Origin of the sequence: Parapedobacter deserti, from assembly GCF_042646065.1 — a bacterium.
GTDB lineage: Bacteria > Bacteroidota > Bacteroidia > Sphingobacteriales > Sphingobacteriaceae > Parapedobacter > Parapedobacter deserti.
In genome coordinates this window covers 1-57671 of record NZ_JBHRTA010000022.1, presented here as the reverse complement: position 1 = coordinate 57671, position 57671 = coordinate 1, and the positions used below count along the sequence as shown (strand labels likewise).

The 57671-nt window shown below is 51.1% G+C and carries 49 protein-coding genes (1 of these 49 running past the window's edge); 23 read left to right on the top strand and 26 right to left on the bottom strand.

What is annotated here, in order from left to right; translation table 11 throughout:
• Positions 1–279: the beginning of a porin family protein gene (locus ACFOET_RS07025; protein ID WP_379020987.1), read on the bottom strand. Its footprint begins 318 nt before the window's first position; 279 of the gene's 597 nt are visible here — the first part of the coding sequence; it begins with the start codon at positions 277–279; the stop codon falls past the left edge of the window.
• Between the two features lie 114 nt (positions 280–393).
• On the opposite strand from ACFOET_RS07025, the gene ACFOET_RS07020 reads away from it, so the two are divergent.
• Both ACFOET_RS07020 and secDF read left to right on the top strand, forming a co-directional pair.
• Positions 394–858 (top strand): hypothetical protein, encoded by a 465-nt coding sequence (locus tag ACFOET_RS07020; RefSeq protein ID WP_379020985.1) that lies wholly within the window; start codon positions 394–396, stop codon positions 856–858.
• Positions 859–1117: 259 nt separating this feature from the next.
• Positions 1118–4132: a protein translocase subunit SecDF gene (secDF, locus tag ACFOET_RS07015; RefSeq protein ID WP_379020983.1), complete on the top strand. Its 3015-nt coding sequence runs from the start codon at positions 1118–1120 to the stop codon at positions 4130–4132.
• A gap of 59 nt (positions 4133–4191) precedes the next feature.
• Here secDF and ACFOET_RS07010 read toward each other — a convergent pair whose 3' ends face one another.
• Complete coding sequence (locus ACFOET_RS07010; RefSeq protein WP_379020982.1) at positions 4192–5484, bottom strand: dicarboxylate/amino acid:cation symporter; 1293 nt, start codon at positions 5482–5484, stop codon at positions 4192–4194.
• Positions 5485–5697: 213 nt separating this feature from the next.
• On the opposite strand from ACFOET_RS07010, the gene ACFOET_RS07005 reads away from it, so the two are divergent.
• From ACFOET_RS07005 to ACFOET_RS06970, 8 genes are all read left to right on the top strand, one after another.
• Positions 5698–6150, top strand: coding sequence for a MarR family winged helix-turn-helix transcriptional regulator (locus tag ACFOET_RS07005; protein ID WP_379020980.1), 453 nt, complete (start codon positions 5698–5700; stop codon positions 6148–6150).
• Positions 6125–7180 carry an NAD(P)/FAD-dependent oxidoreductase gene (locus tag ACFOET_RS07000; RefSeq protein ID WP_379020978.1) on the top strand — a complete coding sequence of 352 codons (1056 nt, stop codon included), beginning with the start codon at positions 6125–6127 and terminating at the stop codon, positions 7178–7180. The genes ACFOET_RS07005 and ACFOET_RS07000 overlap by 26 nt, the downstream gene beginning before the upstream one ends.
• Before the next feature lie 11 nt (positions 7181–7191).
• Positions 7192–7518 carry a 2Fe-2S iron-sulfur cluster-binding protein gene (locus ACFOET_RS06995; RefSeq protein WP_379020976.1) on the top strand — a complete coding sequence of 109 codons (327 nt, stop codon included), beginning with the start codon at positions 7192–7194 and terminating at the stop codon, positions 7516–7518.
• 49 nt (positions 7519–7567) lie between these two features.
• Complete coding sequence (locus tag ACFOET_RS06990; RefSeq protein ID WP_379020974.1) at positions 7568–8887, top strand: NAD(P)/FAD-dependent oxidoreductase; 1320 nt, start codon at positions 7568–7570, stop codon at positions 8885–8887.
• A gap of 79 nt (positions 8888–8966) precedes the next feature.
• Positions 8967–10649: a helix-hairpin-helix domain-containing protein gene (locus ACFOET_RS06985; protein ID WP_379020972.1), complete on the top strand. Its 1683-nt coding sequence runs from the start codon at positions 8967–8969 to the stop codon at positions 10647–10649.
• A 177-nt stretch (positions 10650–10826) separates the two neighbouring features.
• Positions 10827–12224, top strand: coding sequence for an aminopeptidase P family protein (locus ACFOET_RS06980; RefSeq protein WP_379020970.1), 1398 nt, complete (start codon positions 10827–10829; stop codon positions 12222–12224).
• A gap of 39 nt (positions 12225–12263) precedes the next feature.
• Positions 12264–14462 carry a S9 family peptidase gene (locus ACFOET_RS06975; protein WP_379020968.1) on the top strand — a complete coding sequence of 733 codons (2199 nt, stop codon included), beginning with the start codon at positions 12264–12266 and terminating at the stop codon, positions 14460–14462.
• A 64-nt stretch (positions 14463–14526) separates the two neighbouring features.
• Positions 14527–16185: a M1 family metallopeptidase gene (locus tag ACFOET_RS06970; protein ID WP_379020967.1), complete on the top strand. Its 1659-nt coding sequence runs from the start codon at positions 14527–14529 to the stop codon at positions 16183–16185.
• 3 nt (positions 16186–16188) lie between these two features.
• Here the strand turns inward: ACFOET_RS06970 and ACFOET_RS06965 are convergent, their stop codons facing one another.
• Together ACFOET_RS06965 and ACFOET_RS06960 are read right to left on the bottom strand one after the other, a co-directional pair.
• A complete protein-coding gene (locus ACFOET_RS06965) occupies positions 16189–18096 on the bottom strand; it encodes a DUF3857 domain-containing transglutaminase family protein (RefSeq protein WP_379020965.1) in 1908 nt (635 codons plus the stop codon).
• Positions 18093–20027: a transglutaminase domain-containing protein gene (locus tag ACFOET_RS06960; RefSeq protein WP_379020963.1), complete on the bottom strand. Its 1935-nt coding sequence runs from the start codon at positions 20025–20027 to the stop codon at positions 18093–18095. Before ACFOET_RS06960 ends, ACFOET_RS06965 begins: the two co-directional genes overlap by 4 nt.
• A gap of 152 nt (positions 20028–20179) precedes the next feature.
• Between ACFOET_RS06960 and ACFOET_RS06955 the strand changes: the two genes are divergently transcribed.
• The 5 genes from ACFOET_RS06955 to rodA are packed head-to-tail and all read left to right on the top strand — an operon-like array spanning position 20180 to position 25854.
• Positions 20180–21202: a rod shape-determining protein gene (locus ACFOET_RS06955; RefSeq protein WP_379020962.1), complete on the top strand. Its 1023-nt coding sequence runs from the start codon at positions 20180–20182 to the stop codon at positions 21200–21202.
• 60 nt (positions 21203–21262) lie between these two features.
• Positions 21263–22096: a rod shape-determining protein MreC gene (mreC, locus tag ACFOET_RS06950; RefSeq protein ID WP_379020960.1), complete on the top strand. Its 834-nt coding sequence runs from the start codon at positions 21263–21265 to the stop codon at positions 22094–22096.
• Positions 22089–22604: a rod shape-determining protein MreD gene (locus ACFOET_RS06945; protein ID WP_379020958.1), complete on the top strand. Its 516-nt coding sequence runs from the start codon at positions 22089–22091 to the stop codon at positions 22602–22604. The genes mreC and ACFOET_RS06945 overlap by 8 nt, the downstream gene beginning before the upstream one ends.
• Positions 22605–22634: 30 nt before the next feature.
• A complete protein-coding gene (gene mrdA, locus ACFOET_RS06940; RefSeq protein WP_379020956.1) occupies positions 22635–24590 on the top strand; it encodes a penicillin-binding protein 2 in 1956 nt (651 codons plus the stop codon).
• Positions 24583–25854: a rod shape-determining protein RodA gene (gene rodA, locus ACFOET_RS06935; protein WP_379020954.1), complete on the top strand. Its 1272-nt coding sequence runs from the start codon at positions 24583–24585 to the stop codon at positions 25852–25854. The genes mrdA and rodA overlap by 8 nt, the downstream gene beginning before the upstream one ends.
• Positions 25855–25999: 145 nt before the next feature.
• On the opposite strand, the gene ACFOET_RS06930 is transcribed toward rodA, so the two are convergent.
• Positions 26000–26332, bottom strand: a complete 333-nt coding sequence (locus tag ACFOET_RS06930) for a hypothetical protein (protein WP_379020952.1) — start codon at positions 26330–26332, stop codon at positions 26000–26002.
• Between the two features lie 182 nt (positions 26333–26514).
• Here ACFOET_RS06930 and ACFOET_RS06925 point away from each other — a divergent pair, with 182 nt between their 5' ends.
• The gene (locus ACFOET_RS06925; RefSeq protein WP_379020950.1) at positions 26515–27450 is read left to right on the top strand and encodes a sugar phosphate isomerase/epimerase family protein; all 936 of its coding nucleotides are present in this window, start codon (positions 26515–26517) and stop codon (positions 27448–27450) included.
• Here the strand turns inward: ACFOET_RS06925 and ACFOET_RS06920 are convergent.
• The 8 genes from ACFOET_RS06920 to ACFOET_RS06885 form a co-directional block, all read right to left on the bottom strand.
• A complete protein-coding gene (locus ACFOET_RS06920; protein ID WP_379020948.1) occupies positions 27428–27796 on the bottom strand; it encodes a hypothetical protein in 369 nt (122 codons plus the stop codon). The genes ACFOET_RS06925 and ACFOET_RS06920 overlap by 23 nt on opposite strands.
• 2 nt (positions 27797–27798) lie before the next feature.
• On the bottom strand, positions 27799–30258 hold the full coding sequence (locus tag ACFOET_RS06915; RefSeq protein ID WP_379020946.1) for a penicillin acylase family protein: 2460 nt from the start codon (positions 30256–30258) through the stop codon (positions 27799–27801).
• A gap of 183 nt (positions 30259–30441) precedes the next feature.
• Complete coding sequence (locus ACFOET_RS06910) at positions 30442–31104, bottom strand: toxin-antitoxin system YwqK family antitoxin (RefSeq protein ID WP_379020944.1); 663 nt, start codon at positions 31102–31104, stop codon at positions 30442–30444.
• Positions 31101–31616 carry a hypothetical protein gene (locus ACFOET_RS06905; RefSeq protein WP_379020942.1) on the bottom strand — a complete coding sequence of 172 codons (516 nt, stop codon included), beginning with the start codon at positions 31614–31616 and terminating at the stop codon, positions 31101–31103. The genes ACFOET_RS06910 and ACFOET_RS06905 overlap by 4 nt, the downstream gene beginning before the upstream one ends.
• A 12-nt stretch (positions 31617–31628) precedes the next feature.
• Positions 31629–32615, bottom strand: coding sequence for a fibronectin type III domain-containing protein (locus ACFOET_RS06900; protein ID WP_379020940.1), 987 nt, complete (start codon positions 32613–32615; stop codon positions 31629–31631).
• 7 nt (positions 32616–32622) lie between these two features.
• A complete protein-coding gene (locus ACFOET_RS06895) occupies positions 32623–33159 on the bottom strand; it encodes a hypothetical protein (RefSeq protein WP_379020938.1) in 537 nt (178 codons plus the stop codon).
• Entirely contained in the window at positions 33156–34388 is a 1233-nt protein-coding gene (locus ACFOET_RS06890; protein ID WP_379020936.1) for a hypothetical protein, read from the bottom strand. The genes ACFOET_RS06895 and ACFOET_RS06890 overlap by 4 nt, the downstream gene beginning before the upstream one ends.
• A gap of 7 nt (positions 34389–34395) precedes the next feature.
• Complete coding sequence (locus ACFOET_RS06885) at positions 34396–36351, bottom strand: type II secretion system protein GspD (RefSeq protein WP_379020934.1); 1956 nt, start codon at positions 36349–36351, stop codon at positions 34396–34398.
• 571 nt (positions 36352–36922) lie between these two features.
• Between ACFOET_RS06885 and ACFOET_RS06880 the strand changes: the two genes are divergently transcribed.
• Genes ACFOET_RS06880 through ACFOET_RS06865 form a run of 4 tightly spaced genes read left to right on the top strand, consistent with a single transcriptional unit; the run spans position 36923 to position 40242 of the window.
• Positions 36923–38272 (top strand): hypothetical protein, encoded by a 1350-nt coding sequence (locus tag ACFOET_RS06880; RefSeq protein WP_379020932.1) that lies wholly within the window; start codon positions 36923–36925, stop codon positions 38270–38272.
• On the top strand, positions 38250–38609 hold the full coding sequence (locus ACFOET_RS06875) for a type II secretion system protein (RefSeq protein ID WP_379020930.1): 360 nt from the start codon (positions 38250–38252) through the stop codon (positions 38607–38609). The genes ACFOET_RS06880 and ACFOET_RS06875 overlap by 23 nt, the downstream gene beginning before the upstream one ends.
• Positions 38606–39106, top strand: coding sequence for a PulJ/GspJ family protein (locus ACFOET_RS06870; protein ID WP_379020928.1), 501 nt, complete (start codon positions 38606–38608; stop codon positions 39104–39106). Before ACFOET_RS06875 ends, ACFOET_RS06870 begins: the two co-directional genes overlap by 4 nt.
• Entirely contained in the window at positions 39103–40242 is a 1140-nt protein-coding gene (locus ACFOET_RS06865) for a type II secretion system F family protein (RefSeq protein ID WP_379020926.1), read from the top strand. Before ACFOET_RS06870 ends, ACFOET_RS06865 begins: the two co-directional genes overlap by 4 nt.
• Before the next feature lie 39 nt (positions 40243–40281).
• Here ACFOET_RS06865 and ACFOET_RS06860 read toward each other — a convergent pair whose 3' ends face one another.
• From ACFOET_RS06860 to ACFOET_RS06850, 3 genes are read right to left on the bottom strand one after another with little or no spacing between them, the layout of a single operon-like run.
• Entirely contained in the window at positions 40282–41709 is a 1428-nt protein-coding gene (locus ACFOET_RS06860; protein ID WP_379020924.1) for a GspE/PulE family protein, read from the bottom strand.
• Positions 41710–41725: 16 nt separating this feature from the next.
• Complete coding sequence (locus ACFOET_RS06855) at positions 41726–42232, bottom strand: hypothetical protein (RefSeq protein ID WP_379020922.1); 507 nt, start codon at positions 42230–42232, stop codon at positions 41726–41728.
• 4 nt (positions 42233–42236) lie between these two features.
• Positions 42237–42659, bottom strand: coding sequence for a prepilin-type N-terminal cleavage/methylation domain-containing protein (locus ACFOET_RS06850; protein WP_379020920.1), 423 nt, complete (start codon positions 42657–42659; stop codon positions 42237–42239).
• 491 nt (positions 42660–43150) lie between these two features.
• Between ACFOET_RS06850 and ACFOET_RS06845 the strand changes: the two genes are divergently transcribed.
• Both ACFOET_RS06845 and ACFOET_RS06840 read left to right on the top strand, forming a co-directional pair.
• Positions 43151–43453 (top strand): helix-turn-helix domain-containing protein, encoded by a 303-nt coding sequence (locus ACFOET_RS06845; protein ID WP_379020918.1) that lies wholly within the window; start codon positions 43151–43153, stop codon positions 43451–43453.
• Positions 43454–43520: 67 nt separating this feature from the next.
• On the top strand, positions 43521–43706 hold the full coding sequence (locus ACFOET_RS06840) for a hypothetical protein (protein ID WP_379020916.1): 186 nt from the start codon (positions 43521–43523) through the stop codon (positions 43704–43706).
• A 203-nt stretch (positions 43707–43909) separates the two neighbouring features.
• Here the strand turns inward: ACFOET_RS06840 and ACFOET_RS06835 are convergent, their stop codons facing one another.
• The 6 genes from ACFOET_RS06835 to ACFOET_RS06810 form a co-directional block, all read right to left on the bottom strand.
• Positions 43910–44599: a hypothetical protein gene (locus tag ACFOET_RS06835; protein ID WP_379020914.1), complete on the bottom strand. Its 690-nt coding sequence runs from the start codon at positions 44597–44599 to the stop codon at positions 43910–43912.
• A gap of 275 nt (positions 44600–44874) precedes the next feature.
• Positions 44875–45018 (bottom strand): hypothetical protein, encoded by a 144-nt coding sequence (locus ACFOET_RS06830; protein WP_379020912.1) that lies wholly within the window; start codon positions 45016–45018, stop codon positions 44875–44877.
• A 344-nt stretch (positions 45019–45362) separates the two neighbouring features.
• Positions 45363–46226, bottom strand: coding sequence for a tyrosine-type recombinase/integrase (locus ACFOET_RS06825; RefSeq protein WP_379020910.1), 864 nt, complete (start codon positions 46224–46226; stop codon positions 45363–45365).
• Between the two features lie 12 nt (positions 46227–46238).
• A complete protein-coding gene (locus ACFOET_RS06820) occupies positions 46239–47156 on the bottom strand; it encodes a tyrosine-type recombinase/integrase (protein WP_379020908.1) in 918 nt (305 codons plus the stop codon).
• Positions 47146–48762 (bottom strand): hypothetical protein, encoded by a 1617-nt coding sequence (locus ACFOET_RS06815; protein ID WP_379020906.1) that lies wholly within the window; start codon positions 48760–48762, stop codon positions 47146–47148. Before ACFOET_RS06815 ends, ACFOET_RS06820 begins: the two co-directional genes overlap by 11 nt.
• Entirely contained in the window at positions 48755–48934 is a 180-nt protein-coding gene (locus ACFOET_RS06810) for a SymE family type I addiction module toxin (RefSeq protein WP_379020904.1), read from the bottom strand. The genes ACFOET_RS06815 and ACFOET_RS06810 overlap by 8 nt, the downstream gene beginning before the upstream one ends.
• A gap of 154 nt (positions 48935–49088) precedes the next feature.
• Here ACFOET_RS06810 and ACFOET_RS06805 point away from each other — a divergent pair, with 154 nt between their 5' ends.
• Positions 49089–49421 (top strand): helix-turn-helix domain-containing protein, encoded by a 333-nt coding sequence (locus ACFOET_RS06805; RefSeq protein ID WP_379020902.1) that lies wholly within the window; start codon positions 49089–49091, stop codon positions 49419–49421.
• A gap of 52 nt (positions 49422–49473) precedes the next feature.
• Here ACFOET_RS06805 and ACFOET_RS06800 read toward each other — a convergent pair whose 3' ends face one another.
• The 4 genes from ACFOET_RS06800 to ACFOET_RS06785 all read right to left on the bottom strand — a co-directional run.
• Positions 49474–49992, bottom strand: coding sequence for a hypothetical protein (locus ACFOET_RS06800; protein WP_379020900.1), 519 nt, complete (start codon positions 49990–49992; stop codon positions 49474–49476).
• Positions 49982–53572: a DUF6443 domain-containing protein gene (locus ACFOET_RS06795; RefSeq protein ID WP_379020898.1), complete on the bottom strand. Its 3591-nt coding sequence runs from the start codon at positions 53570–53572 to the stop codon at positions 49982–49984. The genes ACFOET_RS06800 and ACFOET_RS06795 overlap by 11 nt, the downstream gene beginning before the upstream one ends.
• A gap of 2 nt (positions 53573–53574) precedes the next feature.
• Positions 53575–56595: a hypothetical protein gene (locus ACFOET_RS06790; RefSeq protein ID WP_379020896.1), complete on the bottom strand. Its 3021-nt coding sequence runs from the start codon at positions 56593–56595 to the stop codon at positions 53575–53577.
• Between the two features lie 694 nt (positions 56596–57289).
• Positions 57290–57671 (bottom strand): helix-turn-helix domain-containing protein (locus ACFOET_RS06785; RefSeq protein WP_379020894.1); only part of this gene is annotated, 382 nt, incomplete at its 5' end.

The window sequence follows — 57671 nt, the reverse complement described above, 5'->3', positions numbered from 1 at the left end:
AACAGCCACATTCTCCTTCCGCTCTGACGCTCCCTCGACAAAGGTAACGTTGTTGCCACCCTGGCGGGTGTAGGCCAGTTCAGGCTGCAACGTGTAGCGCTGTCCCAGGTTGATACCAACAAAGCCACCTGCGTAGAAATCTGTTTTGAAATCCGCGTCGACGTTGCTCAATGTCGCAACGTTTACGCCCGCCCGGATGCCCGGCGTAACCTTTTTTTGCGCATGTAGTTGGAAGTTTACTGCCATTGCAGCTACCAAAATAATAAGTTTTTTTTTCACGACAGAGGTTTAAAGGCGTTCAATACATGAATCAAGAGATTTCCGAAGACTAGCGACGTCAATATTCACTTTTGGTATTTTTTTTGCAATGATACAACAAAAACAAATCGTATTATGAAAAAAGTTATTTTCATCTCCTTCTTCTGCGCCTTGATAGTATGCGGCGTTTCTCATCGGGCGGATGCGCAATCTTACCGCACAGGTGTTGGCTTATTCATCGACGCCGGCGATGGGCGTACGTTCGTCGGCCCGCATATCAAGCATTTCTTCTCTCCCAATAATGCTGGTCAGGCGATGATTTTGTTTGCCGGAAGGACCACCATTATTGGTGCGGAATACTCGTATAACCAAGGGGTCGCCGGTGCGCCGGGGCTTTCGTGGTATGTCGGTGTAGGCCCGCAAGTGGCTATTCGACGGGAAGACTCCTACTTCATCATCCGTCCGGCTGGCGGCATGGAATTCAAGATACCGTCGGCTCCCCTCGCTGCCAGCTTGGATTGGCGACCGATGTGGGCATTGGGAGAGTATTCTGAATTTATTCCCGGCCGTTTCGGCGTCGCCTTCAAATTCACATTTTAATCGTGTAGACACGACAACCGATGTAGATTCTTCGCCCCGCACGTCGCGGGGCTTTTTATTGGACGGAGCACCCCGGCGCCGTCAATACATCGGCCTTCCCAAGGGTGTGCTGCCATCAATTGCTTCCAGGTTAGCCCAACCATTATTTCAACCACGAAAATCAAGTATGCAACGAGTTGTAATATACAAAAATTTTATACCTTTGCCGATCTTAACTAATTTTTATAAAGACAATAAGTAATACTAGCGAAGTAAGAAAATGCAAGGTAAAGGGCTGATTAAATTTTTGGTAGTAGCGGTCGCCATTGCGTGCCTCTATTCCCTGTCATTCACATTCGTAACCCGCAAAGTAGAACGGGACGCCGCGGCTTATGCGCAGGGTGACATGGCGAAAGAGAAGGCGTATCTGGATTCGATGGCGGGAGAAGTGGTGTACGATTTGGGCATCGCCAAATATACCTACCGTGAAGCCAAGGGTAATGAAATCGCGTTGGGGCTGGACTTAAAAGGCGGCATGAATGTGACCATGGAAGTGTCATTGCAGGAATTGGTGCGTAACCTCGCCAATAACCCCAAAGACGAAAATTTCAACAAGGCGCTGGAAAACGCGGCCACCCGCAGCAAAGACAGTCAGGCCGGATACATAAGCCTGTTTGTTGACGAATTCAAAAAACTCAACCCCAATACGCCGCTGGCGAGTTTCTTCGCCACAAAAGACAATACCGCCCATGTAAAACCTAATAGTACTGATTCGCAGGTGGAGAGCTTCCTTCAACGTGAAGCAAATAGTGCAATCGACAACTCATTTAAGGTACTGCGTACTCGGATCGATAAATTCGGCGTTACGTCCCCCAACATCCAGCTTCAGCAGGGTACCAACCGTATACTTATCGAGTTACCGGGCGTTACTGATGAGGATCGCGTACGCAAGCTTTTGCAAGGATCTGCGCGATTGGAATTTTGGGAGACATACGACAACATGGAAATTTACCCCATGCTTGAAAATGTCAACAGAGCACTCGCGTCGACGTTGAAAGAAACCGAACAGGCGGCCAAAACCGCAGTAGCTGACACCACTAACGCCGATAGCACAGATGCAGGCCTGCTAGCTACACTAGGCGGCGGTAGTGACTCGTTGGACACCGACTCCTTCGATAGCCAACTGGCCCTTCAAAATCCACTGTTCAACGTGTTGCGCCCTGCAACCGCCATGGCACCGAATAACCAACCGGTATTAGCGCCCGGACCTATTGTAGGTTATGCTCAGTTACGGGATACTGCAAAGGTAAACCGTTACCTTGAAAATCCGGTGGTGAAACAGATCATCCCAGGCAACGTCAAGCTCCTATGGGGTGTCAAACCCAACCCCCGTAGCCCCGAACAACTGGAGCTTTATGCCATCAAGCCGAGCGGAGCAGAAGCCGGGCCGATATTGGGCGGCAACGTCGTGACGGATGCCAGAGACGATTTTGATCCGATGTCCAACAACCCGATGGTGACCATGTACATGAACAGCGAAGGTGCCCGGGAATGGAGAAAAATTACAGCGGCGGCGTCTGCAGATCCGAATAATAAACAATCAATCGCCATTGTGCTGGACGGTGTGGTTTATTCAGCTCCACGGGTAGACGGTGAAATTCCGAATGGCATATCCCAGATCACAGGCAATTTTACCATTGAAGACACCAAAGACCTTGCTAACGTATTGAAGGCCGGACGGCTTCCAACTACCGCGAAAATCGTCGAAGAAGCAGTGGTTGGCCCTACATTAGGACAAGCCGCAATCGACGCCGGCGTCAATTCAGCGGTAATCGGCCTCGTCCTCGTGCTGATTTTCATGATTGCCTATTACAATCGCGCGGGTTTGGTAGCAAACATTGCCGTATTGTTTAACATGTTTTTTATCCTGGGCATTCTGGCGTCACTGAACGCTGTACTGACCCTCCCCGGCATCGCGGGTATCGTGTTGACGATGGGCACCGCGGTGGACGCCAACGTCTTGATCTATGAGCGAATCCGTGAAGAGCTCCGGCTTGGAAAATCGGTCCGACAAGCCGTCGCTGATGGGTATAAGCACGCAATGTCTTCCATCTTAGACTCCCAGATTACCACATTTCTCACGGGGATGATCCTCTTCTTTTTCGGTAGCGGTCCGATCCTCGGCTTTGCAACAACGTTGATGATCGGTATCATCACCTCGTTATTCACGTCCATATTCATCTCAAGGGTGATTTTCGAGTGGATGCTGACCAAAGGCTGGAGTATTTCCCTTTCCTTTCCATGGAGCGAGAAAACGTTGCAGAATGCCAACTTTGCATTCGTTCAGAATCGCAAGAAATTTTATGCGGCGTCGGCTATTTTCGTCGTCATCGGCCTGGTCTCAATCTTTACAAAAGGATTCAGCTTAGGCGTGGATTTTCAAGGTGGTCGTGCCTATACCGTCCAGTTCGAACAACCTATAAATCTGGAGGAAGTACGCGGGCATCTCAATAGTGCGTTCAACGCCACTACAGAGGTAAAGCTTTTCGGTTCACAAGACCAAGTACGGATAACCACTACATACCTTATCGACGAAACTAGCGATGAGGCTAATGATGAGGTGTTATCCAAAGTTGATGAAGCGTTGACCAAGCTCGACAACAACAGTTACGAAGTATTGGGCTCCTACAAAGTAAACCCGACGATAGCCAGTGACATGAAAGCAAGGGCGGTTTATGCTGGTCTATTCTCTATATTGGTTATCGCGGCGTATATTTTGATACGTTTCCGCAAATGGCAATATAGTGCCGGAGCAGCGGTTTCAACGGTACATGATGCATTGGTTATTTTGGGCCTATTTTCTTTACTCGATGGCGTCGTGCCTTTTGCTTTGGATATCGATCAGCACTTCATTGCAGCACTGCTTACGGTCGTTGGCTACTCGATCAATGATACCGTTGTGGTTTTCGACCGCCTGCGGGAAAACCTTGGGTTGTCAAAACACAAAAACGAGGACGTGGGTCAGACGATCAACCTCGCTATTAACAAAACGCTGAGCAGGACGGTAATTACGTCCCTCACGGTAATATTTGTGCTGGCGGTGTTGTTTGTGTTCGGTGGCGAAGTGATACGGGGCTTTTCATTCGCTATTCTGATCGGTATTATCGTAGCTACTTACTCCTCAATCTTCTTGGCAGCCCCGATGGTCGCTGACCTGCAAAGCAACTCAAAAACTGTTGATTCCGTGGATGTCGAGTCGGCTAATAAAACGACTCCTAAACCATCAAGGGTATAGTTTTCATTAGCAATTAAGGACACTACTTCATAAGGGCTGGCGGTTTCCGCCAGCCTTTTTTATTGGTCTGCGTTTTCAGGTTGGGGTTCGTGCAGCAGCCCGACCGAGTTGGCGACCAATGCCGATACGGTGGCGTCACTCGTTACATTCGTGAGCGTTCTGCACATGTCCAACGGGCGGTCAACTGCAAAGATTAGCGCCAAACCAGCTTCCGGAATTCCCGCCTGACCCAGGACAATAACCAACATTACAATGCCAGCACTCGGAACGGCTGCTGTACCGATGGATGCCAGCACCGTGGTCACAATGATCATCAGCTGGGTTTGAAGCCCAAGCGCTTCGGGTAGCATCGCCTGCGAAATAAATATGGCCGCGACAGCTTGATAGAGCGCCGTTCCGTCCATATTGATGGTAGCGCCCAAAGGCAATACAAAGCTCGAAACTTCATCGTCAACGCCCAGGTGCTCGGTCACCCGTTCCATCGTCACCGGAAGTGTGGCCGCACTTGAACTGGTGGAAAATGCCAGAAGTTGGGCTGGAGAAATAGCGCGGAAAAAACGTCCCGGAGTTACCTTGGCAATCATATAAAGCAGCGTCGGATAAAATGCGAATATCAGTAAAGCTAGTCCAATCAACACCGTGAGCCCATAGATACCCAACGCTCCTAACGTAGAAAAGTCGGGAATTTCCACCATCAACGCTGCCATCAATGCAAACACACCAATGGGTGCAAACAACATAATGATATCAATAACTTTTAAGATTACATCGTTCAATCCCTTGAAAAAATCGACTACTGGCTTTGACTTCCGCTCGTCGATCATAATAAGCCCAATACCGACCAGGATTACGAAAAAAATCACTTGTAACAAACTCCCATTATCCGTCATTGCACCAAAAAAGTTGTCGGGCACAATATCCACAAGTGGCTGGAGTGGACCTTGTTCCCGAGTAGCCTCCGCTATTTTTATTTTCTCATTCGCTTCGCCCGCGAAGCCCTCAAGCAGGCTTTGCCGCGAGGATTCATTGATAAATAGACCCGGTTTGATTAAATTGGCTAAAACCAATCCTAAGGAAACGGAGCAGGCGGTGGTAAACAAGTAAAACAGGATGGTACGACCACCAAGTTTGGACAATTTAGATATATCTTTCAGATCTGCAAGCCCCACAATAAGCGATACGGCTACAAGGGGAACGGCAATCATCTTAAGCATATTGATAAAAATGGTTCCGAATGGCTTAACCCAATCAACAACAATGCCCTGAAGCCCCCATTCCTTCATCAGGAAACCAACGAACAACCCAAGTAACATTCCAATCAAAATTTTCCAATGTAAAGCCAAACGGTTCATCAATATCTATTATTTCGGTTTATTTGCGATCAATTCTGCAAAAAGCCCAAATGTAATTGTTTTGATCGATTTACGGGGAGACTATTCCATCTTTTTGAGCCGTTTCGATGCCTATTGGCGGCCGTTTTTTCAACGCAATGTAAAAGAACTGGCCGCTCATTGAAAATAATGATGGAAAACCATATATTTGTCACGCTAATTATTATTGTACGAATGGAACAATACAATGCGTATTCTTTTCTGCTTGAGCGCACCGCACGTCGGATAAAGCAGTATGCCCAATACCAATTCAATTACCGGCAATTTGGCATCACGGTGGATCAGTGGACCATACTGAAAAGTCTCCGTCAGCATGCAGATCTTCCGCAAAAGGAATTGGCAGAATGTTGCGGAAAAGACCAGCCTACGCTCACCCGGATTGTGGACTTGCTGGTCAGCAAAGAACTGGTCGAGCGCCGGGCTAACCCGACCGACCGGCGAAGCTATGTAGTCCACTTAACGGCGGCAGGCGAACAGAAAATCGATGAGCTTACCACTTATATCAATGAAATACGCATGCAGGCGTGGAAAAACCTGGACGATTCAGACTTCCAGCACTTGAAACGCATATTGGATACGATATACAGCAATTTGGAAATTAATGAAAATACAAGAAATTCAAACTGAAAGCCGCAAGCTGACGGCCGAAACCAACATAACAACAGACATTTGCATTATCGGAGCTGGCCCCGTCGGGCTGTTCGCGGTATTTGAAGCCGGGCTGCTCAAGATGCGCTGCCACCTTATCGATGCATTGCCGCAGGTGGGTGGCCAGTTGTCTGAAATCTATCCGCACAAGCCCATCTACGACATTCCCGGATATCCTTCGGTCAATGCACAGGAGTTGGTTGACAAGCTGATGGAGCAGATCCAGCCCTTTAACCCATCTTTTACATTGGGCGAACGGGTGGAATCGCTGGAAAAGCAGGCTGACGATTCTTATCTCGTGATAGGTAACGAAGGAACGGTGATCCACGCCGAGGTAGTGGTGATCGCCGGCGGCCTCGGCTCATTCGAACCCCGCAAACCTGAAATTCCCCGGCTGGCCGACTTCGAAGGTTTTGGTGTGAGCTACATGGTGAAAAACCCTGAACATTACCGAGACAAGCGGGTGGTCATCGCCGGAGGCGGGGATTCCGCACTCGACTGGACTGTGTTTCTCAGCGATGTTGCCCGCGAGGTTACACTGGTGCACCGAAGCGATAGCTTCCGAGGGGCTCCCGACTCAGCCGAAAAGGTATTCAACCTTGCCGAGAAAGGAAAAGTCAAGCTGCTGTTGCATAGCAACCTCTCTAGTGTGCATGGAAATGGGCGGCTGAGCCATGTTGGCATTGCTGGCAAAGACAAGAAAGAAACGCTATTGGAAACAGATGCGCTCATCCCATTATTCGGACTAAGCCCGAAATTGGGGCCGATAGCGGATTGGGGACTGCAGATCGAGAAATCAGCCATTGCGGTGAATACCGTCGATTACGCTACCGGCGTTGAACGGATTTACGCCATCGGCGACATCAACACCTACCCCGGTAAGCTGAAACTCATCCTTTGCGGCTTTCATGAGGCGGCGCTGATGGCGCAGAGTGCGTTCAGGTACGTCCACCCAGCGGAAAAACTAAGCTTCAAGTACACGACAGTAAACGGTGTAAACTCCTTCTAATCATTGCAACAATGAACGACAGCATTTATATCGCGGTAGAGAACGAAAGCGGCAAAGTCCGCCAATTGGAAATTCCAAATGGCATCAACCTGAGTTTGATGGAAGTTTTGAAAGCCGCTGAATACGATATACTCGCCACGTGTGGCGGAATGGCGCTTTGCGCCACCTGCCGCATTGAGGTGATCGAGGGAATCGATCGCCTCGAACCGCAAACAGATGCCGAACTTGACATGCTTGACATGTTGCCCGATGCTGGCAGCCATAGCCGGTTAGCTTGTCAGATCAGGCTCGACGCTTCACTGGATGGGCTAAAAATACGGGTATTCGGAAACAATTGATCCGGCAATCCGTTCATAACAAATAGGATAGGTTTAACGAATACGCCAAATGAATAGTCAACAACAGAACCGGTTTCCACGGGTGGTCATCATCGGAGGCGGCTTCGGGGGGATCGAAGTAGCCAAAGGACTGAAAAACAAGGAAGTAGACGTATTATTGCTCGACCGCAATAACCACCATACGTTCCAGCCCCTGCTCTATCAAGTTGCTACCGGCACGCTGGATGCCCCATCCATCGCGTTTCCCCTCCGAAAGATGTTCAGGAAGCAGGAAAATTTTACATTTCGCATTGCCGATGTGCGGGGCATTGATACAACGAACAAATTGCTCGATACTGATATCGGCCCTATCCGGTATGATTACCTCGTCATTGCAACCGGCGCGACGACCAACTTCTTTGGCAACAAAGACCTGGAATATTACGCAATGCCGATGAAGAATGTACGGGAAGCGGTAAACATCCGAAGCTTCTTCCTCCAAAACATCGAGGAAGCCCTGCTCAAGGAAACACCGGAAGAACGTGAGCCATACCTCAATTTTGTGGTAGTGGGCGGCGGCCCGACAGGGGTGGAACTCTCCGGGGCAATTGCCGAGCTCCGCAATCATATTCTCAGCAAGGATTACCCCGAACTCAAGAAGGAGGACATGAACGTCTACCTCGTCGAAGGACTGCCTAAGGTGTTGGCCAACTTATCACCACAGGCCTCCGAAAAAGCGGAACTGTATCTCAGGGAGCTTGGGGTCAAGGTATTACTGAATGTACAGGTAACCGGATACAACGGTGATGAAATTACCTTTGCCGATGGCCAGTGCGTTAAAACGAAAACGGTACTCTGGTCTGCCGGTGTGATGGGTCAGTTCCCGGCCGGAATCAGCCAGGAAATCGTCGTCAGGGGAAACCGTATCCGCGTCGATGAGGAATGCCGGGTGATTGGGATGAAAGACATCTTCGCCATCGGCGATGTAGCGGCGATGGTTACCGACGATCTGCCGCGCGGCCACCCCGGCGTAGCGCCCGTAGCCCAGCAGCAAGGACGGTTTCTCGCCAAAAACATTATGCGGATTATCAATGGCCAGCCTACGGAACAATTCAAGTATTTCGACAAGGGCTCTATGGCTACCATCGGCCGCAATAAGGCCGTGGTCGACATCGGGAAAGTGCGCTTTCAAGGATTCTTTGCCTGGTGGGTGTGGATGTTCGTCCACCTCATGTCCCTCGTGGGCTTCCGGAACCGCGTGGTCACGTTTATCAATTGGGCGATCAACTACATTACATTCAATGCGGGTATCCGGTTGATCATCCATAAATATCAGCGGCCGCCAAGGTATTCCGAAGAGCTGAAACAGCTGAGCGACACCATGAAATGATGTGCTGTTCCTAGTTCTATAGCGGTACGCCGCGCACGCAAAACTTGCATGCATTCCGCGGAATCGCTATTTTGCAGCGATGGATAACAAGACAATAGCGAAAACCATAAAACGGTATGCGCAGCTGATGGAGCTGCATGGCGAAAACCCATTCCGCACGAAAGCCATTGCGGCCACCGCATATAAGCTGGACAAACTGCCCTTCGCCATTACTTCACACAGCATCGAAGCGTTAAGTGAAGTACCCGGAATCGGCAAGAGCACCGCCCAAAAAATTGAGTCGTTGCTGTCTACCGGCTCTTTCCCCGAATTGGACCGGTTACGTGCAGCCACACCCGAAGGCATTTTTGATATGCTGACCATCAATGGACTGGGCCCCAAAAAAATACAGGTCATCTGGAAAACATTAGGGATCGAAACCGTTGGCGAACTTTACTATGCTTGCAATGAGAACCGATTGATCGAAGCCAAGGGTTTCGGATCAAAAACCCAGGAAGAAATCAAGAGTGCTATTGAGTTTTCCATCGCGAACCAAGGGTGGTTTCTGTATGCCAAGGCAGAACCCTTGGCTGATGACGTGCTGACGGCGTTGCGGGAATTGCTACCCGATGGGCGTAAGGTCTCCTATACGGGCGACTTCCGGCGAAAATGCGAGGTACTCCAGTCGATCGACATTCTTGTAGAGGCATCCAGGAGCGAACTGGTCGACGCCATTGGGGGAATCAGCTCGCTATTCATCCTGACATTGGACGACCCGCTTCAGATCGAGGCCAAAACCGATACCGGCATCGGCTTCCGCTTCCTCGCAACGGACCCTCCCTCCTTCCATCGCCAGCTACTTATTTCGACAGGATCCGACAGGCATCTGGAGCAATTGGACGAACGGCTGGCCGAAAGCCAGTTGCCCGAATTCGATTCGGAAGAGGCCATCTATCAATCACTGGGCCTGCAGTACATCGAGCCTGAGCTGCGCGAGGGCACCAATGAGATTGCCCTGGCTGCCTCAGGTGGCCTTCCGGAACTGATTCATTATGCCGACCTACGCGGCACCCTCCACAACCACAGCACATACAGCGACGGGGTAAACACGCTGGAAGAGATGGCGAGCTATTGCCGTGATCAGCTGCGTCTTGAATACCTGGGCATATGCGACCATTCCAAAAGCGCCGTTTACGCCAAAGGGCTATCCAGCGAGCGGGTCATGGAACAATGGGCGGAAATCGATGCCCTCAATGCACGGTTCGCCCCGTTCCGCATCTTCAAGGGGATCGAGTCGGATATCCTCGCCGATGGTTCGTTGGATTACCCGGATGATGTCCTTGCCGGTTTCGACTTTGTAGTCGCTTCCGTGCATTCCAATTTTCAAATGGACTCCGGAAAAGCGACCGCCCGACTGATCAAGGCTATCGAAAATCCGTACACAACCATCCTAGGGCACCCCACCGGCCGTTTGCTTTTAAGCCGGTCGGGCTATCCGGTCGACTACGCCCGCATTGTCGACGCCTGTGCTGCCAACGGTGTCGTCATCGAAATCAACGCCAATCCGTTGCGCCTGGATCTCGACTGGCGATGGCACCGCTATGCGGTGGAAAAAGGCGTAATGCTGTCCATCAACCCCGATGCCCACCGCAACAGCGGATTCCATGACATGCAATACGGAGTGTATGCTGCACGCAAAGGGGGCATCACCGCCGCCGACTGCCTCAACACGTTTACCGCCGAACAGATCGGCGACTATTTTATACAGCGTAAACAGCGTTGATGTAGTGGAAGCTGTGGTTTTCAGCTGCTCACTGCATATGCACGCGAAAGCGGATCGGAGCAGCATGCCAAGGGCTAGTCCGGTTAATTTCTGCAAATAACTAGGCAAAAAACTACAAGCCGTTGTCCCTTGCGGCATTTACTTTTACCCGCAATCTTTAGTACCTTTATGCCCACCATGTTTGACAGCAAAACGTATCATGCACGCAGGGACATCCTAAGAAAAAGGACGCCATCAGGTCTCATCTTGTTGCTGGGCAACGAAGAGAGCCCCATTAATTTTCGGGACAACACCTATCCCTTTAGGCAAGACAGCACATTCTTGTATTATTTTGGTATATCTGCCCCCAGCCTGGCGGCGATAATCGACGTCGATGAGGGTCGTACCACCGTTTTCGGTGACGAGTTGACCATGGATCAAATCATTTGGATGGGCCGCCTGGAAACCTTAAAGGAGAAAGCCCGCAAAGCAGGGGTAACCGACACCATGCCGTCGGGCGCCCTGGCAGGGAGCATCCAACATGCTTTGCAGCGCGGTAGGCCGGTGCACTTCCTTCCTCCCTACCGACCCGCCAATGCCCTGAAGTTGTCTCGACTGACCGGAATTCCCATGGAGCAGCTCGCGCAGTCGGCATCTATCGAGCTGATCAAAGGGGTGGTCGCCCAGCGTTCCATCAAATCGGCTGAGGAAATAGCCGAAATCGAAAAGGCCGTGCATACCAGTGCCGCCATGCATATGGCCGCCATGCGGTTAGCGCGCCCGGGCTTGAGCGAACAACGGCTCGCTGCTGAAGTGCAGTACACCGCGCATCAGGCCGGACATACGCTGGCCTATCCCACCATCCTGACCGTACGCGGCGAAGTCCTGCACAACCACCACTACGGCAACACACTGCGGGAGGGACAGCTGGTGCTTAATGATTCGGGCGCCGAGACCGCCATGGGCTACGCGGGCGACCTCACGCGCACGTTCCCGGCAGGCAAGCGATTTACGCCAGTCCAGAAAGAGGCCTATGAAATCGTGCTCAACGCCCTTCATACGGCCACGCAAGCACTGAAACCGGGCATCCGCTATCTCGATATCCACTTCCTCTCCTGCCGCATGCTGGTGGAAGGGCTGAAGGGCTTGGGACTGATGCGGGGCGATGCAGCAGAAGCCGTGGAAGCTGGTGCACATACGTTGTTTTTCCAGTGCGGCACGGGGCACATGATGGGGCTCGACGTACACGACATGGAAGACCTCGGCGAGCAATACGTCGGTTACACCGATGCGCTGCCGAAAGATACTTCGACATTCGGGCTGAAGTCCCTCCGCCTCGGCAGGGAATTGGAAGCCGGCCATGTGGTTACCGTGGAGCCGGGGCTGTATTTCATTCCTGAGCTGCTTGACCGCTGGAAATCGGAAAACAAGCTTGCGCAATTTATCGACTACGGCAAGGCAGAAGCCTTTCGCGACTTCGGAGGCATCCGCATCGAAGATGATATGCTGATTACCGGCACCGGGTTCCGCATTCTGGGGACACCGCTTGCCAAAACCGCGTCGGAAATCGAAGAAATTCGGTCAGCCGCGTTTTGAGGTTAGGCTGCCGACTGATATAAAGAGAAAAGAAGAACCATGAGTGTAACGATATACCTTGTCCGTTTAGCCTTGCGCTGCTGCGCCCTGCTCGCCCTATTGCTGACCTATCATCAAGCTATCCATGCGCAATTTCGGCAACAGACCATATGGTCCGAAGACGGTAATGCCCTCATCCGCGCGGTAGGCGGTGAAATTGTCCAAGAGTCGGTGGCCAGCCGCGGACAGCGGACCGTCCTGGCCGCCAAGGCTGATCTCAAACCTGCCGGAAGTGATACGTCCCTTACCGTCCGCCGGTTTGCGCTATCGGCAGACCGCAGCAAAATCCTCATCAACACCAATACCAGACGGGTGTGGCGCTACGACACCCGCGGCGACTACTGGGTCTACCAACGGCACGACAAGACGCTGCGGAAGTTGGGAAACGGCCTGCCGGAATCGTCCCTGATGTATGCCAAATTTTCGCCTGACGGCCTCCGGGTGGCTTACGTAAGCGGTCATAACCTTTACATGGAAGACCTCGCCTCCGGAAAGGTTACCCCGCTAACCTCCGACGGTACGGATCGCATCATACATGGTACGTTCGACTGGGCTTATGAGGAAGAATTTGGCTGCCGGGATGGGTTCCGTTGGTCGCCCGACGGCAAAAAAATTGCTTATTGGACCATTGATGCGCAAACAATCCGCAATTTCCTGATGATCAACAACACCGATTCGGCCTACTCCTATACCATCCCCGTGGAATATCCCAAAGTGGGCGAAGCACCCAGCGGCGCCTTTATCTCCGTGGTGGATATAAGCAGTGGTCAAACGGTGAAGATGGATATACCCGGAGATCCGGTGCAGCATTACCTGCCACGCATGGAGTGGGCAGCCAACAGCAACGAGCTGATCGTCCAACAGCTCAATCGCAAGCAACAGGAAAGCAACCTCTACATCGCCGGTGCTGCAGACGGCAAATGCACACGCATATACCATGAAACGGATGATGCTTGGATTGACAGCAAGGCGCGTTGGAACAACGACGATCCCACCGGATGGGAATGGATAAACGATGGAAAGGAATTTATCTGGGTAAGTGAGAAGGACGGCTGGCGCCATCTGTACCGTGTGGACCGCAAGGGCCGCGAAAAACGCATCACCCTTGGCGAATATGACGTCATCGGCATCGACCTGATCGATGAACCCAATGGCTATATCTATTTTTCCGCGTCTCCGGAAAACGCCACACAGCGATACCTCTACCGGGTTAAACTCAACGGGGGCTCTGCCGAACGGGTTACCCCCGAGGACATGAATGGCACGCACCAGTACACCTTGTCGCCCAACGGTAAAATCGCCTTGCACCAATTTAGCAGCCATACCGCTATCAGCCGCGGCAATACCGTAAGCCTGCCAGACCACAAGATACTCGTTGAGGGCCAGCGAAATGAACTACCACCAGATGCACCTAAAACCGAGTTTTTCAGGGTAACTACCGCTGACGGCGTAGAAATGGATGGATGGATGGTGAAACCCACGGAGTTCGACCCGTCAAAAAAGTATCCGGTGGTTTTCTATGTGTACGGCGAACCCGCCGGACAAACGGTCACCGATATGTTTGGAGCCGGCGGCAACCATCTGTACCAAGGCAGTATGGCCGATGATGGCTATCTCTATATTTCCGTGGAAAACCGCGGAACACCGGCGCCGAAGGGACGCGAATGGCGCAAAGCCATTTATAAAAACATCGGCATCCTCAACATCCGCGACCAAGCCATGGCGGCTAAGGAAATTTTGCAATGGCCGTTCGTCGACTCCTCCCGCGTAGCGGTATGGGGATGGAGCGGCGGTGGTTCTTCCACGCTCAATCTGCTCTTCCAATACCCTGATATCTATCAGACCGGTATTGCTGTTGCAGCTGTAGCCGACCAATTGATGTACGACAACATTTATCAGGAACGCTATATGGGCCTCCCGCAGGAAAATCCGGAACCTTTCATCCAGGGTTCGCCCGTGACCCACGCCAGGCACCTCCGGGGCAATCTGCTTTATATCCATGGCACGGCAGACGACAATGTGCACTACCAGAACGCGGAACTGCTCATCAACGAACTGGTGAGGCACAACAGGCAGTTCTCGCTCATGTCATACCCCAACCGCAGCCATAGCATCAGTGAAGGGGAAGGCACCGGAGCACACCTTTCCACGTTATACACTAATTTCCTGAAGCAGCATTGCCCGCCCGGTGGAAGGTGATGTTGGAGACAACATACACGACCCAACAGACTTTGAAATGGAAAGCAGAAAACATAAACAAGCAATGAAACGAATACTTGCGCTGATCTTTTTTGTGTCCGCCGCGGTTGACGGATATTCCCAGTTGATGAAAGCCCGCGAAATCTTCAGCCGGGGTGATTCGCTGCGCGGGCAGCTTACGCCCTTGCGCACCTGCTATGACATTAATTATTATCACCTCGACGTCAAAGTGGATCCTGATAAACGGTACATCAGCGGTTCCAACCTATTCCAATTTACCGCAACGGAAGACTTTACGCGTTTGCAAGTTGATCTCTTTGACAACCTGCGAATCGACAGCGTGGTATACCATGGTCAGGTGCTGCCGTTCAGACGCGAATACCACGCCGTATTCATCGATTTCCCTCAGCCCATCCGCAAAGGACAATCGGATACGTTCACCGTGTATTACGCGGGTCACCCGGTACAGGCAAAGCGTGCACCGTGGGATGGCGGTTTTGACTTCAAGAAAGACAGCAATGGCAAACACTGGATAGCCACTGCTTGTCAAGGATTGGGCGCCAGCGTGTGGTGGCCCAACAAGGATCACCAGTCTGATGAGGTGGACAGCATGCTCATCAGCATCAGCGTACCCAACGGCTTGATCAATGTGTCCAATGGCCGGTTCAGGGGCAGCCACGACCTCGGCAATGGGTATACCCGGTTCGACTGGTTTGTCAGCAACCCCATCAATAACTACAACGTGGCAGCAAACATCGGCGATTATGTCCATTTCGCCGACACGTTTCAGGGAGAAAGTGGTGTCCTCGACCTTGACTACTGGGTGCTGCGCGAAAACAAAGGCAAAGCGAAACCCCATTTCGATGCCAACGTAAAGCCCATGCTCCGGGCTTTTGAACACTGGTTCGGACCGTACCCGTTTTATGAAGATGGATTCAAACTTGTGGAAACCGCCCACCTTGGCATGGAACACCAGAGCGCCATTGCCTACGGCAATAAATACCAGAACGGCTACCTCGGCCGGGACGGCTCCGGCACAGGCTGGGGAACCAAATGGGATTTTATCATTGTCCATGAGGCAGGGCATGAATGGTTTGGTAATAACATCACCTCCAACGACCTCGCCGATATGTGGATACACGAGAGTTTCACCAACTATTCCGAATCGCTGTATATCGACTACCACTTCGGGAAACAGGCGGGACAGGAATACGTGCACGGCAACCGAGGAGGTATCCAAAACCTTACTCCGCTTATCGGCACTTATCACGTGAATAAAGAAGGGTCGGGCGACATGTACAATAAGGGCGGCGTACTCCACAACATGGTGCGCACAGTCATCGATGACGACGAGAAATGGCGGCAGATCCTGCGGGGGCTCAACAAGCAATTTTACCACAGCACCGTAGATTACGAAGACATCGTTGGCTACATCAGTGAACAATCCGGCAAGGACGTTTCCAATATCTATGCCCAGTATGTACGGCACCCGAACATTCCTACGCTGGAGTTCTTCTTTGGCCCTGAAGGCAAGGCATTCTGCCGTTGGATTGCCGATGAACCGAATTTCGACATGCCGGTGCGCATCCGGATTAAAGGCGGCGAATACCGCTTCATCCAACCCACACGGCGCACCACGCCGATCGATATCCCAGGTTTGACACGAGATAACCTGGAGGTCGACACCTTCAATTTTTACATCGGCGTGCTGGTCAACGAATAAGGGTCAAGGTTTAGCCAATATCGCTTTCCGGTGATCAAGGGTGTGCACGCGGTTGAAGAATTCGCTGAATGCAGCGTATTGCGACGCCGGGAAAGTGCCTTCATGGAGAATGAAATTTCGGGAGTACATAAGCTTGCTTCCGTCTTGCTCCATGACGGCCCTGTATTGCCCGAACGGGCTGTTGATCTCTTCTTCCCATCCGCCTGAAGCCAACACATAGCCGTCCGGCAACATATAAGTAATCCTGTCTTCATCCGTATATCCCCGATTGATGTAAACAGGAAGCGTCCTGTTTTTTATGGCCGGAACTGTACGGGCACGGTTGAACAAATTGGAAATCAAAAATACCTGTCCGCTGTTTTCTGGGGCATATTTCCGCAATGTCAGATCAAAGGCTTCGACCAGCATAGGCGATTCCGCCGCAGTCTTTTGGTACGCTATGTTCGCAAAGTCGATATGATCGATATCATAGGCCGCTTTCAGCAATTTCACCTGTTCCGTGCCGCTGTTATCCGCAATATCCATATGGTGTGCATACTGCCCTGCGGCAAATTCCGTTTGTACGTTGCCGGACAGTGTGCCGTCTTCGGCCAATGTCAGTACAGCTTGCCTGTGCTGTGTGCTCGCCTCTGGGGTATACCGCGGTGTGCGCAGGAGTTTACCGCCCTGGGGTGTACAGGCCCATACCAGCCGGTCGTCGGTAAATGAGCCCAAAAAACCAAATGGTAAGCGCTGACTGGTACATTCCAGCCAGGTCGTGTCACCTTCAAACGGCAGGCATAGAATGACGTGGTTGCCCTGCTCCATTCCTGCAAAATCAGGTTGCATATCGCGCTTAACGTCTCCCGCCTGCACCACACAGTAGTACGACGGAATACCGGCTACATTCAGCAGTGCCTGCATGTAGTTGACCAGCCCCTTGCAGTCGCCATAGCCCAGCCGGTCTACCTCACTTGCCGTCATCGGCTTGAAGCCACCGATACCGATCTGCACACTGACATAGCGCGTTTTACGCTGGAGATAGGCATACAGTGCCGCGGCCTTTTCCTTATCGGACGCTAATCCCGAGATCAGGTGGCGGACCTCTCCTACCGTGCGCTCTGGAAGTGCCGATCTATCTGTTAGCAGCGCGTCATAGACCCATCTGCCTAATTCGTCCCAATCCGAATACCGGCCTACTCGCTTGTAATAACTGAACTCAACAGGGGCTATTCGTACCCACGTGCAATAAGTCGCCGGATCAGGGCTGTACGGCTCGCGGCGCCTGGCAGGGAGATCGCCTACTTCCCATGTCGTGGACTTCCGTCCGCCAAGTTCGCCCGATATGGGTTCACCGTCATAGTTTATGGCTTTAATACGTACCTGATCGCCAGACCCGCAGATAAACGTATACTGGCTGTGCTGAACCGCAACATCCGGATACGCATCCGGCCGCCACGCCGGCAAGATGAGGTTCTGCTTCAGTTCCAGTTCGTATTCATACTCCACGGTGTAAGGGTAATGCATCATAGCCGGCAAAAAATGCTTCATCCGATTGTCTTCATACAAAGAGAAACTGCTTACCGCACTTTCATCGGAAAAATCCCGTTGTGTAAACCTTCCGGTTTGAAACCCTTCCGCATCAAATACCCGCCCGGCAATACGTCTGATCGTCGTGCTTTTGTCATAGTAAATGACCAGACGGGCCCTGTTTTCGCCACCACGGTTGAACACCGTGACCGCCTGTTTGACAAAGTAGCGTACTTTAGTAGGCCCCTGCATATCCACCGTAATCGTCTGATGGCGCACCACGGCATCCGCGCCAGACTTCAGCATATTCGGTATGGCTTCCACCGCATATTCCGATTGCGCGTACGCCCCATAAACCGCAACTATCGACGCGAGTGTCAATAAATAGCTCAGCTGTTTCATCGTGTCTCCGTTTTGCGCAATACAATATCGATTTTCTCCTGCTGAATGATGCGGCTGAAGAATTCCTTCAGGGAAAAGTAGCTTTCCGGTGGGTAAATCGCTTGACTAAGTGCGAGCAACTGCGAAAAAGTAAGCGTGTCGTCAGCCAACTTGATTTGCGTGAGGTATCTGCCTCCCTTATTTTCTAGCGCCATGTTGTAATCGTCGGGCCCCGATACCAACACATATGTGCCGGGCAGTTTGATGGTCAACTGCACCCGGTCTTCGCGCGCCGCTCCCATATCCACAGGGTACGTTCGCTCGTCGAGATTGAAGGGGTTTTTACCCATTCGGTTAAGGAAAAACGGATTGAAGAAAAACGCTGCATCATCCAATTGATCATACAGTTTCATTGCTACTTCATAGCGCTCCACCAACGGCTCATCCATATTCTCCGTTCCGATGATCTCCCCTTTTACGATATCGAAGCCAACTGTCCGCTCATCCACGTGATCGATATAATCCTCAATCGTATTAAAATTGGCGAGTTCCCGTCGCTTATGCAGCGCGGCATAGCCATGACTGTGGGTCATCAGTTGCCCGTTGAGCGTCCCATCCGGAAGCAACTCGCCTGTAAGTGTGTATTGGGTGGTCGACCGCAGGGATGACGTGGGTTCGATCCAGTACGAAGGTTCCTTAAGGGGAATCACCCGGGCCTTGCCGTTGATGCAGTGCAGGGGAAGCAGGCCGAAGGGCAGCAGCGGATCTGTGGCGTCCAACAGGTAATCGCGGTCGTCGATGCTGACCTTGGCCACCACGTAGTTGAAGTCGCTCAACACCGGGTGCACGTTATTTACAACCCCGTTGTCGCGCGTAGACAGGATGACCGCCTCGGCATCCAGTCCGGCCGCCCGCAGCCCCGCGATTAAGGTGAGATTAATATCGCCGACATTGCCCGATCCGCGCTCAAGCGCATGCTTGACGCCGTTTTCGCTGTATTTGCCCAGATAACGGTTCCACTTTATGTTCTTTTGCACATGGCGGTATAATGCCTTGGCTTTGCCGAGGTCATCCGGCACATCGTTTAAGAGCTCCGGCAGCAGGGATTTAAACAAATGATCTCGCTTTATTTGTCCGCCAAAGTCGGGATTGGTTACCAGCTCACGGTCCACGTCGCGCCACTCCTTGGTTATTTTTATATTGCTTCCGTTGAGCCTATACATATCAGACAACTCGAAATAAATAGCTGATTTAAAATTACTTGAAGCAGTCATATAATCTTCAACTACAAATGCAGGGATGTCGCGCATACCATAGATCATATGGGAGCAATCAATATCACGGCCCGCTATCCGGAAAGCCCCTCGGGCGATTTTGCCATCCTGGGTTGTGAGCGGATACGGACCCCGCAGGATAACGTTATAGGTATACATGCCCGGTATGATGGCCTCAAATGTGCTATTGATTTTGGGGATATCATCCTGCAGGTGCCATGTCTTGAAATTGAAAATATGAGGCGAAACCAAGCGATAGCTGTATTCGATGATACTTCCATCCTGAAGATTTGGAAAAGTAAATTTCGTGTACGTCAGGTATTTGGTTGCATTCTCCTTGTACACCTGCCCCTTATCCAACGGGATGGAAACTATCCGTCCGTCCACGATATTGATGGTTACGGCCTTGATGTCAGATAAAACGTCTGCCCGCTCACCGCTTTCGTCCTTATAAGCCGGCAGTACGATATCGGCATGCTTGTAACCGTCCCGGTTGAACAGCTTAATGCGCACATGGTAATCGACCACCAACTCCGTGTAGCCCCGCGTATCGTTGTACACCATCGAGGCCCTACCGTATTCATTTAATACCGCCGCGTTAGAAAAACTGTCGAGGTCATTTTTGGCCAGCTTGAGATCTTCCGATGTAAGCGAACCAAACGCAAAATCTTGCGCCATCAATCCGTAATGAAACAGAACGTAAAGGGCTAAGGTTAAATAGGTTTTTACCATGGTTGGAATAAATCAATGTTACTGGCTAAAGTTATCAGTTTTTTTGGTAGGTTTGCACATTATTTAAAAATTCGTATCATCATTTCATTATTTGCCGGATGGGCTTATTTAACTGGTTTACACAAGAAGTTGCTATTGATTTAGGCACGGCCAACACACTGATTATCCACAACGACAAGGTAGTGGTGGATGAACCGTCGATTGTCGCCTTTGACCGGACCACCAATAAGGTGATCGCGATAGGTCGGCAGGCCATGCAGATGGAAGGTAAGACACACGATAATATCCGCACGGTAAGGCCATTGAAGGATGGGGTGATTGCCGACTTCAACGCGGCTGAGCACATGATCCGCGGCATGATCAAGATGGTCAACAATGGTAAGGGTTGGTTCTTTCCGTCGTTGCGCATGGTCATCTGTATTCCATCGGGTATTACCGAAGTTGAAAAACGGGCGGTACGCGATTCAGCCGAGATAGCCGGAGCCAAGGAAGTATATTTGGTGCATGAGCCGATGGCTGCTGCCGTGGGTATCGGCATTGACGTGGAAGAGCCGATGGGCAACATGGTCATTGATATCGGCGGCGGCACCACTGAAATTGCTGTCATCGCGTTATCGGGCATCGTCTGCGACCAATCCATCCGTGTAGCGGGGGATAACTTCGATTCCGATATTGTGCAATATATCCGGCGGCAGCACAACATCATGATTGGCGACCGCACAGCGGAAAAAATAAAGATCGAGGTAGGCTCTGCCCTACCCGAACTTCAGGACCCTCCGGGGGATTTTGCGGTACAGGGCCGCGACCTGATGACGGGCGTACCCAAGCAGATCACCGTCTCGTACACCGAAATTGCCCATTGCCTCGATAAATCCATTTCCAAAATCGAGGAGGCGATCCTCAAAGCGTTGGAGATTACGCCTCCCGAACTCTCAGCAGACATCTATCAGACGGGAATATACCTCACCGGAGGCGGAGCATTGCTTCGTGGACTGGACAAGCGTATTCAGGCAAAAACGAAGCTGCCTGTACACGTAGCGGAAGATCCATTGCGTGCCGTGGTGCGCGGTACCGGCATCGCATTGAAAAACATCGGCACGTTCAAGTTCCTGATGCAATAGACGGCGGTTGACTCCCGCGATACGCTGTACGCAATACGCCGTACACTATACGAAAAGAGCATGAAGAACCTTTGGCTAATCATTACTCGATATAATGCATTTTTCCTGTTCATTGTATTTTTGGGGTTAGCCTTGTATCTGGTCGTCCAGAACAACACCTTCCAACGCGCGTCTGCCGTCAATTCATCCAACCACATTGTCGGCACTGTCTATGCTCGGGTCAACGCGTGGAAAAGCTATCTCCACCTCGCCGAGGAAAACGTCCTCCTGGCCGAAGAAAATGCAGCGTTACGTGAAGAGCTGCAGCGGTTTATTGCGCCGGACAGTGTTATACAAGGCGTGGTCAGCGACTCGGCACGAGATGTTCAGTATCGATACATCGTTGCAAAGGTGACCAATAACAGCATTCACCAGACAAACAACTACATTACGCTGGACAAGGGTAGGAAGCATGGTGTCGAGAAAGGGATGGGCGTGATATCGAGCAATGGTGTCGTTGGTATTGTCCTCAATGTATCAGACCACTTTTCAACCGTTCAATCGTTGTTGCACAGCGAAACACGCATCAGTGCCGAATTGGAAGACAGCCACGCCTTCGGTTCGTTGATGTGGGGCAATAATTACGATGCCCAAATGGCCATCCTTCGGGATATACCGAACCACGTCAAGGTGAGGAAAGGCGAACTGGTATACACCTCCGGGTATTCGCTTTTTCCGCCGGGCATCCTGATTGGCAAGGTCACCGAAACAGGGCTGTCGGGCGGAGACAGCTTCCTCGATATCCGTATCGAGTTGAGCACACAGTTCCACAACCTGCAGCAGGTATATGTGGTGCACGATCTGTTTGCAGCCGAAAAAGCAATGTTGGAATCCCAAAACGACAACGATGGCTAAAATTCTTACGTATAACATTGCCCGTTTTATTGTGTTATTGATGTTGCAGGTGTTTCTATTTAAAAACATCGGATATTACAATCTTGCTACCCCATACCCTTATATCCTCTTCGTCCTGCTGCTTCCCGTAGGAATCCCCAACGTTATACTATATAGCCTTGCCTTCATGACCGGCATCACCGTCGATGCGTTTTACGATACGTTGGGTGTCAATGCTGCGGCCTGCGTAGCCCTTGCTTTCGGGCGAATTGCCCTCATACGCGTAAGCTTGCAGACCGACAATTATGAAAGTTACATGACCCCGCTATGGGGCACCGTACCATTCAGGTGGTATTTCGTCTACGTGTCCCTCCTCACCCTATTCCACCATACCGTATTATTCTTGGTAGAAACCTTTACTTTCCATCAATTCCATTACACGCTCATCCGTATCTTATTAAGTTGTATCTTTACCGTCGTTATCATTTTGTTGTTCAGTTTGCTGTTTTACCGGAAAAAGCAGCGTTAATGCGGTTCCAAAAGACATCTACAGGAGTAAATGAACGGTCTATTTGAACGAAAATACATCATTCAGGGCATTTTTATAGCGGTAGCGGTCATTATTACCGCACGGCTGTTCTATCTACAGTTAGTGGATAATTCTTACCTGCTGTCTGCAAACAACAATGTGCTCCGGAAAATGGTCATTTATCCCGCCCGTGGGGTCATCCTCGACCGAAACGGCAAGGTGCTCGTCCAGAACGAACCGGTATATGATCTGCTGGTGACACCGCGGGAAGTAAAAGATCTCGATACCGCGCTGCTGTGCGACCTGGTGGGTATCGACAAGGAGGGGTTCATCCGGCGTATGGAAGTGGCACGCAAATACTCCCCATATAAAGCCTCCCAATTTGAGAAACAAATCCCCGCGACCGCCTATGCTAAGCTTCAGGAACACCTCTATCAATTCAGAGGCTTTTATGTGCAGAACCGTACGGTGCGCAGTTACCCAGATAGCATTGCTGCCCAGTTCCTGGGATATATCCGTGAAGTCAACGACCGGGATATCGAACAGTCAAACAGGTTCTATCGTCCTGGCGATTACATAGGCGCCAGCGGCGTCGAAAGCGCCTATGAGGAGTTGCTGCGCGGACAGCGTGGCGTAAAAAACGTCTTGGTCGATGCATTCAACCGCCCACAGGGTTCATTTGCCGATGGCAAATATGACACCCTGGCTGTAGCCGGGGACGGCTTGGTCTCCTCACTGGATAAAGACCTGCAGATTCTTGCGGAACGCCTGATGAAGAACAAAATAGGGAGCGTGGTGGCCATTGAGCCGGCCACCGGAGAGATACTCACCTTTGTAAGCAGCCCCAGCTATGACCCCAACATGATGGTGGGCCGCGAACGGGGCAATAACTATGCAAAACTCCTGAATGATCCTCACAAACCGATGTTCATCCGGCCGATACAGGCACAGTATCCGCCGGGATCGATTTACAAAGCGGTAGCAGCACTGACGGCCCAGCAGGCTGGTGTGATTGATATGAACACCGTCTTCAATTGCCCGGGCGGCTACCGCTATGGCGGAGGCAGGGCCATCATGCGGTGTACCCACGTAGACGGCTCTATTCCGTTGATCACAGCCATGCAGCGTTCATGCAACACCTATTTCGGTTATACCTACGCGCGGATGATTGATTCCCGCGGCATGCCGTCACCTGATGCCTATAAGCTGTGGCGCGAGGCCGTGATGAAATTTGGCATTGGCCAGCCCCTCGGTATCGATTTGCCCGGTGAAAAAAGCGGGCTGCTGCCCACCGACAGCTTTTATACCAAGCGATATGGCAATGCGCGGTGGGGATCCGGCTTCAATATTTCCCTGTCCATCGGACAAGGTGAAATGGGTATCACCCCGCTGCAAATGGCCAATATCATGGCGATCATCGCCAACCGGGGCTTCTATTATCGGCCACATTTGATCAAAGCCATTGGCGAGCAGAAGATCGTTAAACCCGAATTTACCGAAAAAATATCTGCCGGCGTAGATGAAAAGTATTATGAGCCGGTCATTGAAGGCCTCAGCCGGGCAGTAAACGTACCCGGTGGCACAGGGTACTCCGTGCGTATCGCAGACATTGAGATGTGCGGCAAGACGGGCACTGCTCAAAACCCACACGGTGCCGACCATGCCGTTTTCTTTGCCTTTGCTCCCCGGGAAAACCCGAAAATCGCCATTGCCGTTTTCGTAGAAAACGCCGGTTACGGCGGTACATGGGCTGGCCCCATCGCGAGTATGCTGATCGAGAAATACCTGAAAGACACCATTACGCTGCCCAAATACATTCAAGACCGGATATACAATGCCGATTTATTACCCAAGCCCAAGACTGAAAAGCCACAGGAAACGGTCAGGTCGGCTCCAAAGCCAAGTCCCTCCCCGCGGAAAGACCCTGAAGAAGAGGAAGAGGCAATATTTGTTCACCACAGTGTACTAGCGAGCAGGCATGAGTAATCCCCATCGGCATAAATTATTCGGCGGTGATGTAGATTGGTTCACCGTCCTGCTTTGGTTCACCCTGTGCATCATCGGGTGGTTCAACATCCATGCGGCCGTCTTCGACCCGGAGCATCCCGGATTATTCAGCATGGCGACGAACTATGGCAAGCAATCCATCTATATTTTTTCAGCGATGCTGATCGCCGTCGCGATGCTGATCGTGGATGCCAAATTCTACAGTTCCATTTCCCCTATCCTGTATGCCATCACGGTCTTGCTGCTGATTGCGGTGCTTATTATCGGGCGCAATGTCGGCGGCAATCAAGCATGGATACCCATTGGCAGTTTCAGGCTGCAACCCTCGGAGTTTGCTAAGTTGGCCACCTGCCTGCTGCTGGCGCGGTATCTTAGCGCCAACAGCAATAAAACCCCCAACCTAAAAACGCTCTTTCTGGGCGGAATCATTGTGCTGTTTCCCGTAGCACTGGTGATGCTACAGCCTGATACCGGATCAGCACTGGCATTTTTCGCATTGGTCTTTGTTTTCTATCGCGAAGGATATATTTCCGGCCCATGGATGTTCTTCGGCGCGTTGTGTATCCTCTTGTTTGTGGTCACCCTGGCATTTAGCCATTGGGCAGTCATCGCGGTGCTGGCTGCGATCTGCGCCCTCGGTGTATACTACTTTCGTAAAAAACGGAAAATTATCACTACGCTCATTACGCTGTTCGTCATTTCAGCCGCGTATGTTTTTTGCGTGGAGTTTGTTTACGATAACGTATTACAATCCCATCATCGTAACCGCATCGATGTGTTGCTGGGCAAAATCGATGATCCCCGCGGTCAGGGATACAACCTCAACCAATCCATGATCGCCATCGGTTCAGGCCAGCTTTGGGGCAAGGGCTATCTCCAGGGCACACAAACAAAGTACAATTTTGTCCCTGAGCAGAGTACCGATTTCATTTTCTGTACCATTGGCGAAGAGTGGGGCTTTGTGGGGTCGATAGTTATCGTCGGCATTTACTTGACACTCCTTTTACGGATCGTTAATATCGCCGAGCGCCAGCGGACGGCCTTTGCCCGCATCTATGCCTATGGTGTGGCATCCATTCTGTTTTTCCATTTCGCGATCAACATCGGCATGACCATCGGCATCGTGCCCATCATCGGTATCCCGCTGCCATTCATCAGCTATGGCGGTTCCTCGCTATGGAGTTTCACCATCCTGCTTTTTATCATGCTGAAATTCGACGCGAACCGGAAAGGGATTGTTTAATTACCAAATGCGCGGCCCTGCAAAGGATGCAGGGCGCTACGCAAATGGCTGCACACATGAATGACGACAAATGTAATAGATTATTAATAAAATCCTAAGCTTTTTGTAAAAATTTTATTATTTTTTTATCACAATCCCTTTTTGTTTATAAATCTTCCTGTTCATCGACAGCTACGCGGCGGATAAAATCGGCATAGTTCGGGTTGTCCTGATCGGAATAAGTGCCGTATGCGTTCATCAGGTACCCAACCTGGCCATCGTCCGCCCTGACGGCATAGATCACTGACATATCAGCGGGATCGGATTCCCCTTCGAAGCGATACACTTTAACAATGGTAAGCTGTTCGGCCTTGTACGTGTCTGATGCGCCTTCGAAGTGCGCACCGTCATTCGCAATGGTCAGTTCACGGCCGTAGCCTTTTTCACGTATGCGTTCCAATACGGCGGACATTGGAGTCATGGATCGGGATGTGCTCATAGTATAACTTGTTTTAGGTTATAACACGGGAAGTGCGCTTGTGTTTACATTGATGTAATAAGCGCGCATTTCGCATCTGCTTTCGCCGCCCCTCCGCGGCCGGGCAGCGTTGCAGGGGCGATGGCAAAAAAAAATTTCCATATATTTATCCGGTCATAAACAGTTATTAGCAATTAACCAGTATGGACCGTAGAAAATTCATTGCATTGGGGGCGGCATCGGGCGCTTTGCTGATGAGCCCGCTGGACTCCGTGGCCCGCGATGTGCAAAAAAAGCGCTATCAACAAGGCGCCAGCCCTTGGCCGATCTGTCTTGATACGGCTACCATCAGGCCCGCATCACTGCGGGAGAAAGTCAAGATAGCCGCCAAGGCAGGATATGATGCTATTGAACCGTGGGACAGTGAATTGGAGCAGTTCGAAGGCGAAGGAGGAAACCTAAAGGATCTGGGAAAAGAGATCCAGGACCTCGGGCTTTTTGTTCCAAGTGTCATCGGACTATGGAATGCCCTGCCCCCCACGGCAGCGTTATTTGAGAAATCACTCCCCGATACGCGACGGCGCATGCGCATGGCTGCCGATATTGGTTCGCAACATATCCAGACCATCCCAAACACGATTGGCGAACACTACGAACAACGGTGGGTGGCTGCACGCTACCGCGACATCATTGAGCTGGCTAAAAATGATTTCAACCTGCAGGCTGCGCTCGTCTTTGTCAAATACTTCCCGTTAAAGACCCTCGGCCAGGCCATGGCCGTTGCATTGGATGCCAACCATCCTAACGCGCTGGTGATACCCGACACTTATCATATGCACATTTCCGAGGGCGGGTTCGAAGGGCTTTCCCTTATCAATGGCAAAAGCATCGCCATTTTTCAGTTTGCAGACGCTCCGGCCACCCCTACGGTCGATCAACTGGACGACAGCCATCGCGTATACCCCGGCGATGGCGTGCTGCCGCTTGCCAAAGCGCTTCAAGACCTCAAGGCCATCGGATTCGACAAATGTGTGTCGCTGGAGCTATACAACCCCGAATACTGGAAGCAGGACCTGCAGCAAGTGGCCGAAACCGGTCTGCGGAAAACGCTGGCTGTTATCCGCGAGGCCGGCGTATAAACTGCTTTATTCGCAATCCCGCCAGCCCCGAAAAGCCACTGATAAGCGCCGCGAGCAAAGCAACGATGCTAAATACCGGCACTACGCCCGGCAGGTTGGCCAGCGCGGGTACTCCCGCGGTAAAGATGCCCGATACACGGTGAACCAGATCGACCCCCGATACGGCGTGGAGGTAAACCGAATACCCCAGCCACAGCGTTACGCCGGCCAATGCCGACACCCAGAACGCTTGCCGGGCCATTTCCGAGCGCCACCAGCAAAGCACAAAGCACACCGGAGCCATCGCCCACCACGGGCCGAAATATGACAATAGCCCTCCGAACAAAATAATCAGCAGGTACAACATGGTCAATTCTTATTTTTTGGGTTCAGCAACATGCGGTGCTGTAGCCGTTCGGACTGCTCGTCCGCATGTTTCATAAATAATAAAGTGTCCAACTCCCCGTTAGCCCAACGGTCGATCATATTATCGTAATACTTGCTTCCCGGATTGCCCGACTGGCCACCAGGGTACAAGCCGTAAGCCTTCGGCCACTCGCTATCCAATTGGACCACCATGCGCCATGAGGGGCCATGCGTGCCCGTGGTAGCATTGACAATGCCACTGCCGCCGCCGTTCAGGACCGCTGTGCGGCCGAACGACCTGAAGTTTGGCACCAGGTGCATAATGCGTGTTCGCTTGACCTTGGCCCATGCCCAAGCTTTAGGGGAAAAATCACCATACCGCTCCTGCAATTTAGCTACCGCAATCTTAAAGGTCTCACGGATGATATCGTCGGCCGTCTCCACGATGTCTGGTGTATTCACATTATCGAACCACTTAGCCTCCGGCTCGTTGATGATCAGCTCGAACGTACGGTCGAGGCTGGGAAAGAGCAGTCGCTCATCAGTTGGGAATTCGTCACTCCAGATTCCTTTGAGCAAATCGTCCAGCCAGTTTTCAAAAATGGTAGCCCCTACCGCGTCGGCGCTGTTCTGATAGTCCCACCGTTCGACGGCATCAAATTCGGCCGACTGGCGGATGGAATCGTCGGCCGCCAAGGCGTTCAGCAGCCGCGGCAGCACCCGGCGGGCGTCCACATTATAGTTGTCGTTTTGTAACATGCGCAGGCTATCAGCCGTAGCGCCGTTCATGGCTTCGAGGCGTTCATTTATGCGCAGTGCCCGACTGGAGTGGGCAAACTTCCAGCCGAGGTAATACGGATAGCTCGTGTCTGTGGGAAACTGGTTGGCCGAGCTCACGAATCCCCGCGTCGGATTCAGTACCATTGGGTTGTGTTCCTTGGGAATCCAGCCTTGCCAGTCGTGCGATGCCAATGTCCCATCGAGGAGATACTTCCCCTGCCCTTTCCACTTCAGAGGTAGCTTTCCATTAGCGGTGATAGCGATATCATTTCCGTTACTGGAAAACACAAAATTCTGGGCCGGCGCGGTGAAATGACTCAACGCCTTGCGGTAATCATCATAGTTTTCAGCACGGTTTAGGTAATAGAAAGTCAGCACATCTGCCCCATCCGTTTCGTTGGTAACCCAGCGCATGGCATAGCCCACGGGGATGCTGCTGGTATAATTCGCCGATTTCGCGTCATGGTACACGATAGGCCCGTGGTGCGTATAGTAAAGCGTGTCCGAAACCTTTCGTCCGCCCTTTACGGGAAACGTTTCAATATGCATGGCAACCGGCTTCCACTCCCCCTCATGCCAATACGCGTCAAATCCACCATCGCGGAACCGGATCCGGTAAAAATCCATCACATCAGATCCTGTGTTTGTCACCCCCCACGCCACATCCTTATTGAATCCGATGATGATAGCCGGTGTACCGGGGAGTGCGACACCATATACATTAACATCCGGCGATGAAAGCTGCATTTGATACCAGATGGAAGGCAGGGTCAGTTGGAGGTGCGGGTCGTTGGCAAGAATAGGTAGACCGGTAGCCGACTTGCCTCCGCCCACCGCCCAGTTGTTGCTTCCGACTTCGGGGCGTGGCACAGGCATGTTAATGGCCAACAGGTTGCTGTCCGGCAATGCCGCCACCGTGTCCGGCATGGGTGGTGGGCCGACGGGCGTAAACGCCCAGTCTGTTCCTTCCGGAATAATCGGCGACTCCTTAGCGGGATAGTCAGGGAATAGGTCAGCTACCACGTCGGGGCCGTATTTGGCCAGCACGTTGGTCAACCTGGCATCGTTGCTTCCGCCGTTCAAAGTATACCGCATGTTCATGAGCATGAGAATAGACTTGTAAGGCGACCACCGTTCTGGCTTGTAGTTCAGCAGCTTGTATTCCACCGGCAGGTCCTTGTAGGACAATTGATCAATGTACGCATTCACCCCCGCCGCATAGGCTTCCAATATCCGGTTGGCCACGGAATCTCCCTTCAGCCGCTCCGCAATAACCGCTGCTGATCGCGCCATTCCCAGCCGCCTGTTGAAGCGGTCGTATTCCAGTGCCCCTTCGCCTACCACGCTGCTTAGCCGTCCGGCAGCGACGAGCGTATAAAATTCCATCTGCCACAGGCGGTCCCGGGCGATCACATAGCCCTGTGAGAAGTAAAGGTCATGATCATTCTGCGCAAAAATGTGGGGTACCGCGTTATCATCATAATGCACGGTCACCTTTTCCTGTACGCCTTTAACGATAACATCAGAATCATATGTGCCAGAATAGCCCTTGCCGTTCTGCAGAAAGCCCCCGAACGGACTGAATACCTTGCCCAGCGGCGGAACTATACCCCATGAATGGTGGAATATGTAAATCAGTGCCACCGCGATTAACAATGGCCAAAAATGCTTGACGAATCTCATATATTTAGGCGTTGTTTCTTCAATTAAGGCGTTTACACGTCCAAACTTAGCTAATGTCGGTTACATGTCCAAATATAGCGCTTGAAAATTGCGAAAGCTTAAAGCCATACCTCTCAAGTTGTTCCCGCGGCTCCTGTGTTTGTCCCGTTTACAATTGTTTACTAGAGCAAACGTATTTTTAAGCTATTTTATCGAACGCAAATCGCTACTATCTTCACTTTTTGCAACGCTTCGATTACCGAATAAAGACCGAAATCGATCATATACGCTACCTAGCACTTTCCTTTTCGGCGTTTCTATTTTTGTTCCATAATCGTAGCGTGCCTTTTCCAATTGGATCGTATCACGAGCGTGGAACGTAGAAACAATGCCGTTAAATTTTCCATCCAGCAAGAACCCCTTTTGCCGTAGTCTACCAGTGGTATCATAGATGGCAAACCTTCCGGTTTCTTTTCCCTCCTTCCAGCGGGATACTTTGCGGAGCACACCGCCATTGTCCCAGTGCTGCCACTTTCCGTTTCGCAGGCCATACACATAATTTCCCAGCACTTTCAGGCTCCTGTCGGGATATCGTTCTACGTATCTGCCGTGCAGCGGGCGGCCATGGTAGCCGCCCTGGGTCCGGTATATGCTATCGCGGTAAAAAGAATAATAGATTATCCCTGGTTCTGCCCGCCCCAGATATTCCTTCTTGGTAAAGTTAACTTCAGTAATGCCCCCATCCGTGCGAAGCAGAGCGCTGTTACGATACGGAATAGCGTTTTCGAGATACCGCTGGGCCGATACCGGGATGCACCACGCCATGCCCGTGCATACTGTAAAGATAAAGATAAGCTGTTTCCTCATTGGTACATTTCGGTAGTTAATGGGAATTGCTCGCCGTCGTTTCCCTGTATCGTGATCGAAGCCACCTGTCCTTGGTGGCTCATTTTAACGGTATTGGTCATGCTGCCCAGCAGCGTAAATCCGTCAACGGACTCTCCCGGCTTGAGCATATAATCCCTGCCGTTGATATGAACTAGAGCCACGGTTTTTCCAGCGCCATGCCCGCTTACCAAGCCGTAATACCGCACCTGCGACCAGTCGACATAAGGTATTTCTTCTGGATATCCATTGTCCATCGGCAGGTATTCTTCCGTTGCGGCCACCTCATCGTCTGGAGCCCCCAGGAAAGGATCGCGGTAATCCAGCAGCAGGGTGTCGTCCACATGCGGTTCAGCCGCTGGCCGCTTTGCCGGTTCCATCCGTGTTGTGCGCGGCTCGGCGCGATCCCCAAGCCCGGAAAAAAGACGGTGGAAAATCACGCCCCAAAGCAAAATTACGAGCGCCAGCAACGGATACGTAAGTTTTTTTTTCATTTCCCCTCCCGACTAATTTCTGATCACGAAACTGCGCCAGTCGCTGTATCCACTTTCATTGCCCGCACGGTCCGTAGCCCGCACCCGCCAAAGGATGCGTTCGCCACGTGTGCCAGCGTCAAAAGCATACGATGTGGTTTCCAACCTGAGCGGAAAATGCGCGCTCAGCAGCGTGGAGTCACTCCTGTATACGTACAGCCTGTAAAACGCAGCATCTTGACTAGCATTCCATTGCAGCGATACCGGACGGTTTACCTGTACATTGTTGGCCGGCGCAGTCAGCGCGGGCGGCAAAGGAGGCGTGCGGTCATGGATGAAGCTGCGCACCATCGACCAACGGGATTGTGCCGTGTCGTTTTCCGCGCGGACTCGCCACTGGTGCCTCGCTTCGTCTAAGACGTCATAGGCGAATGACGTGCCGGCCACCGAGCGGTCAAGCAACAGATTGTCCTCGTCCGCAAAAGCATTGGAATCCACCTGCAATCGGTAGCTTTTGGCGCTAAAGATGCCCTGCCATTCCATTTCCAACTTGCGCTGCGACGTGATGAAATTGTCCTGCGGCGATACCTGTAGCACCGTTTGCATACTAAGCGCAGCCTCGTGTATGGTAAAAGCCCGGGTCGTGTAAGCCGTCCCGCTGCTCCCGTTCAGCCCTCTCACCCGCCATTCGTACCGGCCTGGCTGCAAGGTAGTACTGAACATGGTTTTTTCAAGCGTCGTGTCCGCATGGAATAGCGCTGCTGAATCAAACGACGGCGACGCCAGTTGCAGTCGGTATTGTAGCGCATGGTCAAGCGGTTCCCATAGGAAGTTCACGAGGTAGGTGTTCGTTTCGGCATCAGCTCCGGGCGATAACAGCACGATGCTGTCATCGGTGATGGATTTTTCAAAAAATTCTGAGCACGCCCCCATACACCATACCGCAGCTGCGATGATTGCCAATAGGCAGTACCTGGCCTGTCTAAATTGGATCTTTGGATATTTCAATAGCTTTTCCATGTTTCAATCAATTTTTCGCCAGTCTCACCGTGCGCAGTTGCAATAGCAGTTCGGGCGCCCTCGTGGTGGAATGGGCCCGTTTAACAAACGAGGCGCTCAGCAGGTTTATTCCCTGTTGCCCCTCGACATCGCGCAGCAATCGAAGCAGCCCTTCGAATCCCCCGCCCAGTTGGTATTCCGTATAATACAGATGCAATGTCTCTGCTCCCAGCCGTTCGGGGGCCGGCAGGCTGCGTACGTGCACACCGCAGTGCTGGGCCATCAATGCAATACGCTCCGGCTCCGACAGCGCCGTATCACCCGTGGCGGAAGTATCCACGGCAAACAGGCGGCCGGCCCGGCGCGCCTGATCCCGTAACTGATCAAGCACCAGCAAATTTGCCTGTCTTTTCGCTTCGCCCGCCCGCTGCACATGATATTCCCTTCGCAGGGCTAGGGTCGGCTTGACTGCCAGCTGATAACAGGCAACCAGGAAAAGTGCCGCCACGGCCCATAACAAGCGGTTCTTGATCCGCCAATCGTACCGATCAAAAAATGCTATCATGGTTCCAACGTGATTTTCAGGGCAAACACACCCGCCCCGCTCCGTTCATCATATGCATAACTGTCGATTTCCAGCGCCCGACAGAACGCAAGCTTCCTGACAGCCCCGACCCAACCGTTCAGCTGGGTTACATCCATACAGGTGCCCCTGATACGGATAACAGCGGGAAGATGTACCGGCCGCCTTTCTTTGCGGCTCATGCCTTCATCCCTCGGGTACAGGGCCAGCTCATCGAGTAGTATGCCCTCCGGCACTGTACCGGCGAGCCGATCGGCCATGAATGACATCCCCCACCTCGGTACAGCGGCATGCTGCAACCCGTATAGCAAGGCATCACGTTCCGCCGATTGGCGCTGCAACTCATCGATCTCCCGCTGGATGGAAAGCCCGTCGCTGCCGGCCAGATCCGCTATGCTATCTGAATAATGCAGGAAAAAAAAAGCATTCCCTAGCAGGACGATGATAAAAAAGGCCATCAGCACAACCGCTGAGCGCCTGAACGCCCAGCGTCCCCGGTATTCCGACGCTCTATGCTGGGCATCGGCAACCGGTAGCTGTGCAGATGGGATCTCGCTGATGGCCAGAAAAGCCGAAGCGAACGCTACAGCCAACCGGTCGGTCAACTGCTCACCACCGACATCCACTCGTTTTGTGTCGCTTTCATCGCTTTCGGCAAGTAGGTCGTATCCTGTTATCCTTCCCTCCCGGAGTGTCATCCGGTGGCGGCCGACTGTATAGCCACCTGTATGACCACCGAAAATAGCATCACCGAAAATGGACAGCGAAAATGGACCGAGAGCCGCGCCGATCGTTGCAAGACCGAACGTCTCGGCATCACCCACGGAGGCATCAACCACACTACGCCGCACTACGGATACCATGGTAATATCGTCCAGGTCAACCATTTGCATGTAGAAATCATCCGGCTTCGCATTCGGCAATATCCGCTTGAGCAGCTCCGCACCGGTTTCTTCCGAGCCGCCCGCCACCGCCCGGTGGATAACACCTTTGCCGCCGATGACGAACATAACCGGCATCCCCTGGGGCACATGCTCCTTGATGGCGCGATATGACGTCAGGCCGTATTCTCCGCGGACGAAGTACACTTTTCTCCCTGCACGTCGTACTAGCGCAACGTTCGCGCTGAACGAACCGCCCTCGCCGAGGAGCACTTCCACCCCCGCAAGTTGCGGGATGTGCCTGAGGTAAGCGGTCATTGATGCAATCATGTATCCACTATTGGTAAATGATGGTCGGCTTGATGAATACCACTGAAACCACCTTGTTCCTTCCTTTGCTCCGGCTGCTGAACAGCCATTTTAACACGGGCAGCCGAGAGAGCACCGGAATACCCGCCGAATTGTTAACGGATTCGAACCGTTCGATGCCGCCCAGTACGATAGTCTCCTCGTTACGCACCCTAACGATCGATTCGAATCTGCTTGTCGTGCTCGGCGGAGGTTCATCAATGGGCGTATCATGCGTGAAATCGGAAATGTCGATGTTGATGTTCAGCGTCACCTGCTCATCGCCTGATACGATGGGCTTGATGTTGATGGTCATGTCCGCATTCACTTCGTTGTATTGTTCTGTCACCACCGTCTGCGGGCTGAGCGATCCCATCACATTCTGCGTGGAGAGTCGGTAATAGCGGGTACTCCCGATGCTGAGGGACGCCGTGTGCCCATTGAGCGTGGACAGCTTGGGTACCGAACGCAGTTCTACGTTGCTGTTGTCTTCCAGGGCACTCAGGGTCACGTAAAAATTCGGTGTCACCCGTCCCAGATTAAAAGATCCCGTGCCGATGCGGGAGAGGAAATCATTGATCGATGCCGCACCGAACGTATAGTCAATGCCGGGCAGCACTGTCCCTCCTGTCCGGACGCTGTCGGACACACCGGCAGCGATACCGGTTTTAATATTATACCCCTTGCGGATGTCGAGCATGGTCACTTCAATGAGTATCATGGGAACCCTGGTGTCCAGTCGGCGTATAATACCGACAATTTCCTTTACCTGCGGTGCAGGGCCGGCCACGAGCAGCGTATTCTGCTCCCGAAATTCCTTGACTTCCACACCTTGGCGCCATTCCGCCGGAATCATCGCCTGGACAGTGTCTATCGAACGGTTCTGCAGCTGGATTACGTGCATCTCACGTAAGCCCTCCAGCCGGCGATCACCGATGAGGTAGATGCCGTTTTCCTGTTTATAGGAATACATCGTCCCACGCAGCAGTGCCGTCAGCAGGTCGTCAAACGTTACCTGCCTCAGCCTTGTGGTGATGGTCCCCTGTAGTGCGCTGAAAAGAAAGTAATTGGCGTTTACCTGATCTGCTGCATGCCTGACCACCTCTTCGATCGGCGTGTTGCTCGCCTCCACATCGAGCAGTGGCAGCGAATCCGTCGTGTGCGTGCCTCGTGGTTCTACATAGAGGCTGCCGCCCTGCCCTTCCATTCCGGTGTCCTGGATAGCAGAGCGCGTGAGCCTGCGGGTAGCAAGCTCGGCATCGCTATTGATGAAATTCTCTTCACGCTGACCCAGCGGCATGAATACGAAAGCCCCGTCCGCCGTTTCGGCCAGCTTCAGCCCGTTGTTAAACGCCAACTGGCGCAGCGCCGGGCCGAGCTCCATGTTTTGCACGTACAGTGTCACCGTTCGATCGCGCAGCTCATTGGTGACGATAACATTGGTTCCGCTCCTTTGCGTTATAGCACGCGCCACAGTAACCAAGCTGTCGTTTTCGAGGGCAAGCGTCAACTGGCCCAGCTCAGCGTTGAAATCCGCTTCAATGGGTTTCGGCAGGCGGTAGGCCAGCGGATTCAATGGACGGACGGAAATGATCGTTCCGATGAAATTGATGTCCAGGCCGTACTCCTGGGAGATGAACAGAAGGATATTTAGTGCTGTCTCTGATTGGAAATTGTTGTAAATCCGCGCTTCTATGGCAGGATCCACGTTGATGTTTAAATCAGCGGCTTCCGCCAGCGCGCGCAGGAATTCCTGTGCAGAAGCACCCGATACCGACAACGACACCTTCGCATTGATGCCCGGCAGTTCCGCCGAAAGGTTCTTTAGGCGTTGCTCAAGCTGAGCGATCCGGTCGGGTTGCTGTGCTGAAGACCGCAGGGGCAATATAGACAATACAGCCAACAGGCATGTATAGGCAAGGCAGGCAGGTAGTGTTCCTCTCAATGGTTAAGTTTTTATTCGGTCAGTACTATTAAGCGTTGATCATGTCAGGCTAACCTACGGATTTTTTCAATATATAGTTCAAAAATTAAAAAATGGCAACGCACTTTCTACCAATGTTTAATAAAACGGTTCGGCACACATACCCTAAGCTATATTGTGCAGTGGCATTAGACACACACAGCCAGTGCCATATCGTGTTATGCCGCCCCTGTCGCTATAACTGCGCTACATTTACAAAGCCTGATATCGTTTCTGCTGATTATTCCTTCGGTTTGGGCCGTTGTTCCCGTTTGCTGTCTAAATGGTCTCTGTGGTTTTTCCTTTTCTGCTTTCTTTCTTACAATTGAATACATAATTATTTAGACTTCGAATTAATTAACTCATGTGCCTCATCCGAAGGTTTTTCAAAATGTCTATTATAATAAACTGCCAAGGCTTGGTATCGCAATCATAGGTGCCATTTATGCCGATGTTTCTTATCAACCACGATAATACGAACATAAATTTAAATTTTCCAAATATTTTTTTGCATTTGCCGTTCGATCTCTCTACTTTCACACGGTAGCTAACAATGTTCAAACCGCCCATATACCTCAAATCCGGAGCCTTGCTGCTCGCCCTGCTGCTCGCTGTTATCATCGGCGTGCTGACGGGTGGTCTGTTGTTACTACTCCAGTATCATCGCCAATATGCCGCACAAGCTTTCCGACATGAACGGCTGCAGCGAAACCTTCATTCGGCGACGGGCCTGCTGCTTACCCAGGAAACCACAATTTATGGGGATACCACGGCCATGGATCTGTTTGGCGACGGACGGGATTCCGCGATCCTCATCCGGCGGCCCTGGGGGGCATTCGACGTCGGCATCACCTATACCTACGAACAGCGAGATACGCTGAGCAGTACCTTCCTGATCGGGCGCGTGCTTACCGATTCGGAACGGTATGCGCTGTATCTGGCAGATGAGAACCGTCCACTGTCGATATCGGGAGAAACCCGTATCCAAGGCGATGCCTTCCTTCCAGAAGCAGGCATCCGCAAGTCGTACATCGAGAACCAGGCGTATGCCTATGACGAGGTTATCCATGGGGGCACGATGCGGCATAGCGGAGCGAATCTGCCTGCACTAAACAGTGCCATTATTGAACGGTTAGCGAAATACCTTCAACCCGCATCCGAAGCGGAATGGGTAATTTCTGCACGTGACTGGTTTGTTGCCACGGCGGGCGATTCGTTACATCAACCATTTCACGACCGGCCGTTAGTGCTGCATGGTTTGGATAGTATCACCGTATCGGGGCTATCTATCACCGGACAAATCATCATCGTCGCTGACCGGGCAGTGACGGTCGCTGCGGATGCCTTGCTGGATAATATTTTGCTCTTTGCACCCGCCATCCGATTTGCAGATGGGTTTAAGGGGCGCCTGCAAGCGTTTGCGCGTGATTCGCTCGTTGTTGGTAGGGAATGTACATTTGGCTTTCCATCGATATTAGGGCTGGTTAACATCCCCAAAGACAGCATCGTATACGCGTTTCAGCCGCTAGTCCGGATAGACAGTGCCAGCGTAGTGAATGGACTAGTATTTTCCCACTTTCCAGGTAGCGAGCAATTGCTGGCCAACGTGATGATCGGAAAGTCAGCGATTGTAAACGGTCAAGTATACGCCGGTGGTTTACTGGAGCTCAAGGGCACGGTAAACGGCATCACGCTGTGCCGCAGGTTCACGCTTCAGACACCGTCCAGCTTGTATGAGAACTTCGTGTTGAACGGCGTGATGGACCTCACCGGCTTGTCTCCTCACTATGCGGGAAGCCCACTGCTCAATGCAGGCAGGCTTGGAAAGGTCTTAAACTGGTTAGACAAGAAAAATGACGAACAGTCAATCCGCACATCCTATGCGTCGTCACCGCTCCCCTAAATGGCTAAGAGCATCCACGCTTATCGAGGTGCTGGTCGCTTTGGTGATCATCACCTTGGTTATGGCTATCGCCGCGACGCTTTATGTAAAGATGGGCTGGAAAAGACCGGACAATTTGTTAAACTTGCACCTGGAGCTGAAAGCCCTCGCCGAGGAAACAAAGCGCACAAAAGATTATACACCCGCGGAGTACGAGCGGGACGACGGGCTGGCAATCGATAGGGCCGTGCAACCTTATCAGGGCGATACGTTGCTGCTACTACTGGAGCTGCGGGCGAAGAAACAGGGCACAGATGAAGAAGCGGTATACCGCGAGATTATTATCCACGATCAATGAGCATCCATCAGCACAAACTGCAAGCATTTACCATCATCGAAACCATGATCGCTTTGGTACTGACGGCGCTGACCATATCCTTCGTATATGCAGGCATACGATTCGCGCAGCGGCAGGGCGATACAATGGCGCAGCAACTTGAATCCTTCGGTGAGTTCAACCGGCTACACCGTGCGTTGCAGGCGGATACCAAACGTAGCGGAGAAATCCGCTACCGGGACAGCGAGCTAAGCTTTCTTGCCGGTGACCGTATTATCGAATATGTATTAGGTGATTCACTATGTATTCGCCATGAAGGCTTCATCGCCGATACGTTTCATATCCGAATAGACAGCGTAGCTTCTTGGTATGACCGTTCAAGGCTCAAAGGAACAACCGGTTTACTGGCCGATCAGGCTGCACTTTATGTTCAGGTGAGAGGCAGGTCGCTGCCCATTACCATTTATAAGCAGTATGATGCCGCAACACTTATGCAGCTAACCCAAATTAAGGAATGAGCAACGGCATCGACATCCAGAAAATAAAGGCTACGGGCCGGCCGGCGATAAGTGCTTCCCGCAAGTCGGCCGATTGGCTGACGAGAGATTATACGCTATTTTCCCCGTTTGGCGAAAAGCAAAAGGAATCGTTCTACCACGAATTGGGCATCCTCCTACAAGCGGGCATCGACCTCAAAGCCGCATTCGATATGCTCATCGGCCAGCAGCATAACAAGAAAAATGCGGCGATGCTTACAGCGGTGCAGACCGCCGTAGTGCAAGGAAGTTCGCTTTCGCTAGCTATGCAACAGCACAAATCCTTCACCCCGTATGAATATCATAGCATACAGATCGGCGAGGAAACGGGCAAGATAGCACTAGTTTTGCAAGACCTTGCGCTGTTTTTTCGAAAGCGCCTCAAACAAAAGCGGCAAATTACCAGTGCCCTTACCTACCCAGTCATCGTAATGCTCACCTCATTCGGGGCGATTTTCTTTATGATGAACTTCATCGTGCCCATGTTTGCAGATATCTTTCAGCGCTCGGACAACGAGTTGCCGGCAATTACGCAGGTCATCGTGTCCATATCCGCAGCATCCCGTGAATACGCCCCCCTCATGTTATTGACGGTGATCGCCGTCGCGGTATGGCTGTATGTGCACCGGGACAACGAATGGAACCGCAAGTGGATGTCGTGGCTGATGCTTCATCTGCCGGTATTCGGCGGTATGATTCGAAAGATCTACCTGGCCCGGTTTTGCAACTCCATGGCCCTGCTTACGGGTGCGAAAATCCCGCTCATCCGCGCTTTGCAGCTGTGCCGACAGATGGTCGGCTTTTACCCTATCGAACGATCACTGACTGCTGTTGAAGATCGTGTGATGCACGGCCATGCGTTGCATGGAAGCCTGGCCATATTCCCGATATACGACAAAAAGCTGATTTCCTTAGTGAAGGTTGGCGAGGAAGTGAATCAACTGGCAGACTTTTTCGGCAAGGTAGCCGACCAGTACAACGATGAAGTCGAGTACCAATCGGCGACCATCGCTGCCCTGCTAGAACCCCTGATCATCGTTTTCCTCGGCCTCTTCGTTGGCTTGGTCCTCATCGCCATGTACTTGCCGATGTTCCAGATGGGCGATATGTTTGGGTAGCAAGTTCCGTCATAAGCTTGGCAGTTTGACAGATTCCATTCAGAAACTGAAAAGCAGCGGATAGATCTCTTCAAAGGATGTTTTTCCATCTGCAAACAGTGCAAAAGCGTTATCCGCCAATGTGCCAATGCCTCTCGACGCAAGATACTCCCCAATGTCGTGTTCATTCCGCTTGATCTTTCCTGCCAATTCCTGGTCAATAGGGATAATTTCATAAACTGCGGCCCGTCCACGGTACCCCGTATGATGGCAGCGGTCGCACCCCCCGGCCACATAATGGGTGCTCATTGCCTTAGCCGGCACAAAACCTCTTGGATAAAGCCCTCTGTCGAAAACGGCCTCCCGTTTGCACACCGGGCATAGCAGCCGTATAAGACGCTGTGCTACCGTCGTATTGAGCGTATTGGCAAGTAAAAACGGCGGAACACCCATGTCGATAAGCCTTGAAACCGTACCCCATGCCGAATTGGTATGAATAGTTGAGAGTACCAGATGCCCTGTAAGCGATGCCCTTATGGCCATCGAAGCAGTGTCGACATCCCGAATCTCTCCCACCATAATTATATCAGGGTCCTGACGGAGGAACGTGCGCAATGCCGATGCAAAGGTAAGGCCAATACTCTCCTTCAGCTGCACCTGATTGATTCCTTCCAACGTGTATTCGATGGGGTCTTCGATGGTGAGTATATTACGTGTCTCCCTGTTGAGCAGTTTCAATGTAGCATAGAGCGTTGTTGTCTTTCCTGATCCTGTTGGCCCACTGATCAATACCATGCCGTTTGGCCGTTGCACTCCTTCAAGGTAGTGCCGTAAATCCTGTTCGGAAAACCCCAGTGTGTCCAACGAAATATTAGTAGCGTCATTATTGAGCAGCCGCATCACCACCTTCTCACCATGCAGTGTCGGCAGAACAGATACACGGATATCGAATTTGTATTGCCCATTATAAAAATTGATCCGCCCATCCTGTGGAAGACGCTTTTCAGCAATATCCAGCCCTGATAAAATCTTAATCTTGTTGACAACAGCAGGATAATCAGTTTTATCCAATCGATATCTTTCGATCATTTGCCCGTCGATACGGATACGCACGCGACAACGACCTTCGTATATTTCAAGGTGTATATCGCTGCTCTTCAACCGCCGCGCCTCCCCGATGAGTTCGGACAGGAAGTCTGACGACGCACCCAGGGCTGCTTCTCCTTCGGAGGAGCGTGGCTTATCCTCCTCTTGTAGATAGTATTTGTTTAAGTTTTTGGAGATGGTACCTTGCGGCAGCAGTTGCATAGTTACTTCCATGCCCGTCAGCATTTCCAGTTCTTCGTTAGCTTGTTGTATGTCTGCCTCCCGGTCGGTATAGCATATGAGGCGGCCGTTAAGCCGCTGAGGGATGATACGGTAGTGCCAGGCCTGTTGCGCACTCACCAGTTTCAAATCGTCGGGATCTACCCAAAGCTCATGTTCCATTTCGGATAATAATTTTCTATTGGACAAACCCCAGCATATCAAGATCTATATACAACCGCCTGCCCCACTGCCCGTAATCAGCAAGCAGTAACAACCCCAGCAGCGCCGCCTGTCCGCCCGCCAGCGGGATATGCACGGAAAATCGGCCAAAGGCCATTGCCACCAATGCACCTACGAGGATAATTAGCAAGCTGAGCACATGGAAAATCACGAAGTTGACCGTCGAGAAACAGCAGGCCAATACTGCGAAAAAAGCAATATCTCCCCAGCCTATCCATTGTTCACCGTGCATCAGCCATTTTTTTGTTCGGGTATACATCAGTAGGTTCAGTAGGCAAAGCTGCAGCACGATGATGGCTAAATTTGCGGCCGTAGCGGCGAGCGAAAAAACGCCAAGCATGACCGATTGTATCACGGCTAATCCGGCAAGCAATGGAAATATCCAAACGTATACCGCTCTGTTCTTGAAATCCTGCCAAACTACAGCCGCAAGCACCACAATCACTATTGCCCACAATAGCATAGTATCAATCTTTTGTCACCTCGCGAAGGTTTTTGTCTTGGTCGATTTCCCAAACATTGAAGACCCCATTGCCATTGAAGTCGACAACGGCCGTGGCGCGCGCCACGAAGTCACTCGTACCCGCCTGTACCATTTCAATTCGATAGTTGGCCTGACCGCCGTCAGTCACCAACCTTTCCTGTTCGAACCCGATATCGGACAGCTCGGCGCTATAGGTTGAACGCTCATAAAACTGGTTTTTCTGTAGGGTGTACACATGCTGCAACTGCCCTTTTGCTTCAGTGCTTTTAGCTTTGGTAATAAGCGGCATCAGATTCGGCAATGCCAGCAGGATAATAATCCCAATGATTACTAATACGACTAGTACCTCAGTAAGGGAAAACGCTTTCAATCTCCGGCGCAACAGATGGGGTTTCGGTCTTTTCATAACATTATTGATTTTCATATGCTAATTATCGCATGATAGCGTAAAGTTAAGCGGTACATGCTATTATTACAAGGAATTTTTACATTTTCAGCACAAAGCGTTCCTCGCAAACGGCAAGATGCAGGCGATACTCAAGTAATGCAAAAAAACCCGGCGCAATCGAAACGGCTGGGTTTGGCTAAGTGACCTTCAGACACCTGTACATTTGTTTGAAATCTAATGCTCGTTTTGGGAAGTGCTCTTTATAAATGTTAAAACACTATGTTTAGTTAGAGGGCTATATTTGTCCAGAAATTCAACCAGTCTCAGTGACGAGGTTACGCCTTCCGTGGAAGTGGCATCCAAGCTGGCTATTTCCCGCACTGATTGCATGATTCGACATATCGGACATTGATACGTTACTATTGCTGTTCATATAGCTCATAAAACTGGAAATCTCATCAGGATCATCAATAGTAATATTCCCATTTGCGTCTACACGGTACATACCATTGGCGTCAAAGAAGCTGTCGCAGGGCGATCTGGGCAAGGAAGTGGGAACCTCCGGCGATATCATCGGACGCTACGAACGCGACGAGGTGACGCCATCCGTCGAGGTCGCATCAAGGCTCGCCGATGCACTCGGCGTGTCGCTCGACTACCTCTCCGGCAAGACCGACACCGAGCTGGACAATGCCGCGCTCGGCAGGATAAGGGATATCACCGTCATGCCGGAAGAGGACAGGAAGCAGGTATTCCTTGTCATCGATGCGCTCATACGAGACTTCAAGGCAAGGAAGGCATACGCACAGTAACGAAAAAGCCCGGCGCGATGGCCGGGCTGCAAATAATATCAATGGAATGCTCCCATAGCTTTACACCATGGATCTGTATATTCCGATAGCCAATGAAATCAAGGCAAGCAGGACAAAGAACAACCAATATTTTTTCAAAGGCTTCCAACCGTCCTCCCCGGAAGAGTATTTTGCCATAATCCCCAAAGCAACAATTGCCAACGATGAGAGTATCATCAAAAAGCCGTTATCCATGACACCAAATTTTATATAGGTAACGATCTAAGAATAAACACTATCCCGCACATCAGACACATAATCACACCACCCCAAAGACCAACATAGTTTGCCGGTGTCGGACCTTCCCAGTTTGTTTCGGCGGAGGCCGGTGGCTGGCCTTTAATAAGGTATCGATACACCAAGTATCCTGCTAATAGAAAAACCAACCCTATAAAAAAGCGCTTATAATCCATACATCTATTTTTTCTCTTCTTCTTTTAACCTTTCCACAAAGTTATCTGTTTCTTTTTTCGCCGTTCCTTGTATGATACTCATAAGGTGTTTCGTTGCACTTTGAATCTCTTTTGAAAGACCTTGCACTGGAACCGGAGATATTTTGTCTACTGCTTTTGAACCAATGCGCTCTACGACCTCATGTACCACCTCGTTACCAGCAGTGATTGCTGCATTTTTCTCACTCCCAGCAATCAACTCTACACCTACTTCCAATACTAATCCAGTTACAGATGTTAATTTGCCTGCTGTGGCAACTATAGCCCCGGGAGCAGCACCTACACCAGCCACCGGTGCTCCGACTACCGCCATAGCTGCTCCTGCTGTTGCCGTATTATCCCCAACAACCTGCATGGCTTCCGCCGAGGCAAGAAGGCCTTGTTTGTTTTCAACCGTCCATTGCTGAATAGCCTGACCTGTTTCCTTGGTTGTCTGCACAACGGCTGCCGTAGTGTTATCGGTCGTAGTTCTTACATCACCAAAAAACCGGTTGTAAACCGCTTGCACACGGGCAAAAGGGTTATAGCTTGCAGGCCAGGGCCATTGCCCGTCCGGGTCAATGAACCGCATCGGGTTGTCAAACGCATAGGCATAAGGTGACCATCGCCTGCCCAGTTCGGCCTTCGGGTCGATGGTGCCCCACCTGCCTATCACCGGGTCATAGAACCTAGCGCCGTAATCGTACTGTCTTCCGCAACTTTTCCGCTGTTTCTCGAACTCGCTGGCACTCCCAGATCGGTTTTCTCAAAGAACTTTTCCAACCCAAAGATAATGTTTTCAGCGGATTGTGCAAGCGGTATTTTATGGTTTGGTTGATCGTCTGTTACAGCAAAGGTAGCCTCCGAAGGATCCGGCCGGTAAAGGGCTTTCGCGGCATAAATGCTCGTTTCACTCCGCTTTATTCCACGTTCCCTTGACAGGCCGTCCTTCTACTGCTCCTGGTGGCCTAACAGATGATCTCCCCGAACCCCTGACGACATCGGGCGCAGGAAGGCAAACCTTCCGGTGACGGAATGGGCTTCGGTATGTGCGGTGGCCTCGTGGGGCATATTCCGGCGCCTGAAGGGTCCCAAGGGGTTTGGGGAATGGAAGATTCCCCAATATACAAGTGCCCCGCAGAGCGGGGCAGGCTATGCTGCCGCAGGCCGGCACACTGCCTGACCGGAGGGAGGTGTGCAAATGAGCGTACGCCGTGGGGCTATTTAATATAACGGCATTATAGCTGCCTTCAGGCCTATAATGACCCATTATGTTACTTAGCTTTGGGCATCCGGGGCGGTGGAACTGGACTTTGCGACGGCTCTTTGGTGCCGTGAGGGTGGTTTAGCGGGGGAAAGGCAACAATGTGCCGTCAGGTTGGACGGTGAAGGGTTTCCGCCGCCACGGTGCAGAAGGGTCAGCCGTGCGGTGGGATTATTTATTTCAAAGGGTGATGTTTGTTCAATGCATCCCGTAGGTCTTCAAGGTTGGTGGTCAGGTAGCGTTCGGTGCTGCTCACATAGCGGTGGCCGGCCATATACTGCACCTGACGAAGTCCCTTCTCCTTCAGCCATTCGGTGATCACGCTCTGCCGGATCTGTGTAGCGTGCTTGACCTTGGGATTGATCCTTCTAAGGGCGTGGCATAGGTGCAATAACGTGTTCTTGAGGTCTTCAAGGTCATTACGGCCTGTGAACAATCTTTCTGATCTTTGCTGTATCCTCGGACGGATCACCAGTAGGTATTCCTGCAGGTCGAGGATCTGAAAGGGTTTCAGATCGAGGGTACGGCCGGCATTGTTGGTCGTTTCGGGTATGGTGATCTTGCCCTCACGTAGTTTTAGGTTTTCAGGCCGCAGGGTTTCCAGTTCCTCCAGTGTCAATGCCTGATAGACCAATAGCCCCAGTATTGTTTTGTTACGGTGGGTACGATCGTCTTTTGCGGTATAGCTATCGTAAAGATGGTCAAGTTCATTTTTTTCCAACAAGCCCGTAGGGATACTCCTTACCGCCCCCTTGACCCGCAGGCCCGATGCCGGATTACCCTGTACAGAGCCCGTTTTGTTCAGGTAGCCAAACCAGTAGCGCAGCGACAGCAGCGCTCGGTTGATCTGACCGGCCGTACGCCCTTCGCTCCAAAGGCAATCGATATAGCGGAGTATTTCGGGCTGGCCGACTTCGGCCAACAGCAGGTAGCTGTCCGCCAGCCAGCAGAGGAAGTAGCGGACCTGCCGCACGTGCTGCTCTATGGTGGTATCCTTTAGCTTTTCGCTCTTTAGGTATGCTCCGAACCCGTTTTCCATGTTGTTGATCTTTTATTTCTGACTTTCCGCTACGATATGCGTGTAGATCTGCGTGGATTCAAGGCTGCTGTGGCCAAGGAACCGCTGGATATGTTCCAGTTGCATACCGGACTGTAGCAGATGGGTCGCAATGCTATGGCGCAGGGTGTGCACGCCGATCGGTCTGGCTATACCGGCACGGTGACGGAGTAGCTGGATCCGCCCGAACGCATCGGTATAGCGTTTGCCGGTGACACCCAGCAGGAAGGCCTTTTCGTTTTTGCCCGGGTTCAGGTACGGACGGCCGTACAGCAGGTAGTCCGATAGGTATTTTAGGTTCTGCTTACTTAGCGGGATGTAACGGGCTTTATACCCCTTGCCCTTTCTGACCAGCAGAAGTTCCTTTTCCAGCTGTACGTCCTCTACGTCCAGCGATAGCCCCTCCTGTTTGCGCAGGCCACATCCGTAGTACAGTGCCAGCATCGCACGGTCCCGGTAGCCCAGCGGGTCGTCCGTGGTATGCTCGTAAAGTTCGCTGATCTCGATGGGCAACAGGATATCCTTGACGTTGCTGCTCCTGCCCGTCAGCTTGATGTTTACCACAAAGCTTCCGTGGCCGCTCTCGCCGAGGTAGCGGGCAAACCGCCTGATCGCCTGCAGGTGCTTGCGGATGTAGTTCTTTGATATCGAGCCGCCCCTTAGTTTATTGGGTCTTTGTTCGAGGTAGCTGTAATAGTTCTGTAGGTGGCCTTCTGTTATATGGGATGGATCGGTGATACCGTTATTTTGCATGTAGCTTAGGAACTCCGCTATCATCTTGGGCATATCCCTCTGGCTGCTCTTCTCGTAGTTCAGTATCCGCTGCCAGTCAGCAAAGCCCGCCACCAGTCTTTTGTACAGCGGATCCAGCTGTCTGTAAAAGTCCGTTGCCTTGTATTTTTCACCTGCCATGGACCACTGCTCCTTTCCCGCTGGTTTTCTGCACGTTGAGTGGTCCATTTGCCGGTTGGTCCACTGATGGACTACGGTCCACTGAAAGCGATCTGACCTGCTCCAGTACACCCTCGATCAATGTACGCGTGCTGCCTTCCAGATCCTCCATGTCCTGCCATTGCTGCACTTTATATTCAAAACCTCTGTAGCGGTTGCCCTTGACGATACGGATATGCCCCATACGGTCAAGCTCGTTAAGATAGCGTTTCAGGTTGCTCGGATGGATGCGCAGCGAGGTGCGCACATCCCGGCTATGAAAGGTGTCGGTGTCCAGTTCCTTGAGGTACGCTTTCAGCTTTTCAAAGAAGCCCCGGCACGCATCGCTCAGCTCGTCGCTCTTTTTCAATAGCGTGGTCTCCAGCAATGTAAAGGCCGTTTCGATATCTTCCGGCGTACTCTCGATGTACTGCTCGCCCGTGGCCTCGTCCGTTTGCAGCTGCCGCTGGTACTGGTGGTAGTATGTCACCGTTTCGGTAAACAATAAAAGCAGCAGCATCGTACGCCTGGGCTTGAAAACGGCCTCAGGCAACTGCAGGTAGGTGGCGTACGGATTGCGCACGCTGACCGGCCTTAACATCCGCTGCACGTTCTTTATCGTATGCTTTATTTTCTGCTGTGCGGCTTCATCCACCAGCCCGGCGCTCAGCCTGCGCTGGTAGTCCATGATCTTATTATCCTGCTCGCTGCTGCCGTCCATGTAGAGCAGTATACAGCGGTTGGCATTGTCCTCGTACAATTTTTCCCGCGTCGTACAGCCCGATACGCATACCGGACCTTCTACGTTCAGCGTCACCGTTTTTAGGTTGCCCTTGTTGTCCTTCAATGTCACCGTCTTGGATATACGCCGCTTGCTCTGCAGTTCGCGCAGCGGGTAAAGCACCGATTCCGCTCCGTCAAGGTCTTCGATCAGCAGCAGCTTGTGCTTGAGCTCCTCACGGCCGAAGTAGTAGAAGGCATTGCTCGACAAAGTCGTGATCTCCAGCTTGTCCTCCTCCGGCATCAGTTCGCTCACCTTTTCCTGCAGCCAAGTCTTGCCCGTACCGCTCGCACCCAGGCACATCAGGTGCAATGGAACGTGGCGTTTTCTACTGGTATAGGTCAGGTAGGCGATCAGCGCATTGGTTTCCTCACCGATCACCCCACTGGCTGCTATCGCTTCTTTGGTCTTTTGGATAAGGTTGCTGGATTTCAGGAACTTCAAGGCCTCTTTGCGCTCGCTTTCGGTCAGCTCTTTCTTTTCTGCCTGCTTGGGCTTCATCTCCTCCAGCCGCTCACTGCGGTAGTTTTCAAGCGCGGTGGCCAGGTTGCCGATCAGTGCCGTAACCTCTGATTCCGTGCGGTCCAATACCTCTGCCGTACGTTCCACCAGTTGCCCGCACTGGATGCCGTTATACAGGTCAAGGTTATGCCGGTACGTTTTCTCCGTTTTGCCCGTCAGCGTGATCTTAAGCGTCACGCGCAGGCGGTCAAGCCCCGTCAGCTTGATGCCGCCCAGTACCGTCACATGGAATGTACCTTCGGTGTACAGCAGAAGTTCGGGGTTATCCGTGACCAGTCTACCCATTGCTGGCCGTGATTACAAGTTTGCCCCTGCTGATCCTGACATCCACTTTCTTGCCACCGGTAAAGCCTATTTCCTCCAGCCATACGCCCGATAGGCGCAGTTCGGGAACGACTTTGCCGTCGCCGTAACGGTAGCGTTTCTGCAGTGTTGTCTTTCTTTTCTGTGCCGCCATAATATTTTTTTATTTTTCTTTATATGGAACTATCAGACACAAATGTAAAGTATATTACCAATACCAACAAGAACTATGTGATTTTTTTATGCACTTTATTTACGTATTTTTGTGATAACAGGTGATTATTGTACACTTTTACGGATTATAGGCTATGGAAACAGGCAACATCATTATAACACTCAGAAAGGAAAAGGGATGGTCGCAGGGCGATCTGGCAAAGAAGAGCGGCGTGTCCAGGGAGATGATCGGCAAGTACGAGCGTGGTGAGGCCGTACCCTCCATCGAGGCGGCCAAGAAGATCGCTTCGGCACTGGGCGTAACGCTCGACTACCTCGCAGGTGAGGCCAGCAGCGCAGCCTTCGACCGCCGGACGGTGGAAAGGATACAGGATATCGAACAGCTTGAGGAGGGCGAAAAGCAGCACGTGTTCGCACTGCTCGACGCGTTCCTCGCAAAGAACAAGATGCAGGCGATACTAAAGTAAAAAGCCCAATCCGGTGAAAGATTGGGCGGTTGCTTTTATTTATTCTCCGACATCAGAGTACCAGACAAAGATAAAAGGAGAACAGGACAAAAAGTATTGACCCCACGGTCAACCAGCCATATTTACGCTTTTCCTGTTTAGACCACTTTTCATATCTGTCAAAGTATTTTATGTATTTATCCTGCCTGAAAACAAATACATAACAGATCAGGCCAGAGCCGACCCCACAGCCTATTATAAGCGGTGTGGATATGCTTACCTTCAACATCATCAGAACCGAAAAAAAGAAGAGAGCCAAACCGCCCCAAAGAAAACCACCGGCAGCTACAGTACTAAGGCCGAACCGCTTGTCTCCCCACACGTTGTTGTTATCTCTACTGATACTCTGACGAGTTACTCCCATTTTTTCATATCTCTTTTTAATAAAAGGAATCTTCATCAAAAGCCAGATCAAAAGCCATGCAGGATTGATTTTATTAAATAAAAGATGTAATCTATATTCAGCCTTATAAAGGCAATAATGAACAATATTTAAGTAGCTTTCAATTTTATCCACAATATTATCTTCCATGATAATGATTTACTGCCTGCCCGGCCCATTCGGCACCATAGTATCCTCCAGCAAAACCTCCTATGACGCCACTAATCCCTCCTATTAATGCTCCGGGAATAGCACCCACTCCAAAAAAAGCTGAACCAACAGCTCCACCGGCAAGAGATCCTGCCTTTGCTCCTAACCAAGCGCCTGCTAATGCACCTGCCATTTTCCCAGATGCCAATTGTGCGTTATATCCGAACGTCCCCCCGTCCATCTGATATCCTCTATAGGTCTCAATTCCTCCAACGACCACACTTGCTGCAACCGTAGCCCTACCTGCCCATTTATACATGCCAGCAGCCCTATACGCCCCTGAACGCCCTCCTGTATATTGATTCCCTCCCCATGAGCTATTATAATACTTACCATTTTTACCCAGCCAATAACCAGAAGGACTCATTAGTATTCCAGCGCCGCCATAAAGAGCGCCTCCAATATCCAAAGCTGATTTCGTTCCATCAAATCCAAAGTGAGAGGTTGTAACAGAGTTAATGTTGCCCATTAAACCAACAGCATCACTCACCCGTCCCTGTGCATCACTGAGCCATCCACCGCTCTCGAAAGAGCTTCTTCCTGTTACGGTAACTGCGTCCAATTCCCAGCTAAAGCCATTACCGGCGCTGATGATATGGTTTGACATATCATTTATAGATGCGCCACTGCTATTGTTCAGATAATTGAAGAACGAAGAAATTTCATCGGGATCATCTATGGTTATATTACCATTTGCATCCACACGGTACATGCCGTTAGGGTCGTGGAAAAGGATGGGATCGTTTCCTACATAGGCATAAGGAGAATACGAAGAATACATCTCCGCCAATGGATCCACCGCGCTCCACCGGCCTATCTCCGCATCGTAGAACCTAGCCCCGTAATCCAGCTGATCTAACCCCAGCTCCACCTGCTTTTCCTTCCCGTTATACTTGTACAGGTTGATCGGAGAGGCCGAATACGCGTTCCCCGGGTTCATCTCCATGCCGAACGGATAGTAGTCCTGGATCTGTTTCACCGCCCCGGTTTGGTCAACCACTGCGCGCACGTTCCCGAGATGGTCCTTCAGGAAATATTCGTAAGTGAAAGAACTCCCGTTGGGCACTATCCGGCCATCTTCGGTCTGGATGAACTCGATGGTACCGTCCCTGTACTGGATGCCGTCCACGTACTGCGTAACCGAACTGCCAAGCTGTTTGGTCAGCTTCCGCCCCGTGGCATCATAGGTATACTGCAGGCTCTGCGAACCTTTGGTATACTTATCGGGTAAATCTAGGAAATTGTATTCGATTTTCGTGATGCCCAGACGCAAATTGCTAATTGCGTTGCCGTTTGCGTCATACGTATAGCTGTTGTTCATCGCCGACGATCCCGCGTCGGCAACGCTCTCCAGCCGGTTCCCCGCATAGCGGTACTTGAAGTGGTTGGACCAACCCGTGCTGCCCCCGGTGCGCCGAAGCGTATCGATATTGCCCATGTTGTCATAGGCCAGCTCCTCGTTGAAGAAGTTCACCTTGCCTGTAGCACTGTACGCTGCTTTCTTCAGGCGGTTCAGTGGATCATAGTCGTACGTATAGGTCTGCACAGGCGTCTGCGGCTGAGAGCCATGCACTTTGGTGTTCCAGACCGACGAGCCGATGTTGCCGTTGTAGGCGGATGCCCTGTTGGCATAATTCAGCGTCATGCCGAACCGCCGTTTGTCCGTCACGCTGCCGGGATTGTTGATGCCGGTCAGCCAGCCCCGTTCATTATATGAATAAGCGGCTTCCTGCACGGCACTGCTCCCGCTTACGTGCAGGTCTTTCTGTTTCAGCTGGCCGATTTCATTGTAGGAAAGCCTGCTCTGCACGATCTCCGGCTGGCTGTTCACCTTTTTGCGGGTCTCCACCAACCGGCCCGCGTGGTCGTACCTGTTTGTTGTCAGGATGGACGTCACCGCTCCGCCGGCCGAGGCTTTGTGCTCCCGCCTGCTGGTAAGCAGCTCCCCAACAAAACTGTAAGTGTTGGTCACGTAATCAGTGCCCCCAAGCTGGTTCTGCGAAGCCACCTGGATTAACCGGCCGCGGTCATCGTAGTAGTGAATGGTCAGCAGCGGCGCTGTACCGTCAGTCCGGAACACCCGCGTGCCCGTCAGCAGTGATTTCACCTTCTGGCTGCGCGTGACGCCTGATGGCTGCAGCCCTGCCGTGGACGCCCCGTTGAACGTGTAGCCATCGTAATAGCTGACCGTCCGTACGCTTTTTGAGCTTCGTGGATAGCTTACATTGGTATAATCTGCTCCCGTCCGTGTCTCCCAGAGTGCCGTATTCGCCTCGTTATCCAAGGCAGCCTGAAGGCTTACCCGTGTGGAATTCGATGTGAAAACGCCGGTCTCCACAACCCTGCCGAAGGCATCGTACTTCGTATACAGCCACTGCCTGCTTGCCATCGCCCGCTGGTTGGCATCCTGCGTCAGTACCGGTTGGTCGTTCTTGTTATAAACAATGTGCTCCCACCCTTTGCCCGGTATCTTTTTCTCGACAACCCGGCGCCGGCCATCATATTTATAGGCATAAATGTAATTAGTGAAGGCAGCATCGCCCTCTGTGAAGCTGGTCGCTGACACCGCTGGCGGTATCACGTACCGGAGGTCTCCAAAATCGTCATATACGTAGTATGTATTCAGAGCTTTGGTTTCATTCTCCCATACACGCCTCAGGATTATCCGATTATGGAAGTCTTTATATTCCTCAACAGTGCCAGATTTTCCATTTAGCCAATTCTCGTCCTTGGTAATGGTTTTGTAAAGTGTGTTTGGTTGATAAAAATATTGGCCAGAAGCACCACCGGAAACAAGATACCAGCACCGCACTTCACCTGTAGTATTGGTTTTGTCATCAGTTACCGTTGTCCGGCCAGTTGCAGCCGTACGACCCGATGAAGGTTGCCATACCGACCCTGGTGCGCCTTGTTCCAACACGCGTTGTAATGGGCTGCTTTCGAAAACGGTCACAGCAAAGGGTGTACTTGTCTTCTTAACATGGTTATCCCAGCTTCCGGATGATGCGTAATAGCTCAGCTGATTGGCTTTAGCGGTCGTCTTATAGCTTCCGTTATCACCGGTTTGCTCCGCATAGGGAAGGTAACTGACTGCCTCCCGGCCGAAGCTGTCGTATTCGATGTGCTGAACGATATCTTTAAATTCTGGACTGGCTTTCAGTTCGACCGTTTGAATGGGTCTCCCAAGTCCGTCAAAATACTGGATAGTTTGACTTTCTTCGTCGATCGTCCGTAAGTGGTCCAGTTCATTAATTTTGACCGACTTCCGGAACATCCGAGTGCGGATAAAATTCTGGCCGTTGCTCGGCGAACTTCCTACGTAAGGAACGCTCAAGATTGAAATAGTAACGTTATTGCCTTGGGGGATGTGGAATCCATTGACCAATGTGACGCTCTTCAAAGCCGTGATGCTGTTTTGGCCATTGTAACTACCCAAAACGAGTTCATCTTGCTGCCCTTGGGCATATAGGTTCCAAGATACGAAAAACAGCACAGCCGCTGATACTCTTAATACCATCATAACTATTGCTTAAAGTGATATTGGTAATTTCTCAATACATTATGTTCAAAATCCAAAACATCCTTCAGTCGCTGCAATCCATCGTACTGGTAATATTCGGTAATACCGCGGGGATCTGTCATACTGGTCATCCCTACCAGTGGTTTGTAGGTATATGTGCTGACCATGGCTGATGTCATGGAAGGATGGTTACGCAATGTTGATATCATATTTCGTACCATGTCGTCTGTCAACGAAGCGGTGCTTAGCGAATTGACCAGGGTTTGTCCCAAAACCGCTACGACACCTGAGTAAGTTGCATTTTCTATTTTTGCAATCGGATAAAGGCCCCTATAGCCCCAGAGTAACGTTGTGGTGGTTTGATCTCTTTCTTTTATTTCCAGTGGATTACCGTAATTGTCGTACCGCAAAAATTCCGTTAAATTGCGGACTGAATTTTCGTAATAGGTGGAAGTGATTTGATCCGATTTGTCATCTATTGTGTAAACATATTTTCTAAGGATTAAACCCGAATTAAACAGGCCATATTCCGCGTAATCCGACGAATTTGTGCCATTCATTGCGGCCTCTTGAGAATAGTTGGACACTAAACTGCTGGATGAAACAATACTTTCGTAGAAGTTCATGTTTGTCAAGGTTGCGTTTACGGCCGAATAGCCAGACTGCAAAAAACGCGAAAAGCCGAATATGCCTGCCGGATAATCATAGCGAACCGATTTTATGGCCATCAGATTGTTACTTAACTGGAAAGCCTCCGATATGGACGCAGGCAAAAGGGTCTTCGGGTGGTAATCATAGTTCTCCTCTCTTACAGTACTGTCACCGTGAAAATATTCAACGATGTCTTTTCTTGACAGCCTGGACCTAACCGAACGTATCGCATACTGCTTGTATGCATAAAATGGCGCTAAAAGAAACTGCTGGCAGTCGTAATTCCAACCTAGAACCTCCGTCTCTAAATGTCCTAAAGAAATCTCCTGGGCAATGCGACGCTCAGTATCCAGATGATTATCATCAAAAACACCACTTGTACACCCCCCATAGGTTGCCAGTCTCGCTGTTTTAAGGTAGCTGATATCCCGAACATCGCTTGGCTCGTATGAAAAGGTTTCACGACGCACCCTGCTATACCCGCCGGGATTGCCTTTATAGGTGATTTTCGACCGTAGTTGACCCACAACACTGTTCCCGGTGATGATGGATTCCCCAAACGGGAAGTCATAATTCGATCTAGGCCGGATCGGAGCATTAAACCAGTACCTCGCAAAATATTGGTTCCTTGCCACATCCTGGTAATATGTGGGTACGATATATTCATAGGACTCTTTACCTAATGGCGCGCCCAACTCATTTTTCATGTACTTATTGACGTGTCGATAGTAGATATTTCCCGAAAGGTTCCTATTGGTTGGCAGATAAACCGAACCGGACAAGATTTCTTTATAGTAATACGGGGGGCAATTTGGACCACTATCTCCGCCATAATATAAACTTTTACCCGTCAGATACACCGATGAGTTCAGGTTTAGAACGACCTCGGAAGCGTAAGGTACCACTATTTCTCCCGTCCCATCCTCATTCGGCCCGTATTTATATTCCTCGGTCATATTTTTTCCGGTAACCGGAACGTACTTCATAGCCTTTACCCTCAGCCCCGGGACCGGTACGATTTGGGAATTAATTCTTCCCCTGTTGTTTTCCCACTCCAATTCGCAATAGCCCTGAGTCGGATAGTAGATGCGGTTCAATGCAAAAAACTTAGTATGCTCATGGCTTACACGCCTGGCGTCGCCTAATAAGGTACCATTATTACCAATGGTAGGATGCTGAAATGTCGATAAACCGTTATAATACCCCAGCCAATCCCGCCCCATGTTGCCGGGTTGAACAGCCTGGAAGCTACTTCCGGGCAGATGATAGCCAAAAATATGACGTTTACCGTTCGGCTGAGAGATGCTGTCCAATTTTCTGTAGTAATGCCCGGGGGTAAGGGCGGAATAGTGGAAAGTGAGATTCCGGACCGTATCATTCATGTAATTCGTAACCAGCATTTTTGACAGATACCGCCCGTCATAGGAAAAATCCACACTACCACCCCTGAAAGATATTTTGTTCAGGAATCTGGTATAATGATTGTTTCGGGTTAAATCCACATAAGCTTCCCCTTGTGCTCCACTTAAAGGTATACAGGCATAACCCATTTCGACATGGTACATAACCCTGTTTCTGTTTGTGTAGAAATCGCTAGCAATAACCTGCCGCAAAGGACCGTAGTCAAAATAGACTGTATCTATTGAGTTTTTATCCACGATTCTCGTCAAAAACCACGAGGTTTTTTGTTGACTTATTGAACTGTTTTCGAGTTCTGAAACATTTTCGTTTGCTCGCCCTATACCATAAAGGTATTTGTTTCCTCTCCTGTCTATTATCTCGAAGCCCCTGATGTCTTGTGTTTGCGATTGAAAGATCGGTGTCACTTTTATACTATTGTCTTCATTTAATTTAATGATTTCCACTTGAGCACCGTTCTTCTTCATTATAAAAGAATTCGATTCTCCGGCCACACTGTAATTAAATATATCATACTCAATGTCCTTCTCACCTTCAACTACTTCTTTGAGATACTCGAACTCCTGGTATTTCGTCCTTGAATGCAAAGTGGTAACATCGAAGATGGGATTATAGGTGTTGAGCTGCCCATACGTTGCCAAATCATCCGGCAGGCCGTGTATCGTGCGTGATACCACCCCACCTTGATCCAGTATCCACCCCAACCCTACCTTTCCATCATATTCACCTGGTTTATAGCCAGAATAATTATAGCTTAAGCTTATAGGTACATGTATATCCTGTACACTTACATCGAACAGATCAATGCCAATTTTTGGCAGGCCTGTAAAGAGGTCTGTCGGGTGGTGCATGAATTTGAACAATTTCTCAACTTCTGGAGATGAAGGAATTTCTTGTGAATACCCAAATAAAATGGCTATGATAAAAGATCCAGATAAAAATAATGTCTTCATTTATTTCATAGTTTTTTTAGTTTGTAATCTTATTGACCTAATCGCAATTTCCCTTTCAACTTGGGCGGGTGTTTGCAGTTCGAATCATAGCTCTAATAGATGTTTTGCAGCAAATTTCGCGCTGCTTCCAACGGGATAAAGCTAAGCAAAGTACGGACTATACCTACCTCATCTAGGCTATAAATTTGATAGGCATGGCCTATAAAGTTGATAGGCTGTGCCTATCATCTTGCCGAAAAAGAGGCCGTGACCGTTCGAATGCGCGTGCTCATTGTTTACGATGACTCCTTCAATGGTTCGGCCTTTAGTGGCTGATATTGGTTTATCCCTAACTGCAAAGAGGCTTCCAGGGAGCTCGGGCATTGGTACGGCTTCGGAGCTCAGTCTACCCTTAGTCTGGTCTTGGTTTGGACTCAGTCGTACCTTGGTTTGGTCGGAGCAGAACGAGTCCAATAGAAGCTCGCTCTGAGCTAGTACCAAGCTCCGAAGCCATCCCCTTTCCATCCGTGTATTCCGCACGACATACGCACCTGGTCCGTACCCATTGTGTTTGAACAGGAAAAGAATCACGCTCCTCCACCGCGAGCTCCGCTTCCGAAACCCGTCAAAGTTACACAAGGCATGGCTGGCAGCTGTTGTGTTTGGGCTATAAATGTGATAGGCTGTGCCTATTGCTTCACGGCCCATGCTGGAGCTACCGCTTGGCATTTTTCACCGTCCGTCCGATCTTAAGCAGACTACGCTTGGCTTCGCGGTTCAGCTTCCTGCTTTCCAGCTCTTTGAATCGCCTTTGATAGATTTCCATGGCTGCTTGATAGATTGCAACCTGTTCCTGCAGCGCCTTCTTCGCCTCGCTTAGCCTTTCGCAATCGCCGTTTAGCGTTGGGTTCTCTACATAGAAAAGCTGGACCGAGATGCCGTAAAAGTTGGCCAAAGCGTATAATTGGCTCGCGGCAACTCGAGTGTGTCCGGTCTCCATCTGATTGTAAGAAGGTTGTGAAATGGATAATACTTGCGCTATCTCACGCTGAGAATACCGCTTTTCGGCACGGAACCTGATAAGGTTTGTCCGGATG

Bases quoted from the DNA above. Each gene is read 5' to 3' on its own strand.
- ACFOET_RS06850 (WP_379020920.1), bottom strand. From the start codon at position 42,659: ATGAAAAGACCGAAACCCCATCTGTTGCGCCGGAGATTGAAAGCGTTT.
- ACFOET_RS06990 (WP_379020974.1), top strand. From the start codon at position 7,568: ATGAATAGTCAACAACAGAACCGGTTTCCACGGGTGGTCATCATCGGA.
- ACFOET_RS06985 (WP_379020972.1), top strand. From the start codon at position 8,967: ATGGATAACAAGACAATAGCGAAAACCATAAAACGGTATGCGCAGCTG.
- ACFOET_RS06895 (WP_379020938.1), bottom strand. From the start codon at position 33,159: ATGATAGCATTTTTTGATCGGTACGATTGGCGGATCAAGAACCGCTTG.
- ACFOET_RS06920 (WP_379020948.1), bottom strand. From the start codon at position 27,796: ATGTTGTACCTGCTGATTATTTTGTTCGGAGGGCTATTGTCATATTTC.
- ACFOET_RS06825 (WP_379020910.1), bottom strand. From the start codon at position 46,226: ATGGAAAACGGGTTCGGAGCATACCTAAAGAGCGAAAAGCTAAAGGAT.
- ACFOET_RS06965 (WP_379020965.1), bottom strand. From the start codon at position 18,096: ATGAAACAGCTGAGCTATTTATTGACACTCGCGTCGATAGTTGCGGTT.
- ACFOET_RS06970 (WP_379020967.1), top strand. From the start codon at position 14,527: ATGAAACGAATACTTGCGCTGATCTTTTTTGTGTCCGCCGCGGTTGAC.
- ACFOET_RS06840 (WP_379020916.1), top strand. From the start codon at position 43,521: ATGGATCTGTATATTCCGATAGCCAATGAAATCAAGGCAAGCAGGACA.
- ACFOET_RS06955 (WP_379020962.1), top strand. From the start codon at position 20,180: ATGGGCTTATTTAACTGGTTTACACAAGAAGTTGCTATTGATTTAGGC.
- ACFOET_RS07005 (WP_379020980.1), top strand. From the start codon at position 5,698: ATGGAACAATACAATGCGTATTCTTTTCTGCTTGAGCGCACCGCACGT.
- ACFOET_RS06870 (WP_379020928.1), top strand. From the start codon at position 38,606: ATGAGCATCCATCAGCACAAACTGCAAGCATTTACCATCATCGAAACC.
- rodA (WP_379020954.1), top strand. From the start codon at position 24,583: ATGAGTAATCCCCATCGGCATAAATTATTCGGCGGTGATGTAGATTGG.
- ACFOET_RS06805 (WP_379020902.1), top strand. From the start codon at position 49,089: ATGGAAACAGGCAACATCATTATAACACTCAGAAAGGAAAAGGGATGG.
- ACFOET_RS06995 (WP_379020976.1), top strand. From the start codon at position 7,192: ATGAACGACAGCATTTATATCGCGGTAGAGAACGAAAGCGGCAAAGTC.
- ACFOET_RS06930 (WP_379020952.1), bottom strand. From the start codon at position 26,332: ATGAGCACATCCCGATCCATGACTCCAATGTCCGCCGTATTGGAACGC.
- ACFOET_RS06880 (WP_379020932.1), top strand. From the start codon at position 36,923: ATGTTCAAACCGCCCATATACCTCAAATCCGGAGCCTTGCTGCTCGCC.
- ACFOET_RS06945 (WP_379020958.1), top strand. From the start codon at position 22,089: ATGGCTAAAATTCTTACGTATAACATTGCCCGTTTTATTGTGTTATTG.
- secDF (WP_379020983.1), top strand. From the start codon at position 1,118: ATGCAAGGTAAAGGGCTGATTAAATTTTTGGTAGTAGCGGTCGCCATT.
- ACFOET_RS06960 (WP_379020963.1), bottom strand. From the start codon at position 20,027: ATGGCGCAAGATTTTGCGTTTGGTTCGCTTACATCGGAAGATCTCAAG.
- ACFOET_RS06905 (WP_379020942.1), bottom strand. From the start codon at position 31,616: ATGAAAAAAAAACTTACGTATCCGTTGCTGGCGCTCGTAATTTTGCTT.
- ACFOET_RS06890 (WP_379020936.1), bottom strand. From the start codon at position 34,388: ATGATTGCATCAATGACCGCTTACCTCAGGCACATCCCGCAACTTGCG.
- ACFOET_RS06820 (WP_379020908.1), bottom strand. From the start codon at position 47,156: ATGGCAGGTGAAAAATACAAGGCAACGGACTTTTACAGACAGCTGGAT.
- ACFOET_RS06800 (WP_379020900.1), bottom strand. From the start codon at position 49,992: ATGGAAGATAATATTGTGGATAAAATTGAAAGCTACTTAAATATTGTT.
- ACFOET_RS06980 (WP_379020970.1), top strand. From the start codon at position 10,827: ATGTTTGACAGCAAAACGTATCATGCACGCAGGGACATCCTAAGAAAA.
- ACFOET_RS06815 (WP_379020906.1), bottom strand. From the start codon at position 48,762: ATGGGTAGACTGGTCACGGATAACCCCGAACTTCTGCTGTACACCGAA.
- ACFOET_RS07000 (WP_379020978.1), top strand. From the start codon at position 6,125: ATGAAAATACAAGAAATTCAAACTGAAAGCCGCAAGCTGACGGCCGAA.
- mrdA (WP_379020956.1), top strand. From the start codon at position 22,635: ATGAACGGTCTATTTGAACGAAAATACATCATTCAGGGCATTTTTATA.
- ACFOET_RS07020 (WP_379020985.1), top strand. From the start codon at position 394: ATGAAAAAAGTTATTTTCATCTCCTTCTTCTGCGCCTTGATAGTATGC.
- ACFOET_RS06810 (WP_379020904.1), bottom strand. From the start codon at position 48,934: ATGGCGGCACAGAAAAGAAAGACAACACTGCAGAAACGCTACCGTTAC.
- ACFOET_RS06875 (WP_379020930.1), top strand. From the start codon at position 38,250: ATGCGTCGTCACCGCTCCCCTAAATGGCTAAGAGCATCCACGCTTATC.
- mreC (WP_379020960.1), top strand. From the start codon at position 21,263: ATGAAGAACCTTTGGCTAATCATTACTCGATATAATGCATTTTTCCTG.
- ACFOET_RS07010 (WP_379020982.1), bottom strand. From the start codon at position 5,484: ATGAACCGTTTGGCTTTACATTGGAAAATTTTGATTGGAATGTTACTT.
- ACFOET_RS06795 (WP_379020898.1), bottom strand. From the start codon at position 53,572: ATGATGGTATTAAGAGTATCAGCGGCTGTGCTGTTTTTCGTATCTTGG.
- ACFOET_RS06975 (WP_379020968.1), top strand. From the start codon at position 12,264: ATGAGTGTAACGATATACCTTGTCCGTTTAGCCTTGCGCTGCTGCGCC.
- ACFOET_RS06865 (WP_379020926.1), top strand. From the start codon at position 39,103: ATGAGCAACGGCATCGACATCCAGAAAATAAAGGCTACGGGCCGGCCG.
- ACFOET_RS06900 (WP_379020940.1), bottom strand. From the start codon at position 32,615: ATGGAAAAGCTATTGAAATATCCAAAGATCCAATTTAGACAGGCCAGG.
- ACFOET_RS06790 (WP_379020896.1), bottom strand. From the start codon at position 56,595: ATGAAGACATTATTTTTATCTGGATCTTTTATCATAGCCATTTTATTT.
- ACFOET_RS06855 (WP_379020922.1), bottom strand. From the start codon at position 42,232: ATGCTATTGTGGGCAATAGTGATTGTGGTGCTTGCGGCTGTAGTTTGG.
- ACFOET_RS06910 (WP_379020944.1), bottom strand. From the start codon at position 31,104: ATGAGGAAACAGCTTATCTTTATCTTTACAGTATGCACGGGCATGGCG.
- ACFOET_RS06915 (WP_379020946.1), bottom strand. From the start codon at position 30,258: ATGAGATTCGTCAAGCATTTTTGGCCATTGTTAATCGCGGTGGCACTG.
- ACFOET_RS06860 (WP_379020924.1), bottom strand. From the start codon at position 41,709: ATGGAACATGAGCTTTGGGTAGATCCCGACGATTTGAAACTGGTGAGT.
- ACFOET_RS06925 (WP_379020950.1), top strand. From the start codon at position 26,515: ATGGACCGTAGAAAATTCATTGCATTGGGGGCGGCATCGGGCGCTTTG.